The sequence below is a fragment of the Gemmatimonadota bacterium genome, assembly GCA_026706845.1.
GTDB lineage: Bacteria > Latescibacterota > UBA2968 > UBA2968 > UBA2968 > VXRD01.
In genome coordinates, this window is the sequence record JAPOXY010000030.1 from 1 (window position 1) to 45,902 (window position 45,902).

The 45,902-nt window shown below is 49.4% G+C and carries 45 protein-coding genes; 14 read left to right on the forward strand and 31 right to left on the reverse strand.

The window, feature by feature from the left end; genetic code table 11:
• Both OXG87_02970 and OXG87_02975 read left to right on the forward strand, forming a co-directional pair.
• On the forward strand, positions 1–312 hold a 312-nt coding region (locus tag OXG87_02970; GenBank protein ID MCY3868490.1), incomplete at its 5' end, for an AAA family ATPase.
• A 4-nt stretch (positions 313–316) separates the two neighbouring features.
• Positions 317–982: a DUF4276 family protein gene (locus OXG87_02975; protein MCY3868491.1), complete on the forward strand. Its 666-nt coding sequence runs from the start codon at positions 317–319 to the stop codon at positions 980–982.
• Here the strand turns inward: OXG87_02975 and OXG87_02980 are convergent.
• The 3 genes from OXG87_02980 to OXG87_02990 all read right to left on the reverse strand — a co-directional run bounded on the left by OXG87_02980 (position 960) and on the right by OXG87_02990 (position 4,159).
• Positions 960–1,136 (reverse strand): hypothetical protein, encoded by a 177-nt coding sequence (locus tag OXG87_02980; GenBank protein MCY3868492.1) that lies wholly within the window; start codon positions 1,134–1,136, stop codon positions 960–962. The genes OXG87_02975 and OXG87_02980 overlap by 23 nt on opposite strands.
• Before the next feature lie 67 nt (positions 1,137–1,203).
• Complete coding sequence (locus tag OXG87_02985) at positions 1,204–2,325, reverse strand: AAA family ATPase (GenBank protein MCY3868493.1); 1,122 nt, start codon at positions 2,323–2,325, stop codon at positions 1,204–1,206.
• A gap of 88 nt (positions 2,326–2,413) precedes the next feature.
• Entirely contained in the window at positions 2,414–4,159 is a 1,746-nt protein-coding gene (locus tag OXG87_02990; protein ID MCY3868494.1) for a phytanoyl-CoA dioxygenase family protein, read from the reverse strand.
• Positions 4,160–4,678: 519 nt separating this feature from the next.
• Between OXG87_02990 and OXG87_02995 the strand changes: the two genes are divergently transcribed.
• The 3 genes from OXG87_02995 (at position 4,679) to OXG87_03005 (ending at position 7,407) form a co-directional block, all read left to right on the forward strand.
• Positions 4,679–5,878, forward strand: coding sequence for a transposase (locus OXG87_02995; GenBank protein MCY3868495.1), 1,200 nt, complete (start codon positions 4,679–4,681; stop codon positions 5,876–5,878).
• A gap of 103 nt (positions 5,879–5,981) precedes the next feature.
• The gene (locus OXG87_03000) at positions 5,982–6,581 is read left to right on the forward strand and encodes a hypothetical protein (GenBank protein MCY3868496.1); all 600 of its coding nucleotides are present in this window, start codon (positions 5,982–5,984) and stop codon (positions 6,579–6,581) included.
• A 10-nt stretch (positions 6,582–6,591) separates the two neighbouring features.
• Positions 6,592–7,407, forward strand: coding sequence for an NAD-dependent epimerase/dehydratase family protein (locus OXG87_03005; protein ID MCY3868497.1), 816 nt, complete (start codon positions 6,592–6,594; stop codon positions 7,405–7,407).
• A gap of 34 nt (positions 7,408–7,441) precedes the next feature.
• Here OXG87_03005 and OXG87_03010 read toward each other — a convergent pair whose 3' ends face one another.
• From OXG87_03010 to OXG87_03020, 3 genes are read right to left on the reverse strand one after another with little or no spacing between them, the layout of a single operon-like run.
• A complete protein-coding gene (locus OXG87_03010) occupies positions 7,442–9,931 on the reverse strand; it encodes an ABC transporter permease (GenBank protein MCY3868498.1) in 2,490 nt (829 codons plus the stop codon).
• A gap of 52 nt (positions 9,932–9,983) precedes the next feature.
• On the reverse strand, positions 9,984–12,491 hold the full coding sequence (locus tag OXG87_03015) for an ABC transporter permease (protein MCY3868499.1): 2,508 nt from the start codon (positions 12,489–12,491) through the stop codon (positions 9,984–9,986).
• Positions 12,488–14,899, reverse strand: coding sequence for an ABC transporter permease (locus OXG87_03020; protein ID MCY3868500.1), 2,412 nt, complete (start codon positions 14,897–14,899; stop codon positions 12,488–12,490). Before OXG87_03020 ends, OXG87_03015 begins: the two co-directional genes overlap by 4 nt.
• Positions 14,900–15,222: 323 nt before the next feature.
• Here OXG87_03020 and OXG87_03025 point away from each other — a divergent pair, with 323 nt between their 5' ends.
• Positions 15,223–15,921, forward strand: a complete 699-nt coding sequence (locus tag OXG87_03025) for an HAD family hydrolase (protein ID MCY3868501.1) — start codon at positions 15,223–15,225, stop codon at positions 15,919–15,921.
• Positions 15,922–16,091: 170 nt separating this feature from the next.
• Positions 16,092–18,488 carry an ABC transporter permease gene (locus OXG87_03030; protein ID MCY3868502.1) on the forward strand — a complete coding sequence of 799 codons (2,397 nt, stop codon included), beginning with the start codon at positions 16,092–16,094 and terminating at the stop codon, positions 18,486–18,488.
• A gap of 55 nt (positions 18,489–18,543) precedes the next feature.
• Here OXG87_03030 and OXG87_03035 read toward each other — a convergent pair whose 3' ends face one another.
• From OXG87_03035 to OXG87_03095, 13 genes are all read right to left on the reverse strand, one after another.
• Positions 18,544–19,578, reverse strand: coding sequence for a C45 family autoproteolytic acyltransferase/hydrolase (locus tag OXG87_03035; protein MCY3868503.1), 1,035 nt, complete (start codon positions 19,576–19,578; stop codon positions 18,544–18,546).
• A 44-nt stretch (positions 19,579–19,622) separates the two neighbouring features.
• Positions 19,623–20,210: a hypothetical protein gene (locus OXG87_03040; GenBank protein ID MCY3868504.1), complete on the reverse strand. Its 588-nt coding sequence runs from the start codon at positions 20,208–20,210 to the stop codon at positions 19,623–19,625.
• A gap of 63 nt (positions 20,211–20,273) precedes the next feature.
• A complete protein-coding gene (locus OXG87_03045) occupies positions 20,274–20,732 on the reverse strand; it encodes a GNAT family N-acetyltransferase (GenBank protein MCY3868505.1) in 459 nt (152 codons plus the stop codon).
• Positions 20,726–21,241 (reverse strand): GrpB family protein, encoded by a 516-nt coding sequence (locus OXG87_03050; protein MCY3868506.1) that lies wholly within the window; start codon positions 21,239–21,241, stop codon positions 20,726–20,728. Before OXG87_03050 ends, OXG87_03045 begins: the two co-directional genes overlap by 7 nt.
• A 133-nt stretch (positions 21,242–21,374) precedes the next feature.
• Positions 21,375–22,088, reverse strand: coding sequence for a methyltransferase domain-containing protein (locus OXG87_03055; protein MCY3868507.1), 714 nt, complete (start codon positions 22,086–22,088; stop codon positions 21,375–21,377).
• 47 nt (positions 22,089–22,135) lie between these two features.
• Positions 22,136–22,336: a DUF433 domain-containing protein gene (locus OXG87_03060; protein ID MCY3868508.1), complete on the reverse strand. Its 201-nt coding sequence runs from the start codon at positions 22,334–22,336 to the stop codon at positions 22,136–22,138.
• Between the two features lie 57 nt (positions 22,337–22,393).
• Entirely contained in the window at positions 22,394–22,876 is a 483-nt protein-coding gene (locus tag OXG87_03065; protein MCY3868509.1) for an HAD-IIIA family hydrolase, read from the reverse strand.
• A gap of 12 nt (positions 22,877–22,888) precedes the next feature.
• The gene (locus OXG87_03070; GenBank protein ID MCY3868510.1) at positions 22,889–23,779 is read right to left on the reverse strand and encodes a phosphotransferase; all 891 of its coding nucleotides are present in this window, start codon (positions 23,777–23,779) and stop codon (positions 22,889–22,891) included.
• A gap of 49 nt (positions 23,780–23,828) precedes the next feature.
• Positions 23,829–24,845, reverse strand: coding sequence for a hypothetical protein (locus OXG87_03075; GenBank protein ID MCY3868511.1), 1,017 nt, complete (start codon positions 24,843–24,845; stop codon positions 23,829–23,831).
• Positions 24,846–24,915: 70 nt separating this feature from the next.
• Positions 24,916–25,722 (reverse strand): methyltransferase domain-containing protein, encoded by an 807-nt coding sequence (locus OXG87_03080; protein MCY3868512.1) that lies wholly within the window; start codon positions 25,720–25,722, stop codon positions 24,916–24,918.
• Between the two features lie 32 nt (positions 25,723–25,754).
• On the reverse strand, positions 25,755–26,246 hold the full coding sequence (locus tag OXG87_03085; GenBank protein MCY3868513.1) for an NUDIX domain-containing protein: 492 nt from the start codon (positions 26,244–26,246) through the stop codon (positions 25,755–25,757).
• 178 nt (positions 26,247–26,424) lie between these two features.
• Entirely contained in the window at positions 26,425–26,874 is a 450-nt protein-coding gene (locus OXG87_03090; protein MCY3868514.1) for a hypothetical protein, read from the reverse strand.
• A complete protein-coding gene (locus OXG87_03095; protein ID MCY3868515.1) occupies positions 26,822–27,004 on the reverse strand; it encodes a hypothetical protein in 183 nt (60 codons plus the stop codon). The genes OXG87_03090 and OXG87_03095 overlap by 53 nt, the downstream gene beginning before the upstream one ends.
• A gap of 218 nt (positions 27,005–27,222) precedes the next feature.
• Here OXG87_03095 and OXG87_03100 point away from each other — a divergent pair, with 218 nt between their 5' ends.
• The 3 genes from OXG87_03100 to OXG87_03110 all read left to right on the forward strand — a co-directional run bounded on the left by OXG87_03100 (position 27,223) and on the right by OXG87_03110 (position 30,728).
• Entirely contained in the window at positions 27,223–27,498 is a 276-nt protein-coding gene (locus OXG87_03100) for a hypothetical protein (protein MCY3868516.1), read from the forward strand.
• A gap of 35 nt (positions 27,499–27,533) precedes the next feature.
• Positions 27,534–28,223 carry a redoxin family protein gene (locus OXG87_03105; GenBank protein MCY3868517.1) on the forward strand — a complete coding sequence of 230 codons (690 nt, stop codon included), beginning with the start codon at positions 27,534–27,536 and terminating at the stop codon, positions 28,221–28,223.
• 81 nt (positions 28,224–28,304) lie between these two features.
• Entirely contained in the window at positions 28,305–30,728 is a 2,424-nt protein-coding gene (locus OXG87_03110; GenBank protein MCY3868518.1) for a leucine-rich repeat domain-containing protein, read from the forward strand.
• A gap of 84 nt (positions 30,729–30,812) precedes the next feature.
• On the opposite strand, the gene OXG87_03115 is transcribed toward OXG87_03110, so the two are convergent.
• From OXG87_03115 to OXG87_03145, 7 genes are all read right to left on the reverse strand, one after another.
• Entirely contained in the window at positions 30,813–31,562 is a 750-nt protein-coding gene (locus OXG87_03115) for a sugar phosphate isomerase/epimerase (GenBank protein ID MCY3868519.1), read from the reverse strand.
• Between the two features lie 38 nt (positions 31,563–31,600).
• Entirely contained in the window at positions 31,601–32,515 is a 915-nt protein-coding gene (locus OXG87_03120) for a nucleoside hydrolase (GenBank protein ID MCY3868520.1), read from the reverse strand.
• Positions 32,516–32,539: 24 nt separating this feature from the next.
• Positions 32,540–32,842 (reverse strand): hypothetical protein, encoded by a 303-nt coding sequence (locus tag OXG87_03125; GenBank protein MCY3868521.1) that lies wholly within the window; start codon positions 32,840–32,842, stop codon positions 32,540–32,542.
• A gap of 58 nt (positions 32,843–32,900) precedes the next feature.
• Entirely contained in the window at positions 32,901–33,086 is a 186-nt protein-coding gene (locus OXG87_03130; protein ID MCY3868522.1) for a hypothetical protein, read from the reverse strand.
• A 334-nt stretch (positions 33,087–33,420) separates the two neighbouring features.
• On the reverse strand, positions 33,421–34,233 hold the full coding sequence (locus tag OXG87_03135; protein MCY3868523.1) for a hypothetical protein: 813 nt from the start codon (positions 34,231–34,233) through the stop codon (positions 33,421–33,423).
• Between the two features lie 11 nt (positions 34,234–34,244).
• On the reverse strand, positions 34,245–35,864 hold the full coding sequence (locus OXG87_03140; protein ID MCY3868524.1) for a fumarate hydratase: 1,620 nt from the start codon (positions 35,862–35,864) through the stop codon (positions 34,245–34,247).
• Positions 35,865–35,883: 19 nt separating this feature from the next.
• Complete coding sequence (locus OXG87_03145; GenBank protein ID MCY3868525.1) at positions 35,884–36,972, reverse strand: sialidase family protein; 1,089 nt, start codon at positions 36,970–36,972, stop codon at positions 35,884–35,886.
• A gap of 178 nt (positions 36,973–37,150) precedes the next feature.
• On the opposite strand from OXG87_03145, the gene OXG87_03150 reads away from it, so the two are divergent.
• From OXG87_03150 to OXG87_03165, 4 genes are read left to right on the forward strand one after another with little or no spacing between them, the layout of a single operon-like run.
• A complete protein-coding gene (locus OXG87_03150) occupies positions 37,151–37,990 on the forward strand; it encodes a phytanoyl-CoA dioxygenase family protein (GenBank protein MCY3868526.1) in 840 nt (279 codons plus the stop codon).
• Between the two features lie 9 nt (positions 37,991–37,999).
• Positions 38,000–38,782, forward strand: coding sequence for an aldolase/citrate lyase family protein (locus OXG87_03155; protein ID MCY3868527.1), 783 nt, complete (start codon positions 38,000–38,002; stop codon positions 38,780–38,782).
• A complete protein-coding gene (locus OXG87_03160; GenBank protein ID MCY3868528.1) occupies positions 38,779–39,642 on the forward strand; it encodes a PIG-L family deacetylase in 864 nt (287 codons plus the stop codon). Before OXG87_03155 ends, OXG87_03160 begins: the two co-directional genes overlap by 4 nt.
• Complete coding sequence (locus OXG87_03165) at positions 39,639–40,562, forward strand: TIM barrel protein (protein ID MCY3868529.1); 924 nt, start codon at positions 39,639–39,641, stop codon at positions 40,560–40,562. The genes OXG87_03160 and OXG87_03165 overlap by 4 nt, the downstream gene beginning before the upstream one ends.
• A gap of 18 nt (positions 40,563–40,580) precedes the next feature.
• On the opposite strand, the gene OXG87_03170 is transcribed toward OXG87_03165, so the two are convergent.
• The 5 genes from OXG87_03170 to OXG87_03190 are packed head-to-tail and all read right to left on the reverse strand — an operon-like array spanning position 40,581 to position 45,606.
• Positions 40,581–41,777: an acetate kinase gene (locus OXG87_03170; protein MCY3868530.1), complete on the reverse strand. Its 1,197-nt coding sequence runs from the start codon at positions 41,775–41,777 to the stop codon at positions 40,581–40,583.
• 10 nt (positions 41,778–41,787) lie between these two features.
• Positions 41,788–42,642 carry a phytanoyl-CoA dioxygenase family protein gene (locus OXG87_03175; protein MCY3868531.1) on the reverse strand — a complete coding sequence of 285 codons (855 nt, stop codon included), beginning with the start codon at positions 42,640–42,642 and terminating at the stop codon, positions 41,788–41,790.
• A complete protein-coding gene (locus OXG87_03180) occupies positions 42,643–44,109 on the reverse strand; it encodes a sulfatase-like hydrolase/transferase (GenBank protein ID MCY3868532.1) in 1,467 nt (488 codons plus the stop codon).
• On the reverse strand, positions 44,106–45,203 hold the full coding sequence (locus tag OXG87_03185; protein MCY3868533.1) for a Gfo/Idh/MocA family oxidoreductase: 1,098 nt from the start codon (positions 45,201–45,203) through the stop codon (positions 44,106–44,108). Before OXG87_03185 ends, OXG87_03180 begins: the two co-directional genes overlap by 4 nt.
• A 13-nt stretch (positions 45,204–45,216) precedes the next feature.
• On the reverse strand, positions 45,217–45,606 hold the full coding sequence (locus OXG87_03190) for a phytanoyl-CoA dioxygenase family protein (GenBank protein MCY3868534.1): 390 nt from the start codon (positions 45,604–45,606) through the stop codon (positions 45,217–45,219).
• Between the last annotated feature and the right edge of the window lie 296 nt (positions 45,607–45,902).

Genomic DNA, 45,902 nt, shown 5'->3' on the forward strand with positions numbered 1-45,902 from the left:
GATCCGAGTCCGCCTCCATTTCTCTGTATTGAAGAGCCGGAGAATGGCCTGTATCACAAGCTCTTGGAGACCCTGGCCAATGAGTTTCGAGAGCATGCCGATACTCCCGGTGGCTCGCAGGTTTTTATCACTACACACCAGCCATACTTTGTCAATGCGCTCGAGCCGGATGAGGTCTGGATTTTGGAAAAGGGTGACGATGGTTTTTCGACGATTCGCCGGGCAAGTGATGATCCAATCGTGAATAATATGGTCGCAGAGGGTTTGCCATTAGGAGGCCTCTGGTACAGCGATTATTTCGACGAGAGGTGATTGGATGCACTTTGAAGTACTCGTCGAAGATCAATCCGGTAAGCACGCACTCGATATTTTGATTCGAAAGATCATCGGTAATCAGCATACATTCAGGGTTATTGAATACCGGGGCGTCGGACACATTCCCAAAAATCTCAAGAGTAGTACCGATGCGAGTAAGCGCATTTTGCTTGACCAACTTATCAGGTTGCTCAGAGGATATGGAAGGACATTTGCCAGCTACCCCGAGAATTATCCAGCAGCAGTGATTGTGGTTTGCGACCTGGATGACAAATGCCTAAAAGTATTTCGTCAGGAACTTTTCAGAGTTCTGAATGCGTGCAATCCCAAGCCAGAAACCCGGTTTTGTATTGCCATAGAAGAAGGTGAAGCTTGGTTGCTCGGTGATATTCCCGCGATTAAGACCGCTTACTCGAATGCCCGGGACAATGTTCTGAATAGTTATACAAATGATGCCATTTGCGGCACCTGGGAACTTCTGGCGGATGCAATATTTCAAGGTGGTGCAACGGGACTGGAAAGCAAGGGATGGAGAGCAATCGGCAGGGAAAAGTCGATATGGGCAGCGCGCATCGCCCCAAATATGGATGTAAAGAACAACAAATCGCCCAGTTTCCGCTACTTTCGGCAGAAGATTCAAGAGCTTATGGGGTATTCTGCGCAATGACCGATTGCGTTGTCTTCAGGCGCTCGGCAAGTTGTGCTTGCGTGAGCTTGGCACCAGTGCGGGCCAGGTCAAATTCCGGGCCGAGTTTTTCATAGGCTGCCCGGTATTCTGGGTCATGGCTCCATTTTTTGTGCAAGTCACTTACGTTACTCATTTTTTTTTATCTCCTGACGGCTCACCTGTCAAGTGATCCGAGTTTCTCAAGTCGTTCAAGCCACGCATTAAAGTGGGGACATTTGGATCGGCAGTCCTCCGCCGATGACGTTTTTCTCCCAGATCTCTCCAAGCGAATAGTCTTCCAGCCATGCGTCGAGTTTTTCGGCATCTGGCCTGATAAATTCTGTAGCCTCATCATTGCGTTCGACAACCACAATGTCTTCTGGTTCAAAAGCGTTGAGAAACGCGCTGGACTGCGTACTGACGAGGACCTGTGTCTGGCCACTTGCTGCTTGAAATAGCGACGCAATTACATCGAGCGCATACGGATGTAGCCCGAGTTCTGGTTCATCCACCACAATCAGGTATGGAAGATTTTCTTTCGGCTGTAGCAGTAGCGCAATCAGACAGATTGCCCGTAGCGTACCGTCCGAGAGTTGATGAGGACCGAAAATGAGGTCGGATTTGCGATGGCGCCAGTTGAGAATGATGTCTCTGGAATCGGTTGGCTCGAGATCAAAGTCTTCGAAAAATGGTGCCACTTGCCGAATTGTCGCCACAATCCGGCGATATACCTTTTCCTTATGGGACTTGAGTGCATACAATACCGCCGCCAGATTCGCTGCGTCGGGCATGAGCCAGCGATTGTCGCTGATATAACAATATTGTCGGACTCTCGAAGTCGGCGATGTATCGTGGAAGTGATAGACGCGACAATGATTCAGCAGCAAATGTCTGAGTATCTTCGCCGCTGGTTCGCCTTCTTCTGCCGCGTCTCCAATCCGCGTTTCTCGATGACCAGCTCCCAGTGACACGGCCCTTGGTCTCGGATAGCCTTTTTGATGATAGGCGAGTGTTTCTTCGGCAAAAATTAGAGAATCACCAGCAGCGTGGAATAGTCTCATGTAGTAGGTATCCGTTCCGTTCTCTACCTCAAATACCATTTTCGCTTCCAATTGAGGGGTTATATTAGGGCCGAAGTGCAAATTGCCTGTAGCCCGTCCCGTTGCTCCAATATGTTGCTGGAGCCGTCCGCCCATCAATTCATTCACGAATTTAAAAAAAGCAATGAGATTGCTTTTGCCCGCCCCATTAGCACCAATCAAAATATTGAGGGGTCGAAGCTCCAATGACATTTCTTTGATGGATCGAAAACCGCTGATCTTAATGCTTTTTAGTACTGGCATTCTACTCTCTCCTTCTCCCTCCTGCGCGGTATCCAGGCAATTAACATGTCTCCACAAGACACGGCCCCATTCTGGTGTATCGCGTGTTTTATTTTCGACTATCGCCCGGTTTTCGCACCGGGTATTCATAACGGTCTCCCCTGGCGTCGTAGGAGACACTTAGCTGGCCGTTTTCTACAACGAGGCGCGGCGTGTTTCTGCTCCGGGCATCGCGGGTGGAACCGCGCATGACGGCAAATTGGGCTTCGGTCATGCCTTCGACTATATCTTCTCCCCAGCGGTCTTCGGGTTCGATGACGCCGCCGCGGTAGGAGTGGTGGCGGGAATAGTAACTGAAGAAGATGGACCGGCGGCTGATGTCGGATTTCCAGGCCCAGGCTCCGTGGGTGAGGACAGTGTCCATAAAGAAGAGGATGTCGCCGGCTTTTGGGACCGGTTGGCGGATGGCGCCCATGTCGTCGTCGCTGGTGCGGATGCCTTCGGGCATGCGATAATAGGCTTTGTGGCTTCCCGGGACGCAGACGAATCCACCGCCGCCAGGGGTTGTGTCGTGCAATTGCCAGACAGCGCGGACAAATTCGGCATGGCTGCGGCCGTTCTGGAAGACATAGCTTCGGGAGGGTATGAGGGGTTCATTGCCGCCGTGGAGGGAGTGCCCGGTAGAGCCTTTGACCGAACAGAAGGCGGTGGCCCCGTTGCACCGGTATCCGCTGCCCATCATCCAGTTGAGGCGGCCGATGACGGCTGGGTGGATGAGCATTTTGCGGAAGGGTTCGCAATAGGGTTCGGGCAGGTGGAGAAGGCCGCTGAGCGTGGGGCGTCCGGTGCCCCGGAGGCTTTTGGATCCTCGGGCGAGTTCTTCGCCCACGACAATGCGATCGGAGAATTTGTCGATGGCTTCGTTGGCCCGTGCCAGCCATTCTTCGTCCATGACATTGCGCACGATGAGGTAGCCGGTGAGATCCCAGAAGTAGAGTTCTTTGTGATCAATGCCAGCGTCGGGGTCGGGTTTGTAAAACGAGGGGTGTATAATGTCCGGCGATTTTTCCAGCCAGGTCTTTTTGCCATCGGTATTGAGGGTTGGCGGCGGGTCGGTGGTGTCTTTGTATCCGGGGTTGGAGAGGACGGCCACATGTTCGGGCGGCAGATTGGCCATCCATTCCGGTCTGGGTTCTATTTTTGCTCCTGGCCCGTTGGATTGCAGGACAGCGCGGTTGGCATATTCGCAGGCGATGAGGCGCTGTGGATTGCGCCCTTTCCAGGGGCGGAGGCCCTGAAGGGTGGTTCCGCCAATGATGAGCAGGTCGCTGGCTTTGAGTACGGGTTGTTCGACCAGGTCCATGTCGTCTGCGCCTGTGAGGAGGTCTTCGGGTGCTTCTACATTGCTTTTGTGGCTGGCTGGAACCAGGACCACGCCGCCGTCGTCCGCGTTGACATCGCAGAGTGCCCAGATGACGCGTACGCCGTGGCAGACGCGGTAGTTGTTCTGAAAGTAGTAGGCCCGAGCCGTGTCTCTGGGTTCGTTGTTGCCCTGTAGCGGGGCGTTGGGATCGTCGCCAGCGGCTTCTCCGATCAGGCGAGGTGCTCTGTCCAGACGAAAGCCGTGGCCACAGATCTGGTTGAGGTACCAGACCAGGACGGGATGGACAAGAAGGTCGCGGAAGGGGTCCCGCAGGGGGGCGGATAGTGTCAGGAGATTGTCGGTGGGTCCGGCTTCGTCAAGGGTGTTGTTGAGGGTATCGACTTCTTTCGAGGTGAGGGCACCGGGGACGATGATATAGCCTTCGGTGTCAAAGAAGTAATTCTCTTCATTGGTCATAGATTCGCGGTCCATGTCCGGGTTCTCCTTAAAAGAATAGCAGGTGGATGATGGGGTTTAGTTGATGGCAAAATATAGCCTTTGACATGCAGGTGCAAGCCAAATAGATATTCGTTGATGAACTGCTGGCGCAGTCATGTTCTCACGCGAAGCACAACGTCAGTAATTACTCGCCTTCATACCCCATTCCGCCGATTCGTTGATTCGTTGATTCGTTGATTCGTCCATTCGCGCTTTTTGAAGGTTGCGTTCTGCGGAGCGTATCGCGTATATTGCGGGACAGGGAGTCAGATTTTAGAGAGGAGATATTTATCAAACAGGCCGTAAGCCCCGACAGCTTTAGCGTTGGGAAGCAGACGCGAGTTAGCGAGCGTTGTTTTGTAAGGGATTCCGATTCTATGGGGTGGTGCTTTAACAGGGTGGTATATCTCACAAGGCGATATGGGCGGCGCATCACAAAGACTCATCCGATAGCATCACTTGAATAAAATGTTGTTTTTGTGTATATTTATAGTATCATACAGATTAAGCATAATGCTTTTTTTAGGCTATTTCTCAAGCCTCAGCGGACAGAGAGCTTTATGCATCTATGTGACAACTGCTGGGGCTTTCTTTACTGAGTGGTTGCCAATGTATGTGACCTACAAATATAAGCTGTATAGCCGATGTGATCGTAATAAGTATCTCCATCGCGAGATTGACACCTTTGCGGGTGTGTATAATCATTTCATCGCCTTGCACAAGCGATACTATCGGCGTTTTAAGAAGTATCCAAGCAAGTACACACTGATAAAGCACTTGACAAGGCTGAAAAAGACCGTGCGATATTCTGCCTGGTGTCTATTGCCGAGTCAGGCATTGCAGAATGTGATCGAGCGCATAGACTTTGGATACCAGAAGTTCTTTGATAAGGACAACAAGAGACCGCCTAAATTTCGCAGTAAATTTAAATACAAGTCCTATACGCTTAAGCAAGCTGGATACAAGTTTCTGGACGGTAACAAGATGCGTATAGGTAAGCGTGTATTCAGGTATCATAAAAGTAGAGACTTTGACATAGAGAGTGTCAAAACAGTCACCATTAAGCGCGATAGCGCAGGCGACTTGTGGCTATGTGTTGTTGCAAAAGCTGAAGCGTTCAAGTCATTCATTGTCAAGACGGGTAAAACCGCAGGCTTTGACTTTGGCTTGAAAACATACTTGACTGCAAGTGACGGCACAAAGATACAATCGCCATTGTTCTTCAATCGTAATTCAAGAAGGGTCAAAAAGGCCAATCGCAATCTTTCTCGCAAGAAGAAGGGTAGCAACAACCGTCATAGGGCAAGAATAAACCTTGCCAGAGTACACAGGCGCGTGGCTAATCAACGCAGAGACTATCACTGGCAACTTGCCTATCAACTGTGCAAAGAATATGACGTCATGTGCTTTGAAAAACTCAACATCAAAGCCATGAAACAATTGTGGGGAAGAAAAATTAGTGATCTGGGATTCTCAGACTTTTTGACTATTCTCAAGTATGTCGCAAAAAAGACAGGCAAGCATGTTATTCAAATCAAACAGGGGTTGCCCTCGTCAAAGACTTGCTCTGCTTGCGACAATGTAAAAGAGAATCTTGAATTGCGAGAAAGAACATTCCATTGTTGCAAATGTGGTCTCGAAATAGACAGAGACCTCAACGCAGCGATAAATATTCACAGGTGGGGATGTCCATCTGTGGCGGAGGTAGCGTAAGACTTGCCGACTTTCGGGAAAGCAAGCAACTACTGTTGATCCCACAATCCCTGCTGAAGCAACAGGTTCTATAATCCATAAGCTTTAGCTTTGGGAGTACGTCATGAATGTGGCAGTGATTGGCGCAGATCGCCCCTGGGGTGCGCTGCTGGCGACGGGGTTGGGCGCGGGGTTTGAGGTGGTGGCGATTGGTTCGGAAGATGCCCGTGATTTTGCCGGGTACCGACAGGTTGATTTGCTCCAGCGAGAATCGGTAGATCCGATGCTGGCGGGCGTAGAGGCTGTTGTGTACGCGGCGGCCAGCGATCCAATAGGGGATAGCGAGCAGGTTTTGCTCGACGTAGCGGCGCGGGGGACTTATGTGGCGCTGACGGCTGCCTGTGCCGCCGGTATTGAGAAGGTGGTGTTGTTGAGTTGTCTGGATTTGGTGCGGGATTATCCGGAGGAATATATCGTTGATCCGCGGTGGAATGCGATACCGCGAGCAGAGGCTGAGGCACTGGCACCGTTTATGGCTGAGCTGGTGGGGCGGGAGATTGCGCGCACGGGTCAGATTGAGGTGCGTTGTTTGCGCCTTGGTGCGCCGGGTGTGGAGACTATGGCGGAGGATGCGGTGACGGCTGTGCGCGATGCGCTTATAGCCGAGCGCGAGGGGCACCACTGGTCGCTGTCGCATGTGGCGTCGAGTGGGCGTTTTGCTTGAGGGAAATGTTATGGCGACTGTAAATGAGGGGAATGTGGTGTTGTTCGGGGCTGGTGGTCCGGTGGGGGCAGCGGCGATTTCTGCGCTTAAAGGCCATTATACTTTGCGGGTGACCGATCTTCGGCCTATGACAGAGATCGCGGTTTCGCCGCCGCAGAGTCCCCGGGCGCCGATTCCAGAGGTGTTGGGTCCGCCGCACGAGAATCGGGTTGTGGATATTACGGATTACGCGCAGGTGCTGGCTGTGTGCGAGGGTATGAATGCGGCGATCAATGTGTCTGTGATTCGGCCACATCCGGTGCTGGCTTTTCAGGTGAATATGGTGGGTGCGTACAATGTGGCTAAAGCCTGCGTGGCTTGTGGGATTAAGCGGCTGATCCACACGGGACCTTTTCACACTTCGCTGGATCACAATGCCGATTATTGGCACGATTTTCAGTTGGATGCCGATATCCCGCTGCATCCTGGCGATGATCTCTACGCTGTGACCAAGTATCTGGGCGGGCATGTGACACGCGTTTTTGCCGAGCGCGAGGGCCTGGAGGTGCTTGCATTTGTTTATACGCAGTTTCGACCGGGAGAGGTGCTGCCCGAAGAATATGGGCGCGGCGCACATCCTTATACGACGTCGTGGGAGGATACTGGCGAGGCGTTTTTGTACGGATTGCGAGCGCCCGAGATGCCGTCGCCTTATGAGAATTTTTTCATTTGTGCGCGGTTGCCGCACGATAAGTATCGGCCCGATAAGGCGAAGCGGTTGTTGGGATGGGAGGCGAAGGATCGCTTCGAGGCGTTGTATGTGCGGTCTTCAGGGGTGGGTGATTAGGATGCCCTCACGGTTATACCAGACTGTTTTATAATCATTCATGCCGCAAGGCCTCTATTGGATTTGCCTGAGCTGTTTTGATGACCTTATACGCTACTGTTATTGTTGTCAGGACAACCATACACACACCACCTACTAAAAACGGCAGTGCCGAAATCTCAATGCGATAGGCAAAATTCTGTAACCATTCATTGGTTGCCCAATAGGCAATCGGCCATGCCAATAAACAGGATACCAATACCAGGCGAATAAACTCTTTCAAGAACAGCCCTACAACAAGACCTGCAGATGCACCCAACACCTTGCGAATACCCACTTCCTTTTTGCGCTGTTCGGTCAAAAATGAGACCAGCCCCAATAGGCCCAGACACGCAACAAAAATAGCCAGAGCAGCAAAAACGCTCATCGCGCGGCTCAACTGTCGCTCCTGGGTATATTGCTGATTCAGATTGTCATCCATAAACGTGTAAGCAAAAGGGCGAATCGGCAAAAAATGTTTCCATACCTTTTCCATGTGTGCAACGGTTTCATCGAAATTATGAGGGCTTACCTTTAGATAAAGTGTCTTGGGTACCGCGTTGTTCGCATATAAAACCATAGGGCCAAGCGGCTCGTGCAATGTGCGCGCGTGAAAGTCTTTAACCACGCCTATAACACGCCCTGGTCTTCGTCCCTTCACACCAAATGGTTTGCCAATGGGGTCTGCCCAATCCAGCATTTTAACAGCGGTTTCATTGAGAATGTATTCTGCCTGACCGTGAACCTTCAATTGCTCCAACTGATCTCGGGGCACAAATGATTCCGAATCATACCTTTTCGCTGCGTCTTCTGAAAAGTCTCGACCCGCAACAAGTTCAATATTGAAGAAACTCAGAAAATCTTCATCCACTTCATTCCTGCCCATACGCAATTCTTCTTTGCCCGGTTCATAAGCACTAAAAGTCGCTTGTGGCGCAGTGCGTCCGTGTGAAGAACGCGCAATTGTTGCAGCCGTAATATTGGGATGCTGCAAAAACACATCTTTGACAACATTGTACCGTTCCCACAAGCGATCTTCACGCAAACGAGAATTGCGAGACTCCCACAAAAGACGGGACTCAATAACGTACTCTTTGTCAAATCCCAGATCTTTGTTTTGGATATACGACATTTGATTAAACACAACCAATGTGATCACAATCAGTGCAATAGATGTACTAAACTGAAAAACCACCAGCACTTTGCGCAATAACCTACCGCGAGCACCTGCTGCGAGTGTGCCTTTGAGCACTTCAACAGGCCGAAATCGCGATAAAAGAAATGCTGGATAAATCCCCGTAATAAGTCCTGTTATCAGAGATAATCCAACCAGAGCAAGTGCCATATTGCCCGTGATATCCAATGTCAAAGAATTACCCGTATAGTCGTTGAAATGTGGTAAGAAATCAGAAATAACAACTAACCCCACAATCAAACTCAATACAGAGAAAATCACCGACTCGGCCAAAAATTGCAAAGCGAGTTGTCCTCGATGCGCGCCGACCACTTTTCGCAATCCCACCTCGCGTGCCCGGTTAGCTGATCGGGCTGTGGTCAAATTGATGAAGTTGATGCTCGCAATTAAAAAAATGAGAATGGCTGTAGCAGATGCAGCATAAACATGTGCAATATTGCCATGTATCACTGGCCCTTGAATGTCGAATACGTCCTGAAGTCCATAATCGCGTCTCGAGTACAAATGCACTTCATCCATGGGCTGGAAGTGATACGTCGTGCGTGCTACCATTTCCGGTCCCATATACTGTTCCACCATCGCGGGTATTTTTAAAGCCAATTTTTCAACTGACGTGTTTTCTTTTAACCGTACGTGGACCGTGATTCCGCCTCGCCAATGTGCTGTTGGCAAATAGGCATTCCAGTATCGAGAAAGAAAAGCAGGCCAGACAGAGGCTGAAAGCATATCAAAACGAATCGAAGATCGCCTGGGCAAATCTTTAAGCACACCCGCGACAGTATAATCGCCCCCGATATAGGCCCCTTCGACCGTAAGCACTTTGCCGATGGGGTCTTGATCGCCAAAATAATCGCGTACCATAGACTCGGTGATAAAAACAGAATTATGCTGTAAAAGAGCAGACTTGTCACCCTGTATTATTGGAAAGTTGAATACATCCAGGCAATTCGGGTCCGCGAGACAAAATACCCGATTCAAGACTGTCTCTTTATGCTGCACCCAGGCTTGGCGAAGCATTGTGCGTGTGGAGATTTCAACTTCGGGGAAATCGCGTGCCAAAGTGGGGCCAATTGCCCCCGAAATGCGCCAGTCGTATGTTGTCTGACCATTTTCTGATCGATACTCACCAATGATTCGATACAAGCGATCTGCATGCGGATGTTGTGTGTTAACAGCCAATTCGTTTTGTACAAACAGACCGATCAAGATGACACACCCGATGCCAATGCCCAGCCCGATAACATTGATCGCTGAGTACATTTTGTATTTGAGCAAATTGCGAATCGCGATGACGAGATAGTTTTTGAACATGAATGCGTCCTCTAAATTTTAAAAAGTACAGTCAAATGGCGCGGGTGGTCGTTTACTCCTGACGGAGCATTTTAACCGGGTCTTCAGACCAGGCTTTGCCAGCTTGATAGCCCACGATTAATAGGGTGACAATGATGCCTGAGACTGCTCCGATAATAAAAACGACCACGCTCTGATTTATTCGGTATGCAAAATTTTGTAGCCATTGCTCCCCGGCATAATAAGCGAGGGGAAGTGCCAACACATAAGCGATCGCGATTAACTTCAGAAACTCTTTTGAAAGCAATGTGAAAATATCTGCGAGATTCGCACCCAGTACTTTGCGGATTCCAATTTCTTTGATTCTTTGTTCAACACTGAAATTTGCAAGGCCAAATAGTCCCATACAAGCGACAAAAGAAGCGAGAAGCGTGAAGATTTCAAGGACATTGAATATGTTGATTTCCTTTAGATAAGATCTTTCGAGGTTTTCGCTTAGAAACGCGCTGTCAAAAGGCCGGTTAGGGATGAATTGCTTCCACTTTGACGCCATGAAATCTATTGTTGATGAGACGTTCTCCCGTCCAATTTTGACTGATAGCCAATTCCATTGTGTCTGCCACTTGCATATAAAAATTGGCTCTATTTCTTCATGGAGAGACAGCAGATGAAAATCGCGCACGACCCCAATTACTGTTCCACGACGATTATTAAGAAGCCAGGTAAATTGCTTTCCAACAGGATCTTTCCATCCGAGTTGTTTAACAGCCGTCTCGTTGAGAATAAATGCTTCAAAAGAATCGCTCGCAATATCCTTATTCAGATTTCTTCCAGCTATCACATCGATTTCGAATGTGTCCAAAAAATCTTCATCTACTACCAGATGCCTCATTCTGACCTCTTCGCCATCAATTCCTTCTGGAATGACAAGCTCACGTCCTCCGTCATACCCGAATGTGATTTGAGATGCAGTTGCACGGTGAATATTGGGATGCTTGAGAAATTCCTGCTTGATCAATTCATACTTAATGGTGAGAGAACGGTCTGTTGCAAATAGCGGCATCATGACTACCATTTCTTCGTTGAAGCCAAGTTTTTTGTTTTTGATATAATTCAGTTGTTGATAGACCACGCCAGTGCAAATTATGAGGGCAATAGACACACAGAATTGAAAGACGATCAGGACTTCTCGCATGCGAACACCTTTTAAGGTGTGTGAGTACTTGCCACCTAATACCTGTATGGGTTGAAAACTTGAGAGAAAGAAAGCGGGATAGCTTCCAGCGATGAAACCCATCAGCACGGTAAGGATGATCATTATGAGAAGTTCAGAGACGCCAAAACGCAAGTCAATGCCCACAAATTGTTCAAATGCTGGCAGGACAAGTTCAATCAGTGAAATGGAAAAGAGCAAAGACAGGAGTGATATGAATAGCGATTCACTGAAGAATTGACTGATTAATTGACCTTTGTGTGCGCCGACAGTCTTGCGAATGCCCACTTCTCTTGCCCTTTTGGCTGAACGCGCTGTTGCCAAATTCATAAAGTTCGCACAAGCGATGAGGAGAATCAACGCACCGATCGCAGAAAATAAATAGACATAGGTAATGTCTCCACCGTCTGTTATACCGTAGTCTGAATATGAGTAGAGATAGATCCGGCGAAAAGGTTGCAGGTGATACGTTGTGTTTGCACGCGTTTCGAGGTCAAAATAGCGGGTGGTAAAATCCGGCAATTTGCGCTCTAAATCAGCAGGAGAAGTGCCTTTGGAAAGCAATAGATAAGTTTGGACAGGGCGAAAGGAAGATTTACGCCATCTTTCCCAAACCGCATGCATCAGTGGTAAAGAAGGAACAGTAAACGTCAGAATGTCGAATTGAAGTGTTGATTGACTCGGCAAATCTTTTAAGATGCCTACAATCTCATAATCTCCTCCCGTGTAACGACTTTCTACAGTAATTACCTTGCCGATAGGATTTTCATTACCAAAATATTTTCGTGCAGTGGATTCTGTAACGACTACAGAAGAAGGGTGTTTCAGAATAGCTTGATGATCGCCCTTCAGGAACGGAAATGTGAATACATTGAAAAAACTATCATCGGCAACACAGAAGTTCTCTTGGAATCCCTTATCTTTGTACCGAACCCACGCATTACGGGTAAAAATTCGGGTCATCGTCTCGATTTCGGGGAAGTCGGCTTTGAGAGCAGGGCCTAAAGGTCCCAGGGTGCCATAATTGAAGTAGGAATCTCCAGTCGTTTTGTTTTTGACCTGTCTCAATACCCTGTAAATGCGGTCTCCGTTGAGATGGTGTTGATCGTATTTTATCTCATGCTGTATCCACAGGAGGATTAGGCCACAGCTCGTCAGGCCTACCGATAGTCCGACTACGTTAATCAGTGAATAAAGCCTGTGATTGCGGATGTTTCGTATGATTATGGTGAGATAATTTTTCCACATGGTAAGACCCCGTTGACAAATCATTGGAAAGCCCTTAGTGATATGCAATATGAGATCAGTTCCCACCATTAAATCGGGGAACTTCAGTTTGAATGACAACAGCAACTCAGAAGTAATCATTTATAACGCAAATGATGAATGGGATTTAACAGAGCAGTTTTTAGGGTATGATAGACGATGGTAAGCAGGGCTATCATCAGGGATATTCCGCCACCCAGGATCAGCGTTATAAGATCCACATGAACGCGATAATGAAAATCCTGCAACCAGGCCTCCATGACGAAAAAAGCTATGGGCCAGGCAATGATGTTGGTCAATAAAATGAGTCCTAAAAAATCCCTCACGAGCAACCACCAGATGTTGAACTTAGAAGCTCCCAGTACCTTTCGGATACTCATTTCGTGGGTGCGATACTGCACGGTAAAAGCGGTTAGTCCAAATAAGCCCAGACAGGCTACAAAAATTGTAAGCAGTGACACTAATCGGAGCATTTTTTCTAATTTTATCTCAGCCTCATAATTCCATTTATCTATGTTTTCATCTAAAAAATGAAAATTGAAGGGGAAATTTGGGATTAGTCGTTTCCACTGGTTTTCCACGAATTGGATCGTGTTGGCAATATTATCTTTTCGAATTTTGAGGGAGAGATAATTCCATTTGGGAACCCACATGCAGACGAAAACAGGTCCTATTTTTTCGTGCAAAGATAGCAGATGAAAATCCTCGACAACGCCAATCACTTTTCCGGGCCTATCATTCCACTCAAACTGTTTGCCAATTGGCTTCTCCCAACCCAGTTGTTTGACCGCCGTTTCATTCAGGATATAGGCATTTGTGGTGTCGCGTCCAATATCGCTTGAGAAATTTCGGCCTTCTTTAACTTTGATGTCAAAAAAGTTCAGAAAGTCCTCATCAGCAGCCAATATATTCATCTCCCAACCATCCGAATTACTTCCTTCTGGATAAACCACCCAGCGCTCTCCCCACCCAATATTGGGCAATGTATGAGAAGCCGTTGCCGCCAATATATCTGGATGTTTTATAAATTCCTGGTGTATTGCACGATAATTGCTCGTCAATGATCGATCTGTCATGTATAACTCCAAAATCATGACCTGATCTTTATTGAAACCGAGGTCTTTATTTCTCATGTACTTCATTTGATTAAAGATGGTTATCGTGCCGATGATACATATAACCGAAATTGAGGATTGAAAAATCACCAATCCCTTTCGGAATCGGGCGTTGTTTTTAGTAGAAACTAATTTACCTCCTTTGAGAATATCCATAGGCTCAAAGGCAGATAAAACAAAAGCAGGATAAATTCCAGAAAATAGCCCGACCAATACCGTAATGCCGGATAATCCGACCAATAGAGATCCGTTCTGAATATTTAGTGACAATGCCTTAAGTGTAAAAGCATTAAAGGTAGGCAGGAAAAGCTCGACAAAACTCAATGCCAACAAGAGGGCGAGCAATGATAGCAGAAAGGATTCTCCCAAAAATTGCACAATCAATATCCGCCGATTAGCACCTACCACTTTCCGCATACCTACTTCCATTGCCCTGGTGGTGGCGCGTGCTGTAGCGAGATTCACGAAATTGATACCGGCAATGAGTAAAATAAAAAAGGCAAGTGTAGAGAGTAAGTAGATATACGAGATGTCGCTATACATGGTCATACCGTAATCTACGTTAGAATAGAGGTGGATACGATCGAGCGGCTGCAGGTGATAGACATTGTTTGATTGGATTTCCTCGCCCATATAACGAAGCATAAAATCGCTCAATTTTTGTTCCAATTCGGAAGGTGGATACCCTTCTTGTAGCAAAATAAAAGTTTCTATTGGCAGCCAACCACTCTCGCGCTGCCATCTTTCCCACACAGTGCCAGCAAACTCTTTTTGTCTCCATTCTGATGATGCAGACGAAGCGAGAAAATCGAATTGAATTGTCGAATTTATTGGTATATTTTCCAGGACACCTGTGATTTTGTAATCCCCTCTAAAATATCGGTGTTCAACGGTGATTGTTCGGCCTATGGGATTTTCGTCAGGGAAGAATTTATTCGCCATTTCCCGGGTGAGAACAATGGTATAAGGTTCCACCAGAGCTGTCCTCGGATCGCCTTTTATGAAAGGAAAGGAGAAGATTTCAAAGATTTTAGAATCGGTCATCATAAATTTTTGTTTAAACCATTTGTCTTTATAGTTTATCCAGGTATCAATGTCCCAGGTCCGGACAGCACTTTGTATTTCTGAAAAATCTTTCAGCAGAGACGGTGCAAGCGCACCTGAAGTGCCCGGATGCGTCTGGGATTCGCCACTATTGGCTTCCCTTTCTCTCAGCACCCGGTAAATGCGATTGCTTTTTTCGTGGAACTGGTCATACCCTATTTCATCCTGTATATACAAAAAAACCAAAATACAACAGGCCATCCCGATAGCTAAACCACTGATATTCAGGAATGAAAACATCTTAAATTTAATCAGGTTTCGAACTGCAACTTTTAGATAGTTTTCAAACATTGCGAATCCTTTCTTATTCTATCAAATCGATCAGAAACGGTGTGTCACACTATTGAATTTTCACCATTGTTCGATTCTCCCGGCAAAAAACCTCCAACTTGCATATGCCACAAATGGAAGAAGATGGCGGTTTTTGCATTTCTATTTTCTTATAGGCAACCACAGTAGTCTCAGGATTACCTATTTTTAAAGCAAAAATTATGCCAAAGAATCAAATATTGATATTACAATAGGTTACGGAAAATCGCCTGAAATTGATGTCTTAAAAAGTGTTCGATTTTGATACAGTGGTGTCCGAAAATGAACACTGATAGGAGGGGATCTTGCGAATTTCAGCGATTTCTTTTGATGGCGATATGACCTTGTGGGACTTCTATAAGGTCATGCGACATTCGTTAACGCATACATTGCGGGAATTGCGCCAGCATGTTTCGACCCAGCGCGCTTTAGACCTTACTGTTGAGGATATGATTGCGATTCGCAATCGGCTTGCTGAGGAAGTGAAAGGCGAGGTCTGGAATCTCGAGGAGATCAGACGGCTGGCATTTGAGAAGACGCTTGAATATGTTGGATATCCGGACAGTGATCTGGCCATGCATCTCAATAAGATATATCTGAAGCATCGTTTCGAAGATATTGAGTTGTATAAAGATGTTGAACCTGCGCTTGATATTTTGGCATCTTATTTCAAGATCGGGCTTTTGTCAAATGGGAACAGTTACCCGGAACGCTGTGGTCTCGCAGGTCGTTTTGACTTTGTTGTCCTTGCCCAGGATGTACGTGTTGCGAAGCCTGATCGAAGAATTTTTCAGATTACCGCACAAAAGGCGTGCTGTCCGCTGGCGCGGCTATTACACGTCGGAGATTCCCTGGAACAGGATGTTGCAGGTGCAGGTGCAGCCGGAGCGCATACGGTCTGGCTAAATCGCGAAGGTCTGACAAATGATACGGGGATCAAAGCGGATTACGAGATCAGTTCATTGACTGACCTCTCCGCGATATTGGAGGTAGGTCGAAACTGAAAGTATTTCGACATATACCGACAGGCACCATCGCAATTTCGCATATTTAAAAATGGGGACCGGACGCTCGGTCTCCTTAAAATTTACTTTATCGAGGTGCAAACCGACACTTTCGGCACTCCAGGAGTGTCTGTATTGTAGATATTACTGATACATATAGGGAGTTGATTATGCTCAAGAATTATCTGGTAGTTGCACTTCGTCATCTTTGGAGACAAAAAGTCTATTCCTTCACGAATATCCTCGGTCTGGCAATAGGGATTGCCTTTTGCATTTTGACCTTTCGGTACATTCACAATGAGTGGACATACGATACATTCCACGAAAATCTGGATCGAATTTATCGTGTCTATGAGATTAGAAAGAACCCTAATGGCGAAATAAGAAATTCTGCACGCGTTCCAACGCCCTTGGCAGCTACATTAAAGCGCGATTTTCCCGAAATAGAAAAAGTCGCGAGATTTAGAGAGGAAAAAAGTGTTGTAAAATATAAAGACAAAATGTTTGTAGAAAATATGCTCTTTACAGGTCCTGATGTTTTTGAAGTCTTTTCATTTTCCCTTTTGAATGGAGATAAAACAGCCCTCCATAATAGATCCTCAATAGTCATTAGCCGAAGGATGGCTCATAAGTATTTTGATCGAGAAAATCCGATTGATAAGACGCTCGCTGTGAGGATAAACGCAGAGTATATCGATTTTGTGGTAAAAGGTGTCGTATCGGAGATACCTGAAAATTCGAGCTTAAAATTTGATTTTCTTTTGCCATCTGAAATGCAGCCAAATTATGAGAGATATGCTGACCTGTGGGGGAGTTCCAGAGTTGTCTCATACGTACTGCTATCGGAAAATGCCAATCCTTTGCAACTTATCTCAAAATTTCCCGAGTTTATACAAAAATACTATCAATCAACTATTCAAAAATACCAGGAATACGATGCACTGGCTTTAAGTGATGATGCGCTTCAATTGGATTTACAGCCATTTCACGATGTTCACTTGAATTCAGACATCCTGGGCGGATTATTGCCAACTGGAGACAGAATATTCTCATTTGTACTTCTTGGAATCGCTCTTGGTGTTCTACTGGTTGCCTGTATCAATTTTGCCAATATTTCTATGGCTTTAGCCTCTACTCGTATTAAAGAAATAGGTATGCGTAAGGTTGTGGGAGCAGAGAGATTGCAACTTATGCAACAATTTTGGGGAGAGGCACTGTTATTAAGTCTTATTGGACTATTTGTCGGAATTGCATTCTCAGAACTTGCTCTGCCTCTTTTTAATAGTGTCGCCAATAAAGAACTGACCTTGGACTATGGTAGTGAAGTGATGGCTTCTCTTGTTCTTCTATCTATTCTTGTTGGCATAATTGCTGGCAGTTATCCTTCGATCGTTTTGTCCGGGTATTCTCCAATTCACACACTCACAGAGAGTTTGAAATCTGGCGGCTCTAATTTTTTCAGTAAAGCTCTGATAACGACCCAATTTTCGGTATCAATATTTTTAATCATTTTTGCGATTGTCACCTTTAGACAGATAGATTATTTGAAAACAAAAGATCGGGGTTTTCAAGACGAACAAGTCGTGGTCATTGATGCATCCCAACCGAATAAGGGGCAAAGGTCAGATGTTTATACGATTTATAAATCTGAATTATCCCGTTACCCCAGTGTTCTGGGTATTACGGCATCTTTTGTCCACTTTGGAGGATTAATTTGGACGACGAACGTTAAGTGCAAGGGGTCTGTGATTGAGGTCCAATTTTTCGATGTTGCGCCCAATTTTATTGAAACGCTTGGAATCGAATTAAGTGAAGGAAGGGGATTTATTCAGGATTCGAATTCAGATTTACATGGAAGTATTATTGTAAACGAGGCATTGGTTAGAGAGTTTGGATGGGCATCGCCTATAGGTAAAATGCTTCCGGAATTTAGCAATAGACAAATTGTAGGTGTTGTCAAAGACTTTCATTCCCGCTCTCTGCACCATCAGATTGAGCCTGTTGTGTTCGAGTTGGGGCGTCCCGACCAATACCAATATATTTATGTGCGGATCAATCCTGTAGAAGTTCAACATACTTTGAATCTACTGAAAAAAAAGTGGACAGAATTGAATCCGCATATCCCGTTTCAATTCTCTTTTCTTGACCAGGACCTGGATAGCCAATATCGAGCGGAAGAACGCTGGGGAAGGATAAGTAGATCAGGTTCTCTATTTTCAATATTTATTGCCTGTATTGGAATCTTTAGCCTTGCTGCTTTAGCTATGAACAAACGGGTAAAAGAGATAGGCATCCGTAGAGTTCTTGGAGCATCAATTTGGAATGTTGTATTTTTATTCTTTAGAGGGTATGTAAGGTTGGTTGTGGTGGCTAATCTCTGCGTATGGCCAATTGCCTATTATGCTGTAGGGCAATGGTTAAATGATTTTGCATACCATATATCTTTTCCAATTTGGGCGTTCGCCGTCAGTGGATTCCTGACACTTTGTGTTACCCTTTTAACGGTGAGCTATCACGTTTTGAAAGCTGCGCGTTCGAACCCTGTGGATGCGCTTCGGTACGAATAAAATAAAACAACTAAAGTAGTTACTTTGTTTTAGTTGATAAGTCATTGACAAGTTCTTAGTGCCAGGGCCACGCAATATGAGACCAGTTCCCACAACTGGCCGCTGGTTGTCTGCCCATGGTGAACTCAGTCTTGCTGGCAGCGGGGCACACGACGACTGAATACGCGGTTGCGAACGTCTCGTCTCTTCGTTCCACTTCGTCGTCGGCGAGATATGTCTTCAAATCCGACGGTGTTGGGGACCTTCCGCTGTTGTAGCTGTTTTCGAGAAGTTGCGCCAGGCGATTGTATCTGCTCCAGGTGTCGCGTGGCCGTTTTCCTTCCTTTCTGCTCCTTCGTCCTATAACGGCGTGGTTTGTTCTCACAGCCCAATCCGTTTTGACTCTCTCCAGTCTCCATTTGGAACATGAGCATTCGAAGACGGCTGCTTCATCCGTTTTGCCATCCACAGCTATCAGGATCATGCCTTCTGTCCTGTCTATTTTGTTCAGGAGGCCCTGCACATCATCAATGGTTTCACACGTCTCCAGAGCTTCAACGATGAAGCCATACGTCGGCAGGACGACTTTTCTACTGTCTGGCTTATCAGTCTCCTTCAAGTGGTCAACGTGTAGCCATAGCTTTGCCTTGTTGATTCCAGCGGTCGCCCAGATATCTCCCGCAAGTCCGAAGTACATGGTTGGGATGCGACCCTTGATCTCCAGGATAGTGATATATCCCCATAGCTTGGGTACAAAGGTGTCGTTGTTGTGACCAATCCAGACTTTGCCTTTGGACCGACAGATGATGCTGCTACAGCCCTGACTGAGTGCTATTTCCTGATAACCCCAATGTGCTATGCGCTCGAACGGTATCCCACTCCCTTCAGAGAGGCCCCGAAACCTGTCACATATATGTTCGGGTAGAGAACTGATCCACGCTTCAGCATGAGTTTCCGAGGACTTAGCACAGTTCTTCGCTGCCAGAATTCGGGCAGCAAGGTAATCTTCAAGGTAGGCACCAAAACTACGGCCGAGACTCTCGCCAAGACGGATGCCGGCAGTATAAGGATCATCGGCTTCTATCCTGACTATGCGGGGTATCGTATCCATGATTTTTCGGTAGGGTATAACATTTTCGCGGTTTGCAATGAAACTTATTCGATTTTTTGACGTCCATTGGCATCATAAAAAGCAAAGTGACGTGTTTCACCATCATAGGAGGCTGCCCGATTCCACGCTTCCAGCACTGGCTTATTTTTTTTCAATAACTGATCCAGAAATAATGTCACGAAGATGGTCGTTGACGCGGCATTTTGGTAATCCAGAGATCCGATGTAGCATCTCGGCTTACTCTTCAAAAATGCGCTTGCCATTGCGTCTGTCCCGCCTACACAACACGTATTCACAACAATTCGATCAGTCAGATTTGCATGTTTTTCAATACTCTCTGGCGGCATGCTCTCGTCCTTTAGCATTGATGTATCAATGCCCTCCATATAATCCCCGAAGACAATCCCATTCTCATCCCCATGACCGCAGATGATGATACAGGGAGGCAATTCAGGTTCACGACTGATGACCTTCAGAAAATCACCTGGTGTTCCGATTCTATAGAATCGGACTGCCAGGTTTAGCTCTTCAGCAAACATTCGGATTGTATGCGCTTGTTGAAAGTCTGCGATGTTTATTATGCCAATGGGATTCTGTTTGGCGTAAAATTGAGTCTCAACCGGATTCCACATGTTTGTTTTCCTCTCATCAGTAAAGAATGCGGTATTTCACGGAAGATAGGCGCGACTTGTGAGTCACTTTTGTTCCAGTTCTTTTTTCATCGAGATAAAATATTCGTTAAAGCCCATCTTCCTCCAAAAATTCTGGCCTTCTGAGTTAGTTGCCATGACATCGAGGGCTATAGATTGCACATGCTTTGGAAAACGCGCGTCTATCAGAATTTGGAAGGCTGCTTTACCCAGGCCAAGCCGACGATGAGAGCGTTCGATGTAATACTGTCGGATATAAATTACTGCCTCATTTGGATCATAGTAGTCGGTACGCTTTTGATAGACAGAATAGCCTATTACCTGTCCATCATGTAGAAATACATCTACCGTCCATATATTTGTATCTAACCACTCGCGAAACCGGTCCTCGTATTCTTTCAATGAAAATGGATTCTCGCTACCCTGGTCATCCACGAGACAGCTATTCATTTTAGCCAACTGAGGCAAATCACTCAATTGTGCCGCGCGGACAGTGATTAACATGCTATCCTCGCTAAGATAAGAATTTTCTCGACAAATTCTGTTTTTCCAGATACATAACCTCCTCGACCAGTAGGATACTTCTCAAGAAGCCTAATCTTAAGTTCCTGGTAATCTGATAAGGCCTCTGGATGATTTCTGAGATAATCACGAAAAAGAATCTGACGCTCCCAATATGAACCTCTGTCCTTATAACAGATTGAGCAGTGAAATTCAGTGGGGTTACCCTTCCGAAAAAAATGTCTTTCGCTACTAGAAGACCGTTCTTCATAACGGTACTTTATCTTAGCGAGAGGATCTATGAACAAATCCGCGATCTCTGGATTTGCAACCTTCACAGCCAGGTCAATGATCGGTTTCGACATGAGACCCTTTACAGACGTACTGCCAATGTGCTCTATACCAAGTGCCTTGTCCTTAAAGATTGCTTCTATCTTCAATTTTTCAGTTTCAAACTTCGTACACCAGTAGGGGTCGTAGGGAATCAACTTTAGATGAGAAATATCAGTCATGGTGTTAACCGTTTTAGTTGATAAATCTCCAGCAAGCCCTTAGTGCCACGGCCACGCAATACGGGACCAGTTTCCACAACTGGCCTCATATTTGTTTTTCCTCTCATCAGGTGTTCAGTTTTGTCTTTTGCCGTCAGAGCTTTCTTCCGCTATATATTCCGAAAAGCCCATATCGATAATGGCAGGAGACTTCCTCAAAGCCGACTATCTGCAAATCCTCAAGTTGGTTCTCCAAGGTATCATAAAAGTTCTCTGGACGAACACGCGCTTCATCGGGAATATGTGAAAAGGATTTAGAGAGGTTTTCTCGCTTCTCATGCTTTTGAATCCATTCTCTCCAGAGGTCGTAATACCAGTTTTCGAGGGTTTCAGTTGTGGGTAAAACAATATCGATATTCAGAAAGTACGAGTTTGGTGCTAACATATTCAAGATTTTTTCAAATAGCCTTCGTCTTTGTAATTTCTCCAGGTGGTGGATGGCAAAGCAAGAGACAATGAAGTCGAAAGTGTCCAAATTTACTTTGCCTGCGATTATATCTTCGAAAGGCATTTTGATGAAGTTTTCCACGTCATATACGGCAAGCCTCTTTTGGGCGGCTGAAAGCATTTCTTCAGAGCCATCGACCGCTACCAGTTGGATATGAGGATCTATAAGGAATAGCCTCTCGCTTATAATTCCGTCGCCACATCCGAGATCAAGTACTCGCTTTTTCTGAACAAAATGCTGGTAGAATGAAGCAAGTATCTCGAAATGCGTATTTCGTTCCGGTAAAAAGTGTTGCGAATGATCTTGATATTCTTGGGCATATTCTGTTTCGCCCCATCTGGATTCTTCAAATTTTGCCATAGTCTAATCCGTTCTTTTGTGCAAGAAGTCCCTCACATGAGGAAAAATTAGGCGACTATCGCTGCATAATGCAATGCAGCGCGTATATCTTCTAATGTGAGCCGGGGATAAGCGTCAAGCAAATCGTCTTCTGATGCTCCTTCCCCCAGTTTTCTCAAAATCAGATCGACTGGAATGCGCGTCCCCTTCACCACGGGTTTTCCCATCATCAACTTGGGATTGATTTCAATGCGGTCTAAGTTAGGCATGGTATGTCCTCAGTATTCCAAAAATTTGTCAACATTGTCCAGGCTATCGTAATCCATTCAGTCTTGTCTTTCGAAGAAGTCCCGTGCCCATATGAAATGACCAATACCGGCATTTTGAGCCGCCTGCTGATCAATTTCTGTATCTCCAACCAGGACTGATTGTTTGACATCGACAAAGTGTTTATCGGCAAGGCCAGTGATCATGTTAGGGTTTGGTTTTCTATATGGTGATTCGATGTGCGGGCAGACCCAGTAATCAGTGATTATGCCCCCGGTTGCAGTGTTGACCTGATCGATAAAGGATTTCGTACTCTCGATTGATAAGGTTCCCTTTTCTATACCCGATTGATTTGTGATAATAAATATCGCGTCGAAGTTCGATGCCCTTTGCCTGAGAACCTCAACGATATTTGGCAGGATTTCCACGTTTCCAACTGCGTCCGTGAAGATTTCATCATCTTCTATCCGAACGAGAGTCCCTCCGAGGTCGAGGAAAAGGGCTTTACACATGCCGCATTGGTCCGCCTGATTCGTTCTCATGTGGGGTAACCTTTAAATAGAGAGCAATGTATGCAGGATATCTAACAATTCTGACACATTGTAATCTTGTATGTTTAAAGCGAGCAAGTAATCCTTAACAGCCAGAAGATCGCTTTCGGCAAATTCGGGGGTGTGTTTTCTGTATTCACTCAGGAAGATATGTCCCAATTTGATGTCCAGACCAAATAGATAGGTTAGCCCCCACGCGACATCAACCGCCGCAGTGCCAAATCCAAGTTCGTCATTATCGATCAAGAAAAGTTCATCCTGATTCATCAGGAGATTATCGGGTGTGAAGTCGCCGTGTGTCAAGCGATGCGTAAGCGAAGAACGTGTCGAAGTATCCGATAATCGCGATATGGAGTTTTTGATCTCCTGGCTTTCCCCGGATTGCAAATCCCGATCATCTTGAAGAAATGCTTGTAACTGATTGGGAGATCTATCTACGAAAGTATCAATGTAGTAAAACTTGCTCAGGAGGTCCGAATGAATTTTCTGTCCGAGGAGGTGGAGTTGTCCGAGCAATTTCCCCGCTAAGAGAGCTGTGTGCGTATCAGGAGAAAATGGCACGCCGGGGAGAATGATCTGAATTTCATAGAAGATGTTTTCTTCATTTTGCCAGTCGGAACCCTGTACCAGTGTTTCGCCGGAAGAATTGGCCATAAAGTCTGATACGGGGAAGCCCAGTTGAAGAAGTTGCTTTTGTATGTCTTGTGTTTTATACAGTGACTTGACGCCTCTTTGTTCGATGTGGCGCCCCTTTAGGAGATAGGGGGTGCTGCGATATTCAAAGGCAGCCAGAATGTCAAATGGGCCGAAAGGCCATGCTTTTAATCTAACTGGATTCTCAATCCCAAAACGAGTGAGGACATCCCGCACTACTGCCGCGGGGAAAGGGGGCATTTTCCCACCTATCAAGCCGTGCCATGTCGGATTGCGATCCAGTAGCATATCAGGATGTAGCTTTCAACAATTCAATGATATTTACGACATCCCTAATGTCTTGAATGACTGACCTTCGGAGATTCTTTTCCTGGACCCAGGCAGGTATCTCGTCACAGCCCCAATACCACATAAACCGAATCCAACGGTTGAATGGTGCAACAATTTCTGATAGGTAGATTGTTTCGGGATTAAGTCTGTTTCCGCGAACAGTTTCATATCCCGTTTTAATCCATAACCAGCATTCTAATTGGCTGGGTATAACGGAAGCCATCACAGATCCCAAAACCAGGACTTCATTGCTGTAGCGCGACATCTCCAGATCTATGAATCCTTGTAGAGTAGAATCCTGGGCGATGATGTTGCTATAGTGAAAATCATCTAAAAAAATAAAACTGCGATATGCCAGGATCGCATCTCTATTTGTCCGTAGATCGTTGAGAGACTTCTCTAAGAGGGACTGATGTGGTAAATCACACGTTTCTAAGACGCCAGCGGATATTTCTATAACTGTGTTAAAGAATGTTTCTAAATTTGCAGTACAGTAGAATTTGTAATCAAAACCAGGTTCACGCGGTAGATCCTGTCTTCCAGAAATTGCTAAATCAGCACCAGGAGCAATGTTGACAATTCTCGCGATTGCCTGTCCCAGTTGATTAAAAAGTCCTTCCCATTCCTCCAGGCTTATATTCTCTTCAACCATAAAAAATGGCAGTCCAGGCAATCGTTCGATTATGAGGACTGAGTCGTTTTTGATCGGATAAATTTGTGGGACATATCCAGTTTTTTGAAAGAGTTTCAATACTTTTTCTTCGTGGTCCTTTCTGTCTTTGTTATGGAAATATTTAAAGACGATGGGTTTGCCATTTAGGTGGCCAAAAAGAGCTGTATTCGTTCCTCCTGGAAACCCGGGTAAGTAGTCTTCATCAAGTGTTAGATTGGGCGTTGCTTGCACGATGGTGTCTATTTCGGACAAAGCCAATGCAAGCCGCGGGTCTATATTGCCGCTTTTTTTGTCTGAAGGCATTTTTCTTGATCCCTGAATGATGTTAGGGATGGTCTTCCTAGAAAAACGATGATCCATCAAGGGAAAGTACTCAAGGTTTCCTGGCCACTGCCATAATATGCGGCGAAGCGCCAAGTAGAGATGGCTCTGTCTCGAGTTTCTGTATTGCATCGAGAAGTATCTCGCGGCGTGCGGGGTCTTCCAATTGATCTTTTATATCTCCGAGCAACCAGGCGGCACCTTCTACGGCAAGTGTCTGGCATTGGGTGAATCCGCATTCAGTGATTTCGACAGTTAGTTCCTCTGGGCGATGGAAGTAGGCAGTGGTAAAGTAGTCTTTGTTTTCGTCGGGGTTGCGATGTTGTCCGTCCTTTAAGTCACGCGCTACAATTGCTCGGAAGGCTGGATCGAGGATCGCCCCGGATCTTACTCCGTCAAGTAGAGATGCAAATCGCGTGATTGCAGCTGCAAATAGGATCCCTCCAGGTTTCAGAACTCTTCTGGCCTCACCAAGCGCCTTTTTTCGATCTTCGGCCTTCGTAAGGTGATATAATGGCCCCATGAGCAAGACGATGTCCAGGGTTTCGTCTGACCATTTCAGGCTACGCGCATCTCCCTTCTGGATGCTTTTTAGAGGGTGTTTTCTTGTGCGTTCCTCCGCCTCCTTGAGATGTCGAGGAACCGGATCAACCAGATGGACTTTGTGTCCTTTCTCTGCAAGCCAGGACGCGTACGCGCCTGGACCACCACCGACATCAAGGATGTTGACAGGGGTTTGGGGTAAGTACCGATCCAGTATCTGTTTCGAGCGTATGTACTCCAGGCGACCGCTACCGTCATTGAATCGGTCAATTTCATTATAATAGGTTCCGTAATAATTAAGGATGGATGGGTCCATATTTGACAATATCTCCGATTAAATAGAGTGCATTAAAGGTATTTCTGCACTTTGTCGGGGTTGATGGGTTCGCAGAGATAGATTGGGTAGTGGTTTCCCCGTTTGTTCGCGTAGGCCAGAATGTGATCTGTGACGTGTGGGAGTAGTTCCACTTTTTCGAGGTCAACGAGGGGAATCCATTTGACCGCTGTTTGATTGGGATCCGGGATTTGTGGCATCTGGGGTTCTGTATCACCTGTGAGCTTGCACTCGAAGATTACTGTGAGTGAGTGGCGCATTCCTCCCCAGAATGCGTTTCTCTTCGGCTCGTATTCCGTAATGATGAGCGGCTGACCTATTTCGACTTCGGCGCAGGTCTCTTCTTGCACTTCTCTTTTAAGTGTCTCTTCCAAAGTCTCATCCGGCTCTACACCGCCTCCCGGCATGTTGTAGTGAAGGCCCGATTCGTCATCGTATTCCACGAGTAGAATGGCGTTGTCTCGAAGAATGAGAGCTTTTGTGCTGACTCTGATGTGTGTGTCCATTGCGATTATTCCCTCAGTTCAATACTTAAATGACAACGGAGATTTATCTTTTGACAGTTCTATCAGCAGGATGGTTTCTATATTGCGCGGAAGGGGAGAGTAAAGATTAATGCGAAAAAAGCCTTACAGAAGATTCTGCAAGGCTTTTGTACAATAGGGAACAACATTTCGGCGATTTTTACCCGCTTTCTTCCAGTGCCTCCAGGTCGGCCAAATCCTTTTGGCGACCAGTAAGACGTTTGTTTTTCACCAGTTGAGGTCGCCCGATATAAAAGACCTCAATGCCGCCATATATTCCCGTTTCCTTATTTTCTGCTACTTCTTCCCACGAGACACCTGTAATTGACGTAATCAGATCAATACGCACGGGAGGATATCCAAGTTGAATGACATGATCGGGCATGGAAAAGTCTGTCAATGTCAATTCCAGATTTCCGAATCCAAATTCAGACAGAGCATCTAAAATTCGTCGCGCATTTTCGGTTTCTGCCCGAATTAAAATGTCCAGATCCCCGGTGTATCTCGGTACACCATGATGTGAAAGCGCGTAAGCCCCCACGATCACATATTCGACATCATGCGCGTTTAATAACGCGAGCAACTCTTTGAAGTCTTCCTGTACTTCCATGGTGTTGTCGCCTGAGATATTCTACGGCCAAAACCCGCTCTTCTGCGGGCCGACTTAGCCAGTAGGCCAGATCTTCTTTTGCCTGGGAATGGGTTGTCAGGTTTCGCTTTCGAACGACTTTTTGTATCATGTGCTTTCTCCGGAATTCCAGGGCTTATAAAAAATATAGATTAAATTTCTCAAAAGACAATGCCCGTTTTCACAGTGCCACAATAGAATTTGTAGTACCTATGCTAACGCTCGTATAGTGTTCTACTTCGAAAAATGGATCGTATCCCTGCCTCCATATATTATAAGGATTTTAGCCATGAATAAAATGATAAAAACAAAAGTAACTGCCCAGGGAGTTTGATCCCTCGGCAGTTGTTGGCAGGTATTGAGGAAGTGGAAATAAAAGAAAATAATGTGATTACAATTATGCCGACGGAACAGATGAATTCCGATAAAATGGGTCAAGTCCGCCGCTGGGAGAAGAAGCGTTTGTGGATGGTCCGGTTGTGGGCATTCATTCTGGATATCAAAAATACTGCTGATTATTTCGCACTCTACCTTGACAACGAGTTTTTAATTGGCTATTTTTTTAAAAATTATATGCTAATTATTTCGCATAATATCATTACATAGAAATGAATATGCTCGTATTTTCTGGAGGTATGCTCATGTTTAAGTATGTCCTCACATTGATTTTTCTGCTCCTGCATGCCTATGTACACGCAGCACCAACCGCATCAGATTGCGATTTCAACAACAGCGGCAAAGTGGATTTTGCCGATTTTGTCGCATTTTCACAGGGATATGGGACAACCCAGACCCAGTTTGACTTGAATGGGGATGGCGCAGTCAACTTTCGGGACTTTGTCATTTTTGCCCAATTCTACGGGCAGACAATCACAACCCCTCCACCAACTACCGACGCTCCCGTTGGCATTCGAGTTGGGATGCAAGCTCCCGACTTTACGCTGAGTACTCTTACTGGTGAGCGATTCAATCTCTATGAACAGCGCGGCAAACCCGTATTCCTCAACTTTTGGGCAACCTGGTGTGGTCCCTGTGTTGCCGAAATGCCCGACATGCAAAAGTTGCAAAATACGATGAGCGATTCTATCCAGATCGTCGGCGTTGGCACACGCGAAACACGCATCCAGGAACTGCGTTTTATCAGAAGATATGGCTACACCTGGACTTTTGTTCTCGACTCGGCGGGAGAAGTGAACAATGCGTATGAGAACACTGGTATTCCCAGGTCATTTTTTATTGACGCCAAAGGTGTGATTGTTCGCGTATTGCGCGGAGGTCCTCAAAGATACGAAACGTTCCTGGAAGCGACGCGACAGGCGATCAATAATTAAAGGCAGTCAGCGATCAGCAGTCAGGAAAACAAGCTATCAGTGGTCAGCTTTAATCGAAAGGCATTTGTAATGGAGAAACCGATGCGTAAAACGATTCTGTTTATCTTATCGACATTCGCGCTTTTGATATATCCGATGTCTCTTTTGGCGCAGAATAGCTTTTCCGTTTCGGTAGATGTAAATGGTGCGGCGGGAGACCAGGCGGTCACGTCCCTCAATGTGTCCGCGGATCAGGTTATTGCCATTCAGATATTTGGCACAGGTATTCAGAATGCGAACGGCCTTGCTGCGCGCTTTGAATACGATGCCGCGCAGGTTGTGTATGAGGGGTTTGAGGTAGGCGATGTGTTGCCCAATGCTCAGGCTCTCCCAGAGCAAGGTACAGGTTTTGTCGAAATAGGCATTGCATCTCTGGGTGGTCAAGCAACTGCCAATAGCGGTCTGGTGGGTACAGTTCGCTTTCGCACAACGGCTGGATTTTCAGGCACGGCGATTCGGCTGGTGCGTGCAGAACTCAGTCGGGATGGGCAATTTGAGACTGTGAATCTGGATATTCGCATTGCGTTACAGTTTCAAGCCGTTACATCGGACTTCGACGGAGATGGTGTGGTTAATTTTTCCGACTTTTTGGCGTTTGCGGGTCAGTTTGGGGCACGTCAGGGGGATGGGAGATATGAAGCGAAGTACGATTTGGACAGCGACGGCGCGATTGACTTTGGCGATTTTCTGCTCTTTAGCAGTAGCTTTGGCAAAGAGGTATCTACGTCTAACGATGGTGGCGGTGGAATGGAAACGCCGGTTGCCATTCCGGATGCGAATCTGCGCACAGCAATCGAGTTCGCACTGGGTAAGGCGAGTGGTGCGTCGATCAGCAGGGCAGAGATGGCGATTTTGACAAGCCTTGAGGCATCGACATCGGATATTCGCGATTTAACCGGACTCGAATTTGCAACTGGTCTGACATCGCTGAACCTTTCCGCTAATATCATCACAGACCTCACACCTCTATCGGGCTTGACGAACCTGTCAGTGCTGATTCTTTCCGATAATAGTATCTCGGACCTCACACCTCTGTCGGGCTTAACTAATCTGACAACGCTGAATCTTTCCTATAATACCATCATAGATATCTCGCCGTTGTCGGGCTTGACGAACCTGTCAGTGCTGATTCTTTCCGGCAATTTCTTCTCAGATATCTCGCCGTTGTCGGGTTTGACCAATCTGATAACGCTGAATCTTTCCTATAATAGTATCTCAGATATCACACCTCTATCAAGCTTAATCAACCTGTCAGTGCTGTTTCTTTACGACGATACTATGATCAGGGACAGGTCAGTACTGGCGCGTCTGTCCAACCTGTCAGAAGCAGATATACCGGATGCCAACTTGCGTGCGGCGATTAAGACCGCTATGGGCAAGGCATCAGATATCCCGATCACCGATTTTGAGATGGCATTTTTGTCAGAACTTGAAGCTCCGAACGCGAACATCAGGGACTTGACCGGGCTTGAGTTGGCAACCAGTCTGACGAGTTTGAACCTCGGCACAGAATTTGTGTCTCGTGTGGGGTATGTTAATAGTAACCATATTTCCAATTTCTCGCCTCTATCGGGCTTGACCAGCCTGACAAGGCTGGATCTTAGCGGCAACTCAATTTCAGACCTTTCTGCACTATCGGATGCCATATCGGGCTTGACCAGACTGGAACGGCTGTATCTTGACAACAACGGCATCTCGGATGTGTCTGCACTCTCAGGATTTACCAGGCTGGAACGGCTGATTCTTTTCAACAACAGCATCTCTGACCTCTCGCCCCTGTCCGGTTTGACCAATCTGGAACAGTTGTATCTTGAAAACAACAACATCTCGGATGTGTCCTCACTGTCCGGTTTGACCAATCTGGCATGGCTGGGGCTTTCCGCCAACAACATCTCGGATGTGTCCTCACTGTCCGGCTTGCCCAATCTGATACGGCTGTTTCTTCGCAGCAACAGCATGTCGGATGTGTCCTCACTGTCCGGCTTGACCAGCCTGCTATCGCTGACTCTTGACAACAACAACATCTCGAACATCACACCTCTGTCGGGCTTGACCAGCCTGACCTCGCTGACTCTTGCCAACAACAGCATCTCGGATGTGTCCTCATTATCCGGCTTGACCAGCCTGATATCGCTGTTTCTTTACGGCAATAACATCTCGGATATATTTGTACTGTCCGGCTTGACCAGCCTGAGGTCGCTGTCTCTTTCCAGCAACAACGTCTCGGATCTTTCGCCCCTGGTCGCAAATACGGGATTGGGCAGTGGAGATCAGGTTGATGTACGGAATAATCCGTTGAATACTACATCAATCAATGCGCATATTCCAACCCTTCAGAGCAGAGGAGTTGAGGTGCGCTTTGGCGCGTTGAAGCCCGCAGTGGCGAAGATAGAACAAGACATTTCCCGCGAGATGATGGAATTGTTGGGGATTGAGGAATGGGAGGGTGTGATCAACTCAAAATGAGTGTCTGTCTTGGTGTAGGATTGCTGTAATGAAAAGAGCGAGTCTAAAAAAGGCTCGCTCTTTTTTGTTGATAGATTGACGCGGTTAGCCAGCCAATGCGCGCATGGTTTCGACGCATCGGGTCAGGGCGGGGACGGGGTTTTCGACGTCGGCTTCGTATTCGATGACGGCCATGCCATCAAAGCCGCTTTTTTCGAGACCGGCGACAAAGGCCGGGAGGTCGAGTGTGCCTTCGCCGACGACGGTGTCGTGCCATTGGCCGTTGGGGTCAAAGACGAAGTCTTTGTAGTGGATGCCGTAGATTTGTCCGGCGAAGTCTTCTGTCCATTTGACGGGGTTGCCCTGGCGAGGACCGATTTGCAAGGCCCAGGCTGTGTCGATGCACAGGCCAATTTCGGGCGCGCCGAGGCCGATGAGGTGTTTGAGGACGCCGGGTTGTCCGCCAAAGTGATATCCGCCGTGACAGTGTATGCCCACGCGGATGCCGTATGCCCGACTCCAGGCGCGTACCTGTGTGATGGCTTTGGGATAGGATTCGAGCTGGAAGTGGCAGGAGATGTGTTTGGCGCCGGCAATGGCGGCGCATTCAAAGTAGGATTTTTCAGCGGGGTCGCCCGTGAAGGTTTGTACGCCGATGGAGATGACGGATACGCCCGCGTCGTTGTAGGTTTTGACGATGTCTTTCCAGGCGTCGGGGTTTTTGAAGTCGGCGTGGGCCTGGCAGACTTCGATTTTGTCGAGGCCGATGTCTTTTACTTTTTGGGCGACGTCGGCGTTGTCTTTGAAGTAGCGAAAGCAAAAACTTTGGACTCCGTAATCCAGTGCTGCACTCATGTAAAACTCCTTGTGTTGGGTGTGATGAATGATACTGTCTAACCAGCTTTTTCCAATTTTTTGAATACGTCGGCGAAGATGGCGTTGCGGTTGAGTTGTGTAGCTACGCGCATGAAATGCCGACTGGGGTCATGGCTCCAGGTTATTTGATCGGTGAGTATGGGGCTGTGTACCAGCCGGGTTGTGACCCAGTTTGGGTTGACGAGATACGCGGTGGCGGAGAGGTCCCAGATTTCTTTTGCCCAGGCGTAGTGGTCTTTGTGATAGCCGCGTACGGTTTCGGTGAGGAAGTCGCCTATGGCGCTTTTGCCCGCCACATGGGTTTCGAGTTCGGGCAGTGTGGTGAGGAGATGAGAGGCGACATTGCGGCAGGGGATCTGGACGAGGGGTACACCGCTGTCGAAGATGATGCGCGCGGCAAAGATGTCTTGTCGCAGGTTAAATTCAAGGGTGTTTGCCCAACTGTGTTCGTGTCCGCCAAGCCAGACGACGACGATGTGTTTGATGATTTCAGGTTCGAGTAGGATGGCGGAGGCTACGTTGGTTATGGCGCCGATGGCGGCGACGTAGAGCGGGTCATGAGATGCGATGGCTTTGTCGATGAGGTCGCGCACGGCGTCGTTGTCTTGCGGTGTGTCTGGTTCTGTGAGATAGTTTGTGGAGCCGCGGAATACGAGGTTGTTGTCGGGGATATTTAAGCGGTTGAGGAGGCGAAGGATTTCGTCATAGCTTCGTTCCATGCCGTCGCCCGGTCCGCTGGAACGCTGGTTGTGAAAGGGCGCGGCATAGATGGCTTCAACCGAGATTTTCTCGGGCGATAAGAGCACGTGTGCTACGGCGAATTGATCATCGACTTCGTTATATGTATCCGTGTCGAGCACCACGCGCACTTTGCCTGATGGCGGTGCTAATCTGTCAATGCGCTGGGCATGTGTGAGGATGGGGAAATTCATGGATATTTTTTTTAAGTGATTCAGCTAAGGTGCCGCTTGGATAGCGACACGGCCACCATCCATTTTCAGGGGGCGTCCGCCAATACGATGCAGTGCCCGATGGCCAACGCGCACGCACCAGATTTCAGCTTTGGGGTATTGTTTAAGGAGACGCTCTGATGCAACAAGGGCATTATCGGCAATGATATAGCTTTCAGTGTCGATGTCGATGGCAACGACTTTCCCATAGTGTGTTGTTTCTACATGGGGGCGAATAGCTCGGTCATATATTTCATCGCCACGCCGCGCTGTTTCCTCGGCTGAATAGCGGGATTGATCAGTAGGCATGGTAGTTCTCCTGATTATAGTGTAAAATATCTATTACTAAAGTGGACGGTCATTAAACTCATCCAGGCTCCTCGCTCGCGCCTTGTCTAGCGTTCTCTTTCAAGGCACTCAGATCTACAACTTTCTGACCTTTCGTCCGCTTTTTGGTTTGGAGATGGGTAACGAGAGCCTCGATATCATACCCGTGTTCCTGTGCGATGCTGTCTTTGACCTGCCAGAGTTCTTTGATGATTTCGTCAGACATCTTCAAATACTCCCAAATCAAAAACGACATACAACCAATAATTGATTAGCCAAATTGATTAGCTAAAACCATTAAGCACAGCGTGTGAGTCCGTCTCGCAGGGAACATCTTTCTGCCGTTATAACTGTGCAGGCCACATCAGGTCGTATTACCACAGAAACGATTTGCGCTGTGCCAGCCCCTCGGCGATTGAGAGCGGCATTTTTTGCCTACTTTTTTTTGCTGCTGAAAAAAAGTAGGTCGCCGAAGGCATGAAAAGTAAAATAATAGAAAAAACTCTATACGTCGTTGTACCACAACAAATGAATTATACACACCCCTCAAATAACTATCCCTATGCAAGCACGGCTACACCCTCAACATATTCCTCAAAGAGCGCGATGTCTTCTCGCATCATGTCGGGGTTGTCTTTGAGGAAGAAGCCGACGAGGGCTACGTCGTTTTCGCGCATGGCTTTGCCCATGGTTTCAAAGGCTTCGAGGATGGGTTTGTTGCCGCCTGCGAAGACTTTGTAGTGTACGACGGGACAGAGGATGGTGGCGATTACGCCGAGCATTTTGGCGCGGTCTTTTTCTTCCCATTTTTCGCCTTCGTCACTGTGGTGCGCGCTGCGAGAGCGGTCCGTGGGGTTGTAATAGCTGCACATCTGGAAGTCGGGGTCGAGGTTGTCGCGCACCCATTCGTGTGCCGCGGGTTGATGGGCTGCAAATCCAGATGCGACGCCCGCTTCGCACATGATGTCGATTGCTTCGTAAAAATTGTCCCACTGTTCTGTGGCGTACCAGTTATCGACTACGCCGCCGTGGATATAGGTGCCGCTTGCGCCCAGTTCGATGGATGCTCTGAGCCATTTGCGCCAGGCATCGGGTTTGCCGCGTTCGATGCATACTTGCGCAAACCACTGGATGCTGCCGCCTTCATCCCAGTATTCTTTGAGGAGTCCCATGATGTGGTCGTCGGTGCGCCCAAAGAAGGTGTTGATGCCGAGTTCTTCTGCCTGTCGCCAGGTGTCTTTAATGCGCCTGGGGGTGTAATAATCGGTCATTTCTTTGCTGCGTTCTCTGGTCTGGTGCGAAAATCCGCTGAACGGGTTGCCGCCAATACAAAGGCCCGAGACGCTGACGCTGCCTATGTTTGCGTATCGCATGTGTTGCTCCTCTATGGACGCATAAATCCCGAGAAGAAGTCGTTGCCTTTGTCGTCAACGACGATGAATGCGGGAAAGTTTTCGACTTCGATGCGCCATATCGCTTCCATGCCGAGTTCGGGATATTCATGGCATTCGACTTTGCGTATGGCGTCTTTGGCGAGGCGGGCGGCGGGACCGCCGATGGAGCCGAGGTAAAAACCGCTGTGTTTTTTGCACGCTTCTGTTACTTGCCGCGAGCGATTGCCTTTGGCGAGCATGATCATGCTGCCGCCTTCTGATTGGAATGAATCGACGTAGCTGTCCATGCGCCCTGCGGTTGTGGGACCAAATGAGCCGGAGGCGTATCCTTCGGGTGTTTTGGCGGGACCTGCGTAATAGACGCACAGGTCTTTGAAGTATTGCGGAAGCCCTTCGCCGCGGTCTATGCGTTCCTGGAGTTTGGCGTGGGCAATATCGCGTGCGACGATCATGGGTCCAGAGAGGGATAGGCGCGTGCTGACAGGATATTTGCTGAGGGTTTCGCGCACTTTGTCCATGGGCTGGTTGAGGTCGATTTTTACGACGTCGCCGCTGAGGGCTTCTTCATCGACTTCGGGGAGGTATTTTGCCGGGTCGCTTTCCAGTTCTTCGAGGAAGATGCCTTCGCGCGTTATTTTTCCTAAAATTTGTCGGTCGGCAGAGCAGGATACAGCAATGCCGACGGGGCACGATGCGCCGTGGCGAGGCAGGCGAATAACGCGCACGTCGTGGCAGAAGTACTTGCCGCCAAATTGCGCACCAATGCCGAGTTCGTGGCTCATTTCCAGGACTTGTTTTTCCATTTCGAGATCGCGGAATGCCTGGCCGTATTCATTGCCCTGCGTGGGCAGGGTGTCGAGATATTTGGCGCTTGCGAGTTTGGCGGTTTTGAGGGTGTATTCTGCGGAGGTGCCGCCGATGACGAGGGCGAGGTGATAGGGTGGACAGGCGGCTGTGCCGAGTTCGCGCAGGCGCTGGTCGATGAAGTCGCGCAGGCGTTCGGGATTGAGCAGTGCTCTGGTTTCTTGATAGAGCAGGCTTTTGTTGGCAGATCCGCCGCCTTTGGCCATGAACATGAATTTGTAAGTTTCTCCTTGCTCGGAATAGATCTCGATTTGGGCGGGCAGGTTGGTTTTTGTATTTGCCTCCTGGAACATGTCGAGTGGTGCCAGTTGGCTGTAGCGCAGGTTTGTTTCCAGAAAGGCTCTGGTAATGCCGTGTGCGAGTGCGGCTTCGTCGCTGCCGTCGGTCCACACGCGATTGCCCTTTTTACCCATGATGATGGCTGTGCCCGTGTCCTGACACATGGGGAGGACGCCGCCTGCGGCGATGTTGGCATTTTTGAGCATTTCAATGGCGACAAAGCGGTCGTTGTCCGAGGCTTCGGGGTCGTCGAGTATTTTGGTCAGTTGTTTTAAGTGTGCGGGACGGAGCAGGTGCGCGCTGTCTCGAATGGCGCGGTCCGCCAGCATGGTCAGGCCCTCGGGTTCGATTTTGAGGATTTCCTGGCCTTCAAATTGCCCCGTTGAGATATAATCGGTTGTGAGCAACTGGTAGGGGGTTTCATCTTCTCCCAGAGGGATCATTTCGCGGTGTTCGTAGGTGTCCATTTTTCCCTTTCTTTTGGCTTTATTGTTCCAGCCATTCGAGGTCAAAGCGGGCGACGGTGACGTATCGCGTGTCGTTTTGTCGCGTGAAGGTCTGGTTTTCGTATATGCAGCATATTGTGCCGTCGGCTGTTTGGGCGAGGTCGGAATAACTCGAGGGCCCCGGTTCGAGGATTTTGGAGACGGGCCAGGTCTGGCAGTCGTCGGTGCTCATTTTGACGGTGATGCGTTTGCGGTCATAAGAGACGCGGCCAGGTCTGGTAAATTCGCGTTCGAGGTTGTCGGGGTTGGCAAAAATGATGTTGCCGTTTTGGAGTTTGAGGATGCTGCCCATGCACACGGGTTCGAGCAGGGCGTCGTCAAATTTTAGCTCTGACCAGTTGGTCGCGCCATCGGGGCTGGTGGTGATGAGGCGGCGATGGCGTTTGGATTCTGTGCGGATGTTGAATAAGACGCGCCCGTCGTTGAGTTCAACGGGGAGTGTTTCGCTGGGGTTGATGTATTCGCCTTCTGTGCGCACGATAATGTCACTGCGCTGCCATGTTTGTGCGTGGTCGTCGCTGTAGATGCCCGCGACTGTGGAGGGGCGATGCCCGAGTTTGCCCGGACCAAATTCCGTGCCGCCGCCGTCCGACATCCAGATGGGTACGATGAGGCGTCCGTTTTGAAGTTGAATGCCGTGCCCGGGTCCCGTGGCGATGACGCGCCAGGGATATTGTTCGCGGAAGGGTGTGAGTTCATCTGTGATTTCAGTGGGGTCGGACCACGTGGCGCCGCCGTCTTTGCTTTGCATGTAAAAGACGCGGGCGTAGTTGTGACAATAGAGGGCGTGTACTGCGCCGTCTTTGCGATCGAAGATCATGACGAAGTTGCTGATGGGGCCTTCGCCATATGTGTCGCAACGAGCGACAACGGTGGGTGAGTCCCAGGTCTGACCATTGTCTGCGCTGCGCCGCAGGACTACGTCATTGCCGTCCCAATCGCCGCCTCTGCCACGTCGCGCCTCTGCCGTGGCGAGGAGGATGTTGTTTTGTGTACAGAGAATGCCAGGTACGCGGTAGATGTGATACCCGTTTGTCCGACCTTCAAAGAGGTGGGTTTTGTCTATCATGTGACGCTCCGTTTATGTTGGGGATTTTTATTGGGATATAATTATACTATAAAAAGATAAAGAACAAGCCAAAAAATTGCGAATGGGTTGAGAGAGATGAACCACCTGGAACATATTCCGCTTGTAGAAAGCAGTACAGACCTTATATTGTTTTTTCGGAAACCACAAGGGAGGCAATATGTCTGCTCCACGTATCGATGACCGCGACTGGTCCGCCCTGACTTCGGGCGAACGCATTCGCCAGATTGAGGTCGAGGGCTATCTTCTGATCCCCGATCTGTTGACACCCGAGCATCTGGCCCGGCTCAAGGCGATAACCGATAGCCTGGAAACCACCCCGGTGGATTACAGTATTCACCAGAGGGGACGGAGTGACATCCAGTTCTTCGGCGGTGAAATCACCGACCTCATCGCCCATCCCCCGACGGTCGCCTTTCTGAGGGAACTCCTGGGGGAGGATATCATCCTGTCGCATTACGGCTATGCCCGCTCAGAGCCAGGGCACCCCGGCATTAGCCTCCATACGGACGGTCAACCCTACGGTTCGCGTATCTTTGGTTACCTGGGTAGCGTACCGGTCATGGTCCGGGTGCTGTATTATCTGGACGACCTGACCCCGGAAGTCTCTCCATTTCGCGTAATTCCCCGATCGCACCTTTCCATGCACGCAGACGGCAATCCCTACCAGCGCTTCGAGTCCCATCCAGAGGAGGTCCTGGTTCCCGCAAAAGCCGGTTCTGCGATGTTCATCAACCACAAGGTTTTCCACGGCAACTTCCCCAATGTTGGCGACTGGCCCCGCTCGATGCTGGCTATTGCTTATCGCCCGGCCTGGGCAGGTCCTGTCCAGAAAGTTGAGGCGTGGGATCCGCAGGCCGTCGCTGCGCTGCCCGATGCAGTGAAGCCCTTCTTCGGCGACCGCAACACCCGCCACTGGACCCCCGAAGGGGGCAACAAACCATCCAACATGGCCAGCTATGCGCCTGGCATCAATCCCAGCCGATGGGAACGCAAGTAAGGAGAACGAATGTATCCCAATCCGCTCAAACAGAAACTCAGAAAGGGCGATATCGTGCTGGGGACCTCCCTGCCGGTCCCCTCATCCCTCGTCCTTGGAACCATCGTGCAGGCCCGGCCAGACTTTGTCTGGATCGATACGGAACACGCTCCGTTCGCCACTGAATCTCTGGACGCTATTCCCGTCCTTGCCCGGCAGAATGGCGTGGCGCCGATGATCCGCGTGGCCTGGAACGACCCGGCTCTGATCAAGAAGGCCTTCGATGTCGGCGCCGTGGCTGTGATGGTGCCCCAGGTCAATACCGCCGAAGAAGCTGCCCGGGCAGTGCAATATGCCCGTTATCCCCCTGAGGGACAGCGCGGGCTTTCCCCGATGTGGACCCGCATAGCTGGCGAAGACTGGAACCACGTCATCAAAACCGCAAACGCAGAAACCGTATTGATCCTCCAGGTCGAGAGCCAGGAGGCTTACGATAACATCGACGAAATCAAGCAGGTCGCAGGCATTGACGTTCTGCTCGTAGGCCCGCTCGATCTGTCCGCATCGGTCGGAAAGATCACCGAAACCAGCGCCAGGGAAGTCCAGGAGATTATGCGGGATGTTCCCGGGCGGTTGGAAGGGTCCGGCATTGTCGCTGGCACTACGCTTGTGGATCTCTCCGAGATTCAGGAGAAACTTCGCTGGGGCTACCGCTTTATGAATGTCGGCAATATTCTCGCTTATGGCACGCAGGTCCTGACCCAAAATCTCGAAACCTTACGCGCCAATCCTGGTGGGGGGGCTGAAGAATGACAGAATCACTACGCCTGCTCTCTATTGGGGCGCATCCGGCCGATATCTTCGACCAATCGGGCGGTACTATGGCCCATCACGTCAGCCGCGGCGACGATGTGCGGTGTGCGGTGCTGACCCACGGCGCACGGGTGCACGATGCCGTGATCAGCGACGCGATGTTTCACCAGGAGGAAGTGCCGGAAGGGGCCGAGCTTCTGAAACTGATGCAAGAACGCTCCGATGTCAAAGCGGCGGAGGTTCGCGCGGCCTGTGCGATTCTGGGTGTAGAAGAGATTTATTTTTTTGGCGCCGATGATTCGGTTCTGCTCGTCAAGGACGAGACGGTGAGGCGCCTGGCAAGGCTGCTGCGGGAACTCCGTCCCGATATTGTCCTGACCCACTTTCCCAAAGAAGGTGACGGCCTGACCAACGCGCACGCCACCGCCGGGCAGATTGTGATGCACGCCATCGGACTGGCCAACAGCGTCGATCCCGGTGACCGAAATCCCCCTCATCGGGTCGCGCAGGTTTTTTATTTTGGGGGAGGTGGTGCGGGGATTCCTCGACAGGTCTGGGATTCCGAGGGGGGCTACTACAACGATGTCTTCATCGACATCACTGATGTTGTGGAGAAAAAGCTGGCGGCGCTGGACTGCCTGGTGAGCCAGGGATACGGCGGTGCCTATGCCCGGAAACGGATCGAGACCAGCGACGGCGCATTCGGCAGCGCAGGGCGTTGCGCGTACGCAGAAGGCTTCATTTCCCTGCACGCCGAAACCCATTCCTTCCTTCCGCTGACCGAGCACGCGCTCAGGGTTGCCCGTTCATCCGACCACGAGAATATCAGTCGCAGTTCCTACCGCACCCCTGTGGATTGAGAAGCTCTGCGCACGGCCCATTGATTCGCCCCAAACGGATGGATCCCATGATCAAACTCGGTTGTACCGCCATGCTGCGGGACGAAGAGAATCCCGGGCAGTTCATCGATGTCGAATCCCTGATCGACCTGATCCACGACCTGAGGCTGGACATTGTCGATTTGCACCTCTACAGAGGGTTCCGTTCCAGGAGTTTTGAGTACCTGCGCCAGATTAAGGGTAAGTGCCTGAGGTACGGGCTGCCGATCGGCTATGTGGGGATCGGAGATGGGTTCGTGGGCGCGGTGACCGGCGCGAACCAGCGCGTGGTCGGCGTTCCGCTGCCGCCGGAGGAATTGCGCAGGCGGGTGGCAGAGGCGAAAGAGGCCGTGGATGTGGCGGCATTTATGGGTGCGCCTCTGGTCCGCCTGTTTGGGGGTGGCTTGCCAGAGGGGACAGAGGACCGGGAAGCGCTCTGGTCCGCGATGATCCGCAGTTTCCAGGAAGTCGCCGACTATGCGATTGATAAGGGCATTTTCCTGGGTCTCCACAATCATCCGCCCGCCGTGGCTCCCACCGGTGACGACATCCTCCGCATCCTGCACGATACCGACCGCGAGAATTTCACCTTCATACTGGATACTGGCCAGTGGTTCGGTTCACCCGGATCAAATCTGGCGGGAAAATTCGATCCCGGTCTGGCGTTTTACCGCTACATGGAACAAACCGCCCCGTATGCCACCTGCGTGCGTGCCAAGATCTACAAAATCGACAGTGGACGGGAAGAATGGCTCGATTACGAGCGCATTGTGCCGATCCTGAGAGCTGTCAACTACAACGGCAATGTGTCGATTATCTTCGAAGACCGCAACAACCGTTGTGATTATGCCGAAGCGATCGGCCTGGCGGCCAGGTATCTGCGCGGACTGCTCGCGGATTGAAGGGTGGTCGCGCTGTGTTTAGCTCTTAATCACCTGTAGTGTGTCTCGCGCGATCATCAGTTCTTCGTTGGTGGGGATGACGAGGACGGATACCGGGGCAGTCTCATGATGAATTGTTTCGTTCATGGGGTTGCCCTCGTTTTTTGCCCGGTCGAGATGCACGCCCAGGAATCCGAGTTTTTCACAGATGCGCGCCCGTATGAGTGGCGCATTTTCCCCTATTCCGGCGGTGAATACAATCGCGTCTATTCCGTCGAGTACCGCCGCGTATTTTCCGATGTACTGGCGGATGCGGTAGCAGAAGATGTCGATTGCAAGTGCCGCACGCCGATTTTCCTCATGGACGGCGATTAGATCTCTGAGGTCTGATCCGATTCCGGATACGCCGATGAGACCGCTTTGATGGTTGAGTATCTGGTCGATTTGATCGGGCGTCATCTGGTGTTCTCTGATCAGGTAGAGGATGATTGCCGGGTCGATGTCTCCGCTGCGCGTTCCCATTACGAGTCCCTGAAGGGGTGTAAAACCCATACTGGTGTCGATTGATTTTCCATTTTCGATGGCGGTGATGCTACAGCCGTTTCCCAGATGGCATGTGATCAGTTTTAGCGTTTTCAAAGGCGAGCCGAGAATTTCCGCTGCACGCATGGCGACGTATTGATGCGATATGCCGTGGAAACCGTATTGTCGGATTTGGTACTGTTCGGAAATCGCGTGGGGCAGGGCGTATGTGTGGGCGTATTCCGGGATGGTCTGGTGGAATGCGGTGTCGAATACCGCGACGTGTGGGATGTCGGGTAGTATGGTCTGGCAGGCGCGAATTCCGCGCAGGTTGAAGGGGTTGTGTAGTGGGGCGAGGGGGGCGCACTGTTCGATTGTTTTTTCGACTTCGGGCGTGATCCGGGTCGAGGCCGCGAAGTGGCTGCCGCCGTGTACAACGCGATGGCCGACTGCGTGGATTTCATCGGGCGTGCGGAGGATTCCCCTGTCCGGGTGGAGAAGGATTTCAAAGATGCGTTGAAATACGGCTTCAGGAGCGGTTTGAGGCACGGGGACCTGATGGGTGACGCCATCCCGCCGCGTGTAAGACAATTCTGCGGATGAAGAGAGCAGCCGTTCGACGTGTCCTTTTGCGAGGCATTCTTCGCTGTGCATGTCGAAGCATTGATATTTGATGGAAGAACTGCCGGCGTTGATGGTGAGTATTACAGGCATGGTTGGTCCGCTATCTGTGGCTCCACGTAAGGGATTCATCGCTGTTCGCCTTCAGCCAGGTACGTAGAGGTACGTCCTCTTCTGAAGGTAGATAGTAGCCCGCCTGTTTGGTTGTCGCTCCGAGGAGTTGTCGGCGAATCGGGTCCAGATGCTCGAAGAGATGGTCAACTTCCATGATGCACTTGGGCCGGATCCAGCGATATGCATAGCCGTAGAAGAGGACTTTTCTCGGTCTATTTAAGTAGTTGGGACTCGAGGCGTGCCACAGTCGCCGGTCGAACAGGACGGCCGACCCGGCGTTGACCCGTATGGGCATGCCGTTGATGGGCATTTCGTCATCGGAATAGGTGAGTTGCTTGTTTGCCTGCTGCCTTGGCGCAATATAGAAGTTCGCTACGCCGACATCGGTGGTGTCGGTCAGGAAGAAGGCAACCTTCAGCGACAACATAGGATTCACCGGAAGTCCCTCCATGTCGAGGTCGCCATTGGATTGATTCTGGTCCTGATGCCAGCCTAATTTTTTGCTGGTAGGCGGGGGCTTGCTCGTTGGCGGCGTAGTAACCATCTGCGTGTGGAATAGATATATATTCCATCCCATGAGGCCCCAGACCTTTGGGAAGGTGGTGGGATAGTCTATGAGGTCCAGAAGCGATGCGTCCTTGCCAATGCAGTCGTGTGCGTTTACCCGCTGCGCCGGATTCATGCCCTCCTTTTGCCGGATTCGTGCGTCAATGCGATCGACTGCGGCTATAGCTGTTTCGAGCATCTCTTCGTCGAGTGCGTTTTCTATGACGAAATAGCCGTCGCGCTGAAACTGCTGGCGTTCCTCGTCTGTGAGTCTGTAGTCCAGGCAGGATCTATCCATCTATATTATCTCCTTGTGAACTTGCCGCAGGCGGTCGTGAATGATGCGTTTTCTGTCTGTGGGGTCTTCTGTTGGGAATTGCATGCCGATGCGGGTGAACAGGGGTTTGTACCCGCGGGCGTGGTTGAGTTGCGTGTCGGTGAGAAATGTCAGCAGTCTGTTGCGGAGACGCTGGGCTGTGTCTGCATGTGCGAGTGACTGGGCGAGGTTTTGCATTTCATGCGGGTCGTTTTGCAGGTCGTACAGGCGTTCATTTTGGGCCTGGATGGACCATTTCCACCGGGTGTCGCGGACCATGTAACAGAACTGGTCTTGGCGGGAGATTTCAGAGAAGACGGCGTCGTGAACGCGGTCGGTTTCGCCGCTGACGATGGGCAGGAGTGAGACTGCCTGGCAGTAGTCCGGGATTTCCGTGCCCGCGAGGTCCAGGAAGGTTGGAAACAGGTCCAGGAAGGAGACAGGCGAGGCGTTGCGGTGCCCGCTGGCGACGGGCGCTGCCGGTCCGCCGATGATGAGGGGTACGCGCGCGGATCCTTCCTCAAAGCCGGTTTTGGAGACGAGGCCGTGCTCACCCATGCGTTCTCCGTGGTCTGAGGTAAATACGATGACGGTGTTTTTCCAGTTGCCGCGTTTTTTTAAGGCGGCTATGATTTCTCCTACGCGGTCATCGAAGTGGGTGATTTTGCCCATGTACTGGGCGGTCATTTCGGCGATGGCCTGGCGACCGTATTTGCAGCGTTTCTCGTTGTAGTTCTCTGGCAGGACGATATCGGCGGGATCGTACATTTTGGCGTATTTGCCGGGTGCGTCCAGAGGTGGATGAGGTCCTGGAAAGCTGGCGAAGAGGAATAGGGGTTTGTCGGTGGGGGCGCGATCGAGGTACGCCAGCGTTTGTCGGCAGACGTAGCCGTCCGGCGTCATGTCTGGCGGTAGGGGCGAGGGCCGGGGGGTGTATTGCCCATCTACATAGCGGTCGCCAATGTCGGTGATGAAGGTGTCGAGGAGTCCTTTCTCTTTTAGCAGACGGCTGTAGCCCGTGTTCAGGAAGGGGCCCTGGAATGGTGTCGAGGTTTCTTCGGCCCAGTCCAGTCCGAGCTGGTCGTAGTAGTCCCGATAGTCTTCATAGTCCTGGCCCCATTCCAGGCTGAAGTAATGGTATTTTCCGATCTTTGCTGTGGTGTAGCCAGTTTCTTGCAGGCAGCGGAAGAGGGTGACTTGTTCGGGTGGGAATAGTTTGCCGGTGTAGTTGCAAAAGAATCCGTGCGCGTGTGGGTAGAGGCCGCTGGCGAGCGATGCGCGCGCTGGCATGCATACGGGCGCTGGCGTGTAGGCCGCGTCGAAGATACAGCCGCTGGCCGCAAGCGCGTCGAGGTGCGGGGTTTGTACTTGCGGATGTCCTGCGCATCTTAGATATCGCGCGTTCCACTGGTCGGAACAGATGAAGATTATGTCGGGTCTGGTATTCATGGGTGGTCCTCTGTTATTGGGAATACTTTTTCTACATTTCCGCTGGCTATGGAAGCTTCAATGGCATGGAGCAGTGCTGTGGTGCGGGCCGCATCTGCAAAATCCGATCGGATTGCAGAGGTCAACGACGGGTTGCGGATGGCGTTTAAAAATACTTCTATTTCCTCATAATGTGGGGGGTCGGGTGGGTCTTGCGGTTGTCGGTTGGGGTGGATTTCGCCGCTTCGCCCCATGGCCGGTCCCTGCGGAAATTGTTCGGTAATGCTTTTGGGTTTTTCATCTGGTGCTCCGACCGAGCCTTCAATTCTGGGGGGGATGGTGGAAAGCGAAAGCCGAATATCTCTGCCGAAGAAGGTGAGGTCGTTCCGCCTTTGTGCGCAGGCCCACGATAGGAGAATACAGCCGATTGCTCCGGAGGAGAACTGGAGATTGATCGACATGCTGTCTTCGATTGTGAAGCTGTCGCTGATGGGAATTGTCAGGTTGCTGCCAAGAGCGTGTACAGCGTCAATATCACCGGCAATATAGCGGATTACGTCGAGGGTGTGGATCGTGTTGTCGAATAGTGATCCGCCTTTTTCTTTGAGGTAAAACCAGTCGGCTCCGAGATTGCGGGTCAATCCCGGGCTGGTGATTACAGAGGCATTCACCAGATTGATCTGCCTACCTTCCAATAGCTCCAGGCATCGATCTACAGAGGGCGCGTAGCGCTGGTTAAAGCCGACGCTGTGAATTAGTCTGGTGTTTTGTAGGAGTGCGACGATTTCACGTGCTTCTTGCAGGGATTGGGCGGGGGGTTTTTCGCAGAGGAAGGGCACATTGTGCTGTACAGCGGCCTGTATGACTGGTTTGCGAAGAACGGGAGGCGTGCAGATGAGTATCGCGCCCAGGTCCTCGATTTCTTCGAAGATTTTTTCCCAATCTGTGTATGCCTGTGCTCCATAAGTAGCGGCTTTGGCGCGTGCCAGGTTTTCGTCCAGGTCGCATATCGCGGCGATGCGATTGCCACCGAGAAATGCGAGGTTTTCCAGGTGTCGCGTGGCGATGTTTCCCGCGCCTATTACAGCTATGTTGATCAATCTCTCCCGGTCCATAGTTTTCCTCATATCAAGATTCTCGCACGCCTTCAAATTCTCGCCAGATATCTGTCAGCACTTCGGTCCCGTTTTTCTGGATATCTACGTGGTTTAGACGGAAGATCACTGCATACCGGATATGCGGCGATAGATTGGGGCCAGCCGCGTGTACCATCTGGTGATGCACCAGCACTGCGTCTCCTGCTTTTGCGGTGATCTGCACCGGGCGATGGGGCAATTCTTCTCTCAGTCTGGGAAGGTCCTGGAATAGCTGGCCGTGTCCGTTTGTTCGAAAATACGACTCCAAATAGCGGTGGGATCCCGGCCATACCGTAAAATTGCCCATATACGGCTCGGGCAAGTCCGATAGCATTACCACGCAAATAGCGGTAAAGTTTCGCCAGAATTCTCCTTCGGGCACTTTGGTTTTTTTTCTGCGGTGAAGATTGTCTTAAGTTGGGTGAATCGGACGGATTGTAGTAGATGATCGAGCGGAGAAGAATTTACAGAAGCCCACACGGGAAGGGTTCTATCCAGTGATTAAAAGGCAAGGAACCACCTGAAGTCATACATCGCGTTGGTTTGAATCAGAAACCGCTTCTTTTTTTGATGCCATGAATTTTCAGCGATGGCAGATCAACTTTGCACATTATGTTGTGCCAGTCTGTCCTGCTACGGAGATGCAATCAGCGGTTCTATCTCCCGCTCAATTTGGCG

Excerpts from the sequence above, each read along its gene's own strand:
- OXG87_02975 (MCY3868491.1), top strand. The coding sequence starts at position 317 with ATGCACTTTGAAGTACTCGTCGAAGATCAATCCGGTAAGCACGCACTC.
- OXG87_02980 (MCY3868492.1), bottom strand. The coding sequence starts at position 1,136 with ATGAGTAACGTAAGTGACTTGCACAAAAAATGGAGCCATGACCCAGAA.
- OXG87_02985 (MCY3868493.1), bottom strand. The coding sequence starts at position 2,325 with ATGCCAGTACTAAAAAGCATTAAGATCAGCGGTTTTCGATCCATCAAA.
- OXG87_02990 (MCY3868494.1), bottom strand. The coding sequence starts at position 4,159 with ATGGACCGCGAATCTATGACCAATGAAGAGAATTACTTCTTTGACACC.
- OXG87_02995 (MCY3868495.1), top strand. The coding sequence starts at position 4,679 with ATGCTTTTTTTAGGCTATTTCTCAAGCCTCAGCGGACAGAGAGCTTTA.
- OXG87_03000 (MCY3868496.1), top strand. The coding sequence starts at position 5,982 with ATGAATGTGGCAGTGATTGGCGCAGATCGCCCCTGGGGTGCGCTGCTG.
- OXG87_03005 (MCY3868497.1), top strand. The coding sequence starts at position 6,592 with ATGGCGACTGTAAATGAGGGGAATGTGGTGTTGTTCGGGGCTGGTGGT.
- OXG87_03010 (MCY3868498.1), bottom strand. The coding sequence starts at position 9,931 with ATGTTCAAAAACTATCTCGTCATCGCGATTCGCAATTTGCTCAAATAC.
- OXG87_03015 (MCY3868499.1), bottom strand. The coding sequence starts at position 12,491 with ATGATTACTTCTGAGTTGCTGTTGTCATTCAAACTGAAGTTCCCCGAT.
- OXG87_03020 (MCY3868500.1), bottom strand. The coding sequence starts at position 14,899 with ATGTTTGAAAACTATCTAAAAGTTGCAGTTCGAAACCTGATTAAATTT.
- OXG87_03030 (MCY3868502.1), top strand. The coding sequence starts at position 16,092 with ATGCTCAAGAATTATCTGGTAGTTGCACTTCGTCATCTTTGGAGACAA.
- OXG87_03035 (MCY3868503.1), bottom strand. The coding sequence starts at position 19,578 with ATGGATACGATACCCCGCATAGTCAGGATAGAAGCCGATGATCCTTAT.
- OXG87_03040 (MCY3868504.1), bottom strand. The coding sequence starts at position 20,210 with ATGTGGAATCCGGTTGAGACTCAATTTTACGCCAAACAGAATCCCATT.
- OXG87_03045 (MCY3868505.1), bottom strand. The coding sequence starts at position 20,732 with ATGTTAATCACTGTCCGCGCGGCACAATTGAGTGATTTGCCTCAGTTG.
- OXG87_03050 (MCY3868506.1), bottom strand. The coding sequence starts at position 21,241 with ATGACTGATATTTCTCATCTAAAGTTGATTCCCTACGACCCCTACTGG.
- OXG87_03055 (MCY3868507.1), bottom strand. The coding sequence starts at position 22,088 with ATGGCAAAATTTGAAGAATCCAGATGGGGCGAAACAGAATATGCCCAA.
- OXG87_03060 (MCY3868508.1), bottom strand. The coding sequence starts at position 22,336 with ATGCCTAACTTAGACCGCATTGAAATCAATCCCAAGTTGATGATGGGA.
- OXG87_03065 (MCY3868509.1), bottom strand. The coding sequence starts at position 22,876 with ATGAGAACGAATCAGGCGGACCAATGCGGCATGTGTAAAGCCCTTTTC.
- OXG87_03070 (MCY3868510.1), bottom strand. The coding sequence starts at position 23,779 with ATGCCCCCTTTCCCCGCGGCAGTAGTGCGGGATGTCCTCACTCGTTTT.
- OXG87_03075 (MCY3868511.1), bottom strand. The coding sequence starts at position 24,845 with ATGCCTTCAGACAAAAAAAGCGGCAATATAGACCCGCGGCTTGCATTG.
- OXG87_03080 (MCY3868512.1), bottom strand. The coding sequence starts at position 25,722 with ATGGACCCATCCATCCTTAATTATTACGGAACCTATTATAATGAAATT.
- OXG87_03085 (MCY3868513.1), bottom strand. The coding sequence starts at position 26,246 with ATGGACACACACATCAGAGTCAGCACAAAAGCTCTCATTCTTCGAGAC.
- OXG87_03090 (MCY3868514.1), bottom strand. The coding sequence starts at position 26,874 with ATGGAAGTACAGGAAGACTTCAAAGAGTTGCTCGCGTTATTAAACGCG.
- OXG87_03095 (MCY3868515.1), bottom strand. The coding sequence starts at position 27,004 with ATGATACAAAAAGTCGTTCGAAAGCGAAACCTGACAACCCATTCCCAG.
- OXG87_03105 (MCY3868517.1), top strand. The coding sequence starts at position 27,534 with ATGTTTAAGTATGTCCTCACATTGATTTTTCTGCTCCTGCATGCCTAT.
- OXG87_03110 (MCY3868518.1), top strand. The coding sequence starts at position 28,305 with ATGCGTAAAACGATTCTGTTTATCTTATCGACATTCGCGCTTTTGATA.
- OXG87_03115 (MCY3868519.1), bottom strand. The coding sequence starts at position 31,562 with ATGAGTGCAGCACTGGATTACGGAGTCCAAAGTTTTTGCTTTCGCTAC.
- OXG87_03120 (MCY3868520.1), bottom strand. The coding sequence starts at position 32,515 with ATGAATTTCCCCATCCTCACACATGCCCAGCGCATTGACAGATTAGCA.
- OXG87_03125 (MCY3868521.1), bottom strand. The coding sequence starts at position 32,842 with ATGCCTACTGATCAATCCCGCTATTCAGCCGAGGAAACAGCGCGGCGT.
- OXG87_03130 (MCY3868522.1), bottom strand. The coding sequence starts at position 33,086 with ATGTCTGACGAAATCATCAAAGAACTCTGGCAGGTCAAAGACAGCATC.
- OXG87_03135 (MCY3868523.1), bottom strand. The coding sequence starts at position 34,233 with ATGCGATACGCAAACATAGGCAGCGTCAGCGTCTCGGGCCTTTGTATT.
- OXG87_03140 (MCY3868524.1), bottom strand. The coding sequence starts at position 35,864 with ATGGACACCTACGAACACCGCGAAATGATCCCTCTGGGAGAAGATGAA.
- OXG87_03145 (MCY3868525.1), bottom strand. The coding sequence starts at position 36,972 with ATGATAGACAAAACCCACCTCTTTGAAGGTCGGACAAACGGGTATCAC.
- OXG87_03150 (MCY3868526.1), top strand. The coding sequence starts at position 37,151 with ATGTCTGCTCCACGTATCGATGACCGCGACTGGTCCGCCCTGACTTCG.
- OXG87_03155 (MCY3868527.1), top strand. The coding sequence starts at position 38,000 with ATGTATCCCAATCCGCTCAAACAGAAACTCAGAAAGGGCGATATCGTG.
- OXG87_03160 (MCY3868528.1), top strand. The coding sequence starts at position 38,779 with ATGACAGAATCACTACGCCTGCTCTCTATTGGGGCGCATCCGGCCGAT.
- OXG87_03170 (MCY3868530.1), bottom strand. The coding sequence starts at position 41,777 with ATGCCTGTAATACTCACCATCAACGCCGGCAGTTCTTCCATCAAATAT.
- OXG87_03175 (MCY3868531.1), bottom strand. The coding sequence starts at position 42,642 with ATGGATAGATCCTGCCTGGACTACAGACTCACAGACGAGGAACGCCAG.
- OXG87_03180 (MCY3868532.1), bottom strand. The coding sequence starts at position 44,109 with ATGAATACCAGACCCGACATAATCTTCATCTGTTCCGACCAGTGGAAC.
- OXG87_03185 (MCY3868533.1), bottom strand. The coding sequence starts at position 45,203 with ATGGACCGGGAGAGATTGATCAACATAGCTGTAATAGGCGCGGGAAAC.